This is a genomic window from Shewanella sp. GutCb (assembly GCF_002836135.1).
Taxonomy (GTDB): domain Bacteria; phylum Pseudomonadota; class Gammaproteobacteria; order Enterobacterales; family Shewanellaceae; genus Shewanella.
This window is the reverse complement of the sequence record NZ_PJBL01000018.1, coordinates 57,672-115,342: the sequence shown is the minus strand read 5'-3', so window position 1 is coordinate 115,342 and position 57,671 is coordinate 57,672. Positions and strand designations below refer to the sequence as shown.

Genomic DNA, 57,671 nt, shown 5'->3' with positions numbered 1-57,671 from the left:
GGGTAAAAGTGACTGGGTTAGCCAAGTCACAGGCATGACGGCCACAGCTGTGCAGGCGTTCAAAACCACGGGCGCAGAAATGTCGAGCGCCTTTACGGCCATTGGCGCGGAAGCGCAAAGTGCTGGCATTGGCATGCATGAGCAGATGGCGATTCTCGGCACCTTACAAGCCACTATGTCAGGCAGCGAAGCAGGCACAAAATACAAAGCGTTTTTAGCGGGAGTGGGTAAAGCGCAAGAAGGGTTAAACCTGCAGTTTACTGACGCCCAAGGCACCATGCTGCCCATGGTGGATATTCTTAACAAGATTAAAGGTAAGTACGGCGAAACACTAGACGTTGCCGAAGGTGATGCACTGGCTAAAGCCTTTGGCTCACAAGAGGCGGTTGCCACCGTTAAATTATTAATGGGGAACATTGATGGTTTAGCGGGTTCTATCAATAAACTCGGTGATGTAAAAGGCATGGGCCAAGCTGAAAAGATGGCCGCAGCTATGACCGACCAAAGCGAACGGCTAACCCAAAGCTGGTTCGTTATTCGCGCCGCGTTCGGCTCGGCGGTGTTGCCTGCCTTTAATCAGTTTGTTGGCTGGATTGCTGACATGGGCAAAGATGTACTGTGGTTTACCCAAACATTTCCTAACTTAACTCGCGTGCTCGGCTATGGCGCAATTGCCATTCTTGGTTTAGTCGCAGCAGGTGGTGCATTCACTGTGATGATGGGCGTGGGCAAAATGGCCATGACCACCTACGGCGTGGCAGCAATGGCATGGGCGGGCATTAATGCGGTACTTACTTCGGGTATGGCATCACTGCGAGGCATGATGTTAGCAGTGAATATTGCCATGTATGCCAACCCTGTAGGCTTAGTGGTCGCAGGTATTGCTGCACTGATTGGCGTGGTTGGCTTAGCCGTTTACTACTTTGATGATCTTCGCGCCATGATGGTAGGCACCGCATGGGGTGAGTCGATTTTGTTTGCGGTTGACGCCATTGCTGGGTTACTTAAAACCCTAGGCGGTATTGTAATGAGCGTGTTTGGTGGCTTTTTTAGTATCGTTGCCACCGTGTTTAGCGCGCTAAAACCCCTGGCGAACTTTTTACTCGATGTTGTGGTGTTTAACCTCAAAATCATGGGCGGAGTATGGGCGGCAGTCTTTGGTGTCATTGCTTATGGAATTGGCGGGTTAGTTAGCATCGTTAATTGGGCGGTGACAGGCATTGTTGATGGCTTTACTTGGGCATTTGAGGCTGTCAGTACTGCTTGGAATGGCTTAATCAGTTGGTTTACTAACGATGCTTGGGTGCAGCATTTGGTCGGTAAAGCTGTCGATATCGGTAGTTTCTTCTCATCGATGTGGGATGGCATTAAAGCGACATTTGCCGAGACTTGGGGCTGGATAGCCGACAAGTTAAATATGCTGCCAGGTATTGATATCGATGTCACACCGATTATGGCCGATGTTGACCAAGTAGCGTTGCAATCGACCATTCCCGATGTGCTTAAAAACCACAATCAACAAGCGGTGCCAACGTGGATGCAGCAAAGTGCTGCCAATGATGGAAGGATCGCGGCACCAATGAATGGCCCTTGGTTGAATGCGGGCGCTGTGCCACCTAGCTTGCAGTCAGTAACACCTCCAGCAATTACCGCGCAGCAACAATATTTACCCACGCCGTTAAAGCCTGACGCATTAACTCAGCAACTTGACGTTAAGCCGGTGATTAATGAGCCCATGGCAAACACCATTAAACCGCAATTTAACCAGCAAGCGGCAATGAGTGCTAAGGCCAACCGCGTAGCCACGCAATCAAACAGCAAAACGTTAACCTTTGGTGATGTGATTATTAAAAACCCACCGAAAAACTTTAGCCTTGCTGAAGTTGCAGAACAACGGGAGTTAATGACCGGATGAGTGAACTTGCCCAGTACAGCGACTTGCTGATTGTAGAGGGTGCGTTATCAATTGATGTTGGTGCGCAGCCGCAGTTAACCGATACCCGCTCGAGCATTGCGCAAGACATAAAGCACTTGCTGATGGAATCAGGTCTAGTGACTAAATTGCTGGCCCAGCGTAGCGCCACATTGCGCAGTGATGTGTACACCGAAATAGAGCTCTTAATTGAAACCGATACTCGTTTAGTGCCAGGGACTATCGAACTCGATACAACCGCCGCTGAACTTATTACGATCACCGCCACTACCTATGATTTTGGCGTAATAACCACAGAGGTTTAACATGTCACGCCCCCAAGTTGATTTTGAAAGCGTATTAGAAAGCGATGGCGTGCCATTAACGGCCACGGCCGTGACTGCGTTGTTAGAGGCCGATGTAACGGCTGCAAATTCTATTATCAGTAACAACAGTGCCATGTCACCCTTTTGGAACTTGTTTTCAGCGTGCGTGGTCACCCCTGTGCTATGGCTGATTAAAACCCTATTGGCTAACCATGTGTTGCCCGCCATGTTTGCTGCCACAGCCACTGAATTATATTTAGAACTTAAAGCGTGGGACGTGGGATTAGAGCGTAAATTAGCCGCCCAAACCCAAGGCTATATTACGTTTACCAAATCAGACATTAGCGCGGCAGTGTGGGTAAAAGCAGGCACTGTGGTGCAAAGTGACAGCGCATTAGGTGCTATTTATAACTTAATAGTGATTGCTGATGTGGTGATCCCCGCAGGTTCGTTGAGCGAGCCAATTTTATGTGAAGCCACCGCAACAGGTGCGGGTTATAACTTAGGCGAGGGATATTACTATGTGCTGCCCGAAGCTGTGGCAGGTGTTGAATCGGTAAGTAATGTCGGAGATTGGATCACCAAGGCAGGCGCAGACAAAGAAACCGACGACGAACTGGCGCTGCGTGTACGTGATCAGTTTGCCTCAGTAGGCAGTTATCATATTGATGCTGTTTACCGCGCAGCCATATCTACTTTTTCCGGCATTCGTAGCGACTTACTCTATTTTGAACATGACGCGCCGCGTGGAGCTGGCACCGCCAATTGCCATGTCATGATGGAAGTCGGCGAAACGCCGCAAGCCTTAATTAACGACATTAACCACTATATTAACGGCCAAGGTTACCACGGCCATGGCGATGATCTTCAAGCGATGGCCATTGCAGGCAGCAACACTGATTTAGTGATGACATTTTGGCATAGCACTGAACTTGACGCCGATGAAATAACCGCGCTGCAAGTTGAACTTGAATCGCGTATTCGTGCAGCATTTCGAGAGTCCGACCAACACCCCACACTCACAAGAACATTCCCCCAAAGCGTGTTTGTGTTCTCAACATTAAGTAACGAATTAAGTGCCATGTTGCCGCAGCTAAAAAGTCTGCGTTGGCAAAATGATGATCTAGCTAATGGCCTGACATTGCCACGCATTAATAGCCTAACGCTCAACAATGGCGGGGCAATTTAATGAGCGATAAAACCCCAGAGTTACCCAGCATAAAAGCGCCATGGTGGATGGATGGTGAAACCATTACCACCACAACTGAACCCCAAGAGCCCGCCATGTTAACCACTGGGCTGCAAGCTTTTTGGCAACGGGTACGCGGTTGGTTTTTACGGGTGCTAGTGCAAAAAGACCCGCTAACCTGCTCGGTTGAAGTGCTTAACCTGTTGGCATGGGAACGCTCAATTACCCGTTTTAATGACGAGCCATTGTGGTTGTATCGCAAGCGAGTGGCTTACGCATTTGTTAACGCAAAAGACGCAGGCAGCAAGCAAGGCTTTATCGCCATCATGCACCGCCTTGGGTTGGAAGTAACCAGCATTAGAGAGCGCCAAGCGGGGCTTGATTGGGACCGTATATCGATTGAAATTGACGATACCGAAATAGCACCTAACCAAGCGTTATTGTCTGAGTTAATTCGCAGCTATGGCCGAACCTGCCGCCGTTACGACCATTTATCAGTCAGGCTTGTGGTTAACAGTGTGGCGCTAACCGAAGCCAACCATGACTTTCAAACATTAACCATTTCAACGATAAGCGAAGGAGAAAGCAATGGCACGACTAACTAGCGACGGCGAGCAATACATTGCACAGGCCGTAGGCGATGCACAAAGCTTTATTGTTGATGAGTTTGTGTTTGCCTTTATTCCTGGGCTCGACTTTAAAACCGATGAACCCGTAAACGAGCCTATGCCATCAGCGGCCAATATTGTGCATCGTTCAGCCCCATTAAAGCACGGCATTATTGATGACAATAAGGTGACCTTTAGCCAAATGCTGTTGCCTGAAATCGGCAATTTTGAGTTTAACTGGATTGGTCTAGTGCATGACAACAGCTTGATTGCTTTTGCCTATGTGCCAGTGACGTTAAAAATTAAAACTGACGATACGCTTGAAGGTAACACCATTAGCCGCAACTTTGTGTTGGAGCATAAAGGCATAGCCGATGCCATGCCAACCCCTGTAACGGCAGAATCGTGGATGTATGACTATTCAAACGAAATTGACTACTTACAGAACCGTGTGCTGGTAAATGCCAGCGCCATTATTAACGCCAACACAGGCATTGTTAAAAATGCCCATTGGAACACAACATTGAGTGAGCGCGTGCGCTTGCTGGAGGAAGCTAAATGAGTGGACAACTTGACGAGCTATTAAATGAGGTCAGCAATGTTGTGCAGGCCTCGAATGCGCAAACGACCGCCAGCCAAGCGTTAGCGCTGGAAGTGGCGGGCAAGATGGGCGAGATTGACGCTAAAGCGGATGAAGTGGTGGATCGTTTGAATCTGGCAATGGTTGAGTCTATATCAACTAACTTGCGCAAAACATTATATTTAGATGTTGTGAGCGGTGATGATGGTAATGATGGTGAAACCAGCGTAAAGGCTGTTCAAACGCTGTCTCGTGCTATTCAGTTGTCACCAGAATTTGGTATGACGACAATTAATGTTGTGGCAGACCAAATCGTAATTGTGGACAGTGACATTGCAGTTTGGGATAAGAGCATCATTGTGCAACTAAATGGTGGTGTGCTGGAGCAAGTTATTAAAGATGGTAAAGCCGGACGGATTAGAGAATATGGAGAGAGCCGAATTAGGTTGAAGTTTGGAACTGTTAGAACTGCTTTATTAGAAGATGGTTTTAGTGATGTCACAGAAAATTCAGCTTTTTTCTCTAGAGTTGATAATTACGCAACACGTCTATTTGTATTCTCGATGGTTATTGATCTTGGTGATTTAATGTTGTTTTCGGGCGGTAATCATGCCTGCGATATTCATGTATTGGCAATATCATCTACGGACTTAATCTTTACGCCAACAGCTGTAAATCATAATCTTGCAAAGATAAATACTAACTTATTTGCATTGCAAATTGGGCTTAGTACGTTGCCTGAAACCCATACTTGGCCCGAGCTAATACAAGGTGTTGTTTTAGCCGCAGATGGTGAACCGACCAACTTATTGACCAATATTCTATTTGCTTAGCATAGGAACTGTTATGTCTATATCTTTAATATTCGATGGAAAAAGGTTTACTAACTTTAGTGGCAGTGAGTTGCTTGCTGCAGGCGTACCGCAAAGTGTCATTGATGATGCTGTATTAGAGCTGCAATGGTCAAACATTCGTAATGTGCGCAATAAATTGATTGCGGGCTCTGATTGGACTCAAACAAAAGATTGCCCGTTGAGCGAAGCCAAAGTTGCAGAATTTACCGTATATCGGCAAGCGCTGCGTGATCTGCCACAAAGCGTGACAGCTCCTGCAGACATCGAGTGGCCAGAAAAGCCAACCGCTAACTAATGTCAGTCATTTAAGGGGCTAGCCATGAGCCAAATTGCGTTAGACGGTGAACTGATTAATTTGAAAAGCTGTAAGGTGCAGCTTTCAATGCAATTGGTTGATCAAGATATGTCGGGGCAAAGCTCAAGCACGGCCAGCAGTGAACAGGGCGATAAAGCCAAAGAGCTTAAAATCACCGGCTTAATTCCGTTTACTGATAAGTCGCAGTTATCGCGCTTATTTGAGTTAGCGATAACCAAAGACTTAACAGGCAATCGTGCGGTTTGGCGCATTGGTTCTGATTTAGCCCGCTCAGTTAAAATTCGCCAGGTAAAGTTTTTTGGCCAAATTACCGCGCCAGAGCACCCAAGCTTGTTGGCGTGGAACGTCAGCTTTCAGCTGCGTGAATATTTAAGTATTCCCGAAGTGGCAGAGCAGCGCCAAACGCAAACCGAGGCCAGTACCGAGCAAGGCACTGAGCAAACCGCCAGCGTGATCCCCACCGCTGCTATTACTGAGGCCGCGCCCAAAGTGGAAGTGTCATCAATGGAAAAATTCTTGTCGGGCGTTGATAGCGTGATTGGGGATCCTACATGAAGTTAACCAACCGCCTAACCGTTGGCACTGAGGTGTTAGCCATTGCCGATTATCATGTCGTGCTTGAACTGTCATCAGCAGGTCGCGCCGTTTTTGAGGTGCAAGGCGAGGTGACACGTGGCAAAGTGGTGACCTTTGATATTGGCTACAACAACAAACTGCAGCGCTACTTTAGCGGTTATGTCACCAAAGCCACACCGAGCAGCATGGGCGCAACCCGTATTGTGGCGCGCGAACTATCAAGCCTATTAGCCGAGCATTGCCCGGTTAATATTCGTCATGCCACTTTTCGCCAGGTGATCACCCAATTGGCCACAGACACAGGCCTGAGTTTTGTGATCCCTGACAGCGCCGCATACCTCGACAGCAAAGTGCCCAACTTTACCAGTCAAGGCACGGGTTACCAGCTGTTGGCCAGTTTAAGCGGGGTGTTTGGTATTGATGATTGTATTTGGTATCAACAGCCCGACGGCCAAATATTTGTTGGCAGCTATCAAGATAGCCGCTGGCCATCCAAGCCACTGCCAATCAGCCAAGGATTCAGCAAAAAGCAGTTTAGTAACTGTTGGCAATTAATGGCCATGCCTGCAATGCGACCGGGTGCCATGGTGAATGGCCATCGCGTCAAGCAAGTCGAATTAGAAAGCGATAGCATGACCATTACATGGACCGCAACCAAAGCTGATGAGCGCAGCGAAAAGCGCCGCATCACCAATATATTCCCAGAACTCGCCGCCGATTATCATTTGCCCGTGTGGGGTAAAGTGGTAGCCATGCCAGAATTACCGACAGAAGAGGGCGAACGCGGCAGCGATGCATTTTACCCACGCTATGCCGTTAACGTGCAGCTGCTCGATGAGAACGGAAACGAAACCGAAGCGCCCGCACTTGAAGCAGTACCATTACCGCTTCCAGGTGCAGGTGATAAAGCAGGGCGATTAGAGCCGCCGGCTATTGGTGCCATAGTTGAAATAGGCTTTGCCTACGGCAGACCAGACAAACCATTCATTCGATGTGTATTGCCATTCGGTTGGGACTTACCAGCAATCAAAGAGGGCGAAAGCCGCAACCAAGTACGTGACGGGGTTTATCAGCACGTTGATGACAAAGGTAACTTTGAGAATAAAACCGATGAGTCGCTAACCGATATCATTGGCAAAGTAGCAGAGCTGCAATGTAAGACTCGCAAGGTAACCGCCAACATCGAGCAAGATCACCGTAGCCCAAAGACTTGGTTAGGCAGTGAAGGAGAGAATGTACTGAAACTATTGTCCGAACTCATGGCCACAGTCAGCGCTCTGGCTACAACCTGTGCCAGCCACAAACATGGCAGCAGCCCCACACCAAATCAAGCCGGTGACTTTAGCAGCCAAGCATCACAAGCCAGCAACCAAAAGGCCAGACTCGACACCATCACCAAATTCTAGCCATTGAATATATTTTTAGGGTGGAGCATAGTACAAACTCATAATTTTATAGGGATATAGCGATGTTAGAGATTAAAGCAATATTGAGGTTTACTGATACTGAAGAGGTTGTAACTTTAGCCAGAGAACCGAAAGTTGAAGATGTTATTGAAGTAAGAGGTGATGATTACGTGATTCAGCTGGTGAAGTTGGACATTCAGGGCCGATATATAGTTCTAATCAATAGTGAATTGAAAACCCCTAAGAAATCACGACGCCTCAATATCGGGTAACTATAAATTTAAAGAATAAGCCTTGTATTTTACAGGGCTTTTTTATGTCTGCTGTAAAGCCACAGAAAACTATGCTCGATGAAATCAAATCAACTTAAAAAACCTCGACTCGGGTTAGGTTCCTGCTTTGGGGCTCGAACCCGCGCCTCGATTTCGTCACTACAGCGTTCGCTCACGGAATCTAACCCACGCAGAAAGAAACACACGGAATCCGCACTCTTCCTCCCCTCCTGCGCGCTTTATATATATTTTTTATTTCAGTTTTAGATTATTGCAGTTCATAGGCACAGCTAGCGCCATTCCTAGGGCTTTAACATGATCGGAGATCTGAAATGATCGCGGTTTATTTCACTGTTTTACAGTTCCATACTGACGCGCAGAAAGGTTGAGAAATAGCGAAAGCCGCATTAACACTGAGGTTTCGCTGGTTTACGTGAGGTTTTTAAAGACATGTGGAATACCAAGTAAACCTAAAGTTCAATATAAACAATTTGTTATGTTGATATAAAACTGAAAATAAAAAGCTAACAAATTTGCCGTATTGCGTATTGGTTAGCTAACGCACGGACAGAAATGCGTTAGAGCTAAAGCTCTTCGAGTGATGAATTTCATTAGGGAAAATATGGCAATCAGATATACGGTAACGCCTCGTTAAGAGACTAAAACTGATGGCCTAAAATGGCGAGGCACGAGCAATGGCCAGCTGTTTTAGTCCTTTTAAACGACTCGTTATGTATTTTTATCTACTAATTTCCCGTGAGATAATATTTCTAGCTTGGGGTATGGTTCCAAACCAGATTCTTGTCGTAGTGAAGTAATATCTCCATAAGTAGAAATAATCATTTTTGAACTCAACTTTGGTATTTCAATAATTTTACGATTATATTTTGGACCTGTTTTTCTAGGTAAATATTCAAGATAAAAAGCATCACAAGACTTCATATACCTTGGGGTTGTGTATGCAATTATACATTTAGCGAAACTATCAATAGCTTGCTTATCTGCTATAGCTTCTATAGCCGCAGGCCCCATTTCAGTTAAATAAATCCGATAAACACCAGTTATTAATGCCGCAGAGCAAAATACTCTCCAAGTCCATTTGCTTGTAAAAAAATCCAATATCACTTACTTACATCCTTTTTGATTTAAACTTCAATATGACTATAAAGCTCTGAAATACATAACATTTGTATGCACGCCTTGCGCGTTTATAAGGTTAGACCAGTCAGCGCGTTTATCAATAATTAACTAATTTGGAATCGTTTTTAACGAAAACGCTCAAACAGATGCTGGCAAAATGAGAATGGCGAGCTAACTTGCCTCGTATCTCATACAAACCGAGCAAGCATACTATTTAGTCAATTGAATTTACTCTATTTTTTATTTTCACTCAATAGCAAACCGAGAACTGATTAGGGTTAATTTTAAGGGTATTCGTAGAAATCTAATAATACTGTATAAAAACACAAGTAATGGCTAACTTAAAAGTTATCGCTTAACAGAGTACTTTGTCTTTCGGTTAGAGAGAAAAAGTACTGCAAAGCGGTCAATAGTAAATTCGAGGAAAGGTTGCCGCTGACTTGCAATGGGCAATTTCGTGTTAGCTGATTTAGGCGGGTTTATGCGATAAATTATTCAATGGCAGAAAGTCTTTATATTTTCAGTGGGCATTTTGTGGACATTCAGATGTGACAAAGGGCTAGCCTTTCGGCTAACCCTTTGTTTTATTTGGTGGAGGCGGCGGGGCTCGAACCCGCGTCCAAAAAGCCTACGTCCAAGGCGCTACATGCTTAGTCTCTCTTTTGGTTAACCAAGTACACTCCGAAAGACAGGATTGTAATTGGCGAGTTCAGTACTATTTCGCGGTTCACCCCTGAACGTGGTTCCCTCGCTATCAAATGTAAGATGACCATCTAAGAACCAAACCCATTTGATAAGTTTCGGCAAGATGGCTAGCTAGCCTAAGCTGCTAGAGAGTAGTTAGAGTCGTTTGCAACTATAACGGTGCGGCTTTTTACGAGGCCAACCGCCCCTCGGCATGCTCCCAGGGTTTCGAGAATCTTGTCGAATCCAGAATCGCCCCCAAGTACAGATTGATTGTAACGCGACACATCTTGTTTTACCAAGCATAAAAATCGCATTTGCAATCGTTTGTTCGTTTTGCGTACGTTATAAAAAAGTCAATGGCGCTTAAGTTACTGCTGTACCGCTTTTTTAATGGTACGCGCTTTTTCTATCTGCCATTCGCGATCTTTAGTATCGTCACGCTTGTCGTGTTCTTTCTTACCTTTACCTAGACCTATTTCGATCTTTACCCATGCACCTTTCTGCCAGTACATAGAGATAGGTACGATTGAGTAACCTTTACGATCGACTAAGCCTTTTAATTTATCTAACTCTTTACGTTTGAGCAGTAATTTACGTGAGCGCAGTGGATCGCACACGACATGAGTCGAGGCGGTGTTGAGTGGCGCGATAGTACAACCAAAAAGAAAGGCTTCGCCTTCTCTTAGAAATACGTAGCTTTCAGACAAGTTAACCTTGCCCATACGAATAGACTTAACTTCCCATCCCATTAGAGATAGGCCTGCTTCCATCTTCTCTTCAAACTTATAGTCAAAAGTCGCGCGTTTATTACGGGCAATCGAAGCGGAAGTGTTCTTTGAGTTTTTTGCATTTTTCTTAGCCATAGGCTAGCTATTATACGCAGCCAAGCCCAATTTGGAATTGGCCAAGCCGAAATATTCGGTTATTTATGGATTAGCTGATGCGTTTGTCTGCTTTTTGAGCACTTAATGAAGGTTAAGCGTGTCAAAGATGCGTTTTTTTGTAGGCATGTTAAAATTCAGCAATCCTGTTTATATTTTGAGTATCAATCATTAATGCCGCAAATTTCCCGCAATGTATTAGTTCGTTTTAGTGCGATGCAGATGTATGACTTAGTCAATGATGTCGAATCTTATAAAGAGTTCTTGCCAGGCTGTGTGGGTGGCAAGGTGTTGGAGTTTGATGGCACAACGATGGTGGCCTCGGTTGATGTGGCTAAAGCGGGGATAAGTAAAACATTTACCACTCGCAATCAGGTTGTTGCGGGCAAGAGTATTAAGCTGCAGTTAGAAAACGGTCCCTTTAAAGAATTGATTGGTGAGTGGACGTTTACTGAGTTAGCGGAAGATGCCTGTAAAGTCGATTTTGAACTTAGCTTTGAGTTTTCTAGCCCGATAGCGGACTTGGCGTTTGGTAAGGTGTTTAAAGAGTTAATGTCTTCTATGGTGACGGCATTTACTCGTCGCGCTAAGGTGATTTACACATGAATACAGATCAAGCTCAGTTTACGGTTGAAATTATCTATGCTCTGCCGCAACAGCAAAAGCGGATTAAAGTGAACATTGAACCAGGAACCACGTGTATTGATGCGGTGAAGCAAAGTGATATGCAGCGCTATTTCCCTGAAATTGACTTAGAAACGGTTAAGTTAGGTATTTTTAGTCGTTCAGTTAAACACGCTGAAGTACTGCAACCTGGGCAGCGTGTTGAGATCTACCGAGCACTTATCGCTGATCCTAAGGATGTGCGTCGTAAACGTGCAGAAAAAGCGAAAGACGAAGGGCGGGTGAATAAGATCACCGGCGCTAAACTGTAAAGGGACTTTTGTTACTCTGCGCTATGTTGTTACGCGATTAATTGTGTCAGTTGATGCTTTAAAAGTTGATAGCCCTAAAACAAAAATGCGAGTCTCTTTAAAAGAGGCTCGCATTTTTAATATCTGTTGAAAGCTCAGCAGGGCTGAGCTAACACTCCAATTATTCGAAGTTTTTCTCTGATAGCGACTCTGGTTGAGTTTCTTGCTCTTCAACTAAAGGCTTTGCTTGAGGACGTTGCTCTGGGATCAGAGGCTCGCCTTCTGGCATATTAATTTCAGGTAGCTTGCTCTCTTCAAGTGGAGTATTAAACTCTTCACTCAAATCATAGTCACCTTTCACTTCAGACAGCATATCGCCGTTGAAGTTAATGATCAGCTCTTTATGGATGATGCTAGCATCGCGGCCACTTTTATAGTGGTAGACGTAATACCAAGTATCGTCTGAAAAACTATCACGTAAAACAGGGCGGCCTAATACGTACTCAACCTGCTCTTTAGTCATGTCAATACGCAGCTTTTCTACCTGCTGGTCTTCCATGTAGTTACCTTGTGGAATGTCAGGCTTATAGATCAAATAGTCGAATACACCACAGCCACTGAGCGATAGTGAGAGCGCAGCAGCGCCCAAAAGGGTAAGACTTCTTTTTTTAATTGTCATTGAATGCGCTACTTCATCAAAATCTGTCGGCCATAATACCCAAGCAATCCCCTATCTGACAAGGGCTATTGTCGCAGAGTTTGCTCAGGTTGCTAATCTATGTTGTTTCTCGGTTTTAACACTGAGGCTACATAAGCTGCTTATATTGAGTCGTGAGAAGGTAATTAGTTCATTCGTATTAGTATTTTTCTCGCGTTTAGCGTGTCGATACTGCATTTAAATGGGTCTGAAAAATATCTTCTGAAAAAGATAAATGATGATGTATTAATCCACTTGATTGAAATTAAAGGCTTTATTGTTTCATTGAAGCCATTGGGAGCTGCAGTGGTTTGGTGTTGTTAGCTTATTCCGTAGCTTTTGTATGAATAAGCCTCAACAGATGTCGTTTTGCTGCAGTTAAAGCAATGGCTATTGATTATTGGTGTAATGGAGTATTGATTTATTTCTGAGTCGTTGTAGCAATACTCAATAGCGTTATCGATGAATTGCTCGATATGTTGATATCCGCAATGGAGCAGCCCATACCCTTGGTTAAAATCTGCTGTTCTCAATAATGGCGGTCGCAAATTGACTAATTACATATTTTTGCATTGCAAAGTTTAGCGGCACAGCCGAGCAGGTAAGATGAGTTTTGCACTAATGTAGGCCTGTAAATGGGGGCTATTAGATTGGTTTAAGTCATTATTTTAAAAAAACATCACATAAAACCAATATTTTTTGTGATGTTAGTCACTATTCACCCTCGTCCTGAGTTGTTAACACTCAAACGCTTAACTTCTACTTAACGTAAACGTCAAATTTAAACGGTCGTTTACATTGATGATTGTTCATTATGCTTTTAACTCGCTGGTAATTAAGAATTTATTTGATTAACGCCAAAGAGAAGTGTAAACGCTTTCCGATATTCGCGATATTTTCATGCTCAATGTCAACCGTATTAAATTGTTTACATGACGTAATTAATTTACGGAATGTAATTCTAGCGAGCTTGCTTGGTCAACTGGTCTTACAGGTCTTTATTTTTTAAACTGACATAAACATCATGGCTGGGTAAGTGTTTGTTATTAAGGGTTATTACATGAGGCCTTAGCTATTAGCAACCATGTTGCACATGCGATTACAATCCTCTTTTGAGTGGGTGACTAACCAGGGGGTACTTGCATCAGTCGCGGTTTATCGTTAGCTTTTATTACAAATAACGACATAAACCAAAGTGACCTCGAAATGCAGGAGTCGGCATTTCGAGGTCATTTGGGTATATACCTCAGAGTATGTTTTTTGTTGGGCTGCGATTTTCTACTCAAGAGAAAATGAGTCCATTGCATTGTAGAAGCCGTATTTAGCCGCGCTAGATACACCACCGCAGGTCGGCGGTTTCATGAAGCATACATACAGGCGATACAGTTTGGAGATAAAGTTGATGGCAGAACAGATCACAATTGATAATAGCGTTGTTGAAGATGAACTTGTGATTACCGCTAGCACTGTCAGTGGACAAGAAACGGTATTAACAGCAGGTGCGGTAAGTTTACTTAAAACGCTCTGTAAGCACTTTGCTAACGATGTACCGACATTACTCGCCAACCGAAAGATAAAGCAAGGGCTTGTCGATAAAGGTCAGTTGCCTGATTTCATTGAACAGACTAAAGCCGTTCGTGAAAGTGACTGGAAGATCAGAGGGATCCCCCATGACTTGCAAGATAGGCGCGTTGAAATAACGGGGCCGGTTGATCGCAAAATGGTGATTAACGCGCTTAATGCCAATGCAAAAGTGTTTATGGCTGATTTTGAAGATTCACTTGCTCCAAGTTGGGATAAGGTGATTGAAGGGCAGATTAATTTACGTGATGCCATTAACGGTGACATCAGTTATACCTCTGCAGAAACGGGTAAATCATATACGTTAGCTGCTGATCCTGCGGTGTTGATTTGTCGTGTACGTGGGCTACACATGTTGGAGAAGCACGTAAGCTATGCAGAGCAAGCGATACCCGCGGCTTTATTCGACTTTTGTGTCTATTTTTATAATAACTATCGTCAGTTGTTAAGTAAGGGCAGTGGCCCGTACTTCTATATTCCTAAACTTGAAAGCCATATAGAAGCGCGTTGGTGGGCAAAGGTATTTGCGTTTGTAGAGGAGCGTTTTTGTCTACAACCTGGCACGATTAAATGTACCTGCTTAATAGAAACCCTACCTGCCGTGTTTGAGATGGATGAAATTTTATATGAATTACGCTCAAACATTGTGGCGCTTAACTGTGGGCGTTGGGACTATATATTCAGCTATATAAAAACACTGAATAACCATAGTGACCGTATATTACCTGACAGACAGTCAGTGACAATGGATACGCCCTTTCTAAGTGCATACTCGCGCTTGTTGGTTAAAACGTGTCATAAGCGTGGCGCGTTAGCGATGGGCGGTATGGCTGCATTTATTCCAGCAAAAGATCCCAAAGAGAATCAACAGATCCTAGATAAAGTACGTCAAGACAAGCAGCTTGAAGCGCGAAATGGTCATGATGGCACTTGGGTGGCCCATCCCGGTTTGGCTGATACTGCAATGGAAGTCTTCAATCAGTATATTGGAGATAATCATGTCAATCAGCTGCATATCACTCGCGATGTCGATGCACCAATACTTGCTCCGGAGCTATTGTCAGCCTGCAAAGGTGAGCGTACAGAAGATGGAATGCGTCGCAATATTCGTATTGCATTGCGCTATATAGAGGCATGGATCAACGGTAATGGCTGTGTCCCTATATATGGTTTAATGGAAGATGCTGCCACGGCCGAAATTTCTCGTACCTCGATTTGGCAGTGGATTAAGCATCAGCAGAAGCTATCGAATGGCACATTAGTCACAAAATCTTTGTTTAAAGACATGTTGCTTCAAGAGCTGGCTCACGTTAAAGAGGAGGTGGGGGCGGATAGATTCACCCATGGTCGCTTTACCGAAGCCGCGGTTATTCTTGAACAAACGACGACTGCAGATGAGCTGGTTGATTTTATCACTCAGCCCGTTTATGAGCTCCTTATTGCATAAGTTTTATTTTACAGAATAGGTTAACAGTGCATTTAAAGATTGAATGTAAAATAGGGTTTAAAATTTCAGTTTTACAAAGTGTTAGTTGCTGATTGGTTTTACAGTTTGGCTGCCTTTTGCGGCTTGTGTCCCCCGCGTAGTATTCCTACGTACTATGCGGGTTTTTAATAAAAAGAGTACTCTCCTGCTTCCCAGTATGGTGATGACTGTTTACGTTTGTGATTGGCGGCCCTCCGGGGTCGCATTTTTTTATTCTTCTTAAGCCTCCCATATTCACCATAAATGTCAGTTAAACGTCGCCGTAAGGCCAGTGAATCCTGCATTCTACGCCGATTTCGTATACAATTAATGCTATTAGACTGCTAAAGTCAGCGCTGAAAATAACCCGTAAAAAGCGCTATATCCTACATAGACGTTTGGCCGCTTAAGTTGCCATAAGTAGAGTCGCATTTGAAAGCTAACAGCATACAAGATACTAAGTTAAGAGGTGCGGACTATTGGACGCACAGGATCAGTGAGCAGGAGATGCCTGCACTATGCTCGACAGTTAAAACGTTAGAAAAACTGGCTAAAGATGATATTTCTTCGCTGGCGATATTAGGTCAAAGCGTGATGCATGATAACGCGCTTACATCGCGAATTTTACGGGTGGCCAATAGCGTCACCTACAGTAAAGGCATCACTCAGGTGACCACGGTCAGTAAGGCGGCGGTAGTACTGGGTTTTGATGCGATAAAGAATATCTGTATTACTGCAAAGTTACTGAGTAGCCTACTGGAAACTGAAGGTTTGTCTGAAGGGGTTTATAAACGTCTACTGGGTTTAATGGCGCAGGCTTTTCAGGCGGCGATGTTAACCAAAATGCTGATGCACGATCATGATGAGGAGTTGCAAGAGGAGGTCTTTATCGCTTCACTTCTTTATCATATCGGAGAGAGCGCTTTTTGGGGGACTGGTTGTGCAGAAACCTTAGTGTTAGACGCCAAGCTCAATAAATGCCAATCGACAGTGGAGCGTGACAAGGCTGTTAGGGAGGTTTTAGGCACTAGCTTTCAACAACTTTCAGCCGGTATCGCTCGTAGCTGGGGGTTAGGCAGTGTATTGATAAAATCGCTTAGTCAGCCTGATGAACGTACCCCTGAAATTCGCAGTATCTTTCTTGCCAACAAACTTAGTCAGCTTCTGTCGCAAACACCGCCATCGATACTGGAATTATCTAAACGCTTAAAACAAACCGCCAATATTTTAAATATTGAAATTGATGAATTAAAAGCGCGCATGATCCGCTGTCATAAAGCCACAGAAATCATGGCGGATGCTTACGGCGCCCATGTATTAATTGATTTTTTACCAGATGTAAACCAACTTATTCTTGAGCACAATGTCCCTGAGCCTCAGCCTGTAATAAGAGCTGCCGATGTGTTTGAACAGTTAAAGTGTCTACGGGCATTAACGCAATGTGCGTTGAACAAGGCTGATTTCAACCAGGTCTTGTCGATAACGCTTCAGGGAGTGTTAAAAGGTGTGGGGGTTGACCGATGTGCGGTGTTGTTGCTCACCCCAAACCGCAAGGCATTGCAGCCGCGTATCGTATTAGGCGACGGTGCAGCTGAGATGAAAAACAATTTTACTATCGATCTCAATGGAGATAAAAATCTGTTTCAAGAGTCTATTCAAATCAAGAGTGCGCTGTTTGTTGATAATCCACATTCAAGTAAATGGCGGCTTTATATGGATGATACATTAAGGGCATTGACGTCACCTTCAGGCTTTATGGTTGCGCCCTTGATTATGAACCATACGGTGATTGGCGTTTTATATGCCGACAAAGACACTTCAGGAAGGCGCTTGAGCAAAGAGGATTTTGTAGGTTTTAGCCATTTTGCTGAACTTTCCAATGTCTGTTTTTCTGCTGCAGTTAAGTAGCCTTTTTACTTTTTTAGTTGGCGCTCTCAATGTTAATTGGGACGTGTACCCCCATACTCTAAAGCGCTATCGTTATGCTAAGGGGCGTCAGCTGCAATTATTTGCGTTGTAATCGATTTTGCAATGTCATTTGGAATGGGAAAGCTCAAATGATATTGGGCAATTTTCCAACCCTGTTCAGTCTTTATCAAAGTGCCTGTGCCACGGCTCACTCCGTAAGATGCGCTATTAAGAATTTCATCAAACCAGATAACCTCCCCATGCTGAGTCATTACTCGGCTGGTTAAGTCATAACGCCAACCTTTTGTGGGTCGCGCATATTGCTCAAATGTCGCCTTATCCCAGTGTTCATTGACATCTGTACCGATAAATATGCCATTGTCAGCGTACAGGTCAAAATAGTTGTCCCAATCAGCATTAGCTGAATAGATATTAAGGTGGTCCAGAAGGGCTGCTGCTTGTTGCTTATCATCATTTTGGCTGCTTGTTTGCGCAGCGGCATTGAATCCAAATAATAGCAATGTTAATAGTGTTGCTCGCCATAATGTTGATGCTCTATGGTGTAGGTTAAACATAAATCCCTCATGATATTGGTTTTGTTTTAGTGCATCGCATCGATTGTATTTTCAATAATGTATTAGGGGCTGTTGATCTTTCACGGTTGTTTTTGCCGCCGTTTTAGCAAGCTGGGCGTTATGTCATTTAGCCCGTTAGGTGCCATCGCTTAAGTCTGATACGAATACATTATGCTACATCACAAAGGATCGCAAAAATTAGTGCGATAGGTCTACAGTCCTACTGCCAGTTTACAGGATCGAGCTTATAAAAAGTGCTCAACTCCTTATATAGCGCTGAATGTTGGGTTATAAACGCTTGAGGTTGTTCGAAGAATACTTCACTAATCACGGCAAAAAACTCAGCCGGATTGGTTGCACCGTAATAGCTAAATAATGAATATTGCTGCAGTTGGCTGGCTTCAACTAATTGTTGGTACTCCTGCATCATTACGGCTGACCAAGATGCATAGTCTTGTGTTCGGGTTAATATAGGCGCGCCGTTAGCATTACCGTCCTCTTGGTCAAGTTGGTGAGCAAACTCATGAATGACCACGTTACTGCCATCATCAGGCACTGCTGCGCCCTCTTTGGTGGTTTGCCACGATAGGATCACTTTGCCATGCTGCCATGACTCCCCCGAGAGAACTCGACTGCGCTCTGACACTAGGCCATTTGCATCGCGTTGTTCATTGTTAACGACAAACACGGATGGATAGATAAGGATCTCTTTTAAGTGTGGGTAGAAGTCAGTTTTGCGGTTGAGTAGCAGCAAGCATGCTTGGGCTGCCACCGTCACGCGAATATCATCATCAATTTCTAGACCGTCACAACCGACAAACTGTTTCTCTGCAATAAACACCTGGATATGTTTTTTCAGCTGCAGTTGCAGATCTGTAGGAAGTGAGCGGAAAAAGGGGATTCGCTTTTTTAGAATGACACGCCAAGCCTGGGGGAAGGGCGCTTGAGTCAGCATTTTTCTGCGCCGGTTGGCACGCCATGTTCGACTAACAATCCAAAAAATAGCGCTACCGCTAATGAGTAATATCAATAAAATCGCAAGCATCAGAATCCCTAATTAACATGTGAAGCCAAGATCCTCGTTACCGATAATGTGGCTGATGTTAATGATATGTGGACTAGGCAGTTGGAATTCAACGATAAAAGTGCAATATCGGGATTTTTTATGGGAAATAAGCAGCTGATGGAGTCTTGATGGGATAAAAAAAGGCTGACAGATCAATAATTAAAAACGTTTCCATTTCTGCCAGCTAAGTTGGGAGGGTGGTTACTCTACAATAATACTTTTCTCTATTTCTTTTCTCTCTTGTTGTGTCTTATTAAAATGATGTTCAATTAAAAAGCGCACTAGTTTTGACTTGGCAACATCACCGTCATCAGCCAAGGTTGCCAGATGGGCAATGGCAGATTCACTCAATGTGAATGTTGATTTTCTAAACGGAGCATTTCCTTTTGTTATCCTTTTAACCGTTGCCGATTTTGCTACAACGGACACATCGTCAGCGAGAACATTCAATGCAGACAAATTCAATGGGTGCTTGTTAAAGTTTAGCTCAATCACCTTATTTGTTGAGGGAGCAAGTTGCGCTTCTCCGACAGCATAGCGGTTAGCATCATTGATGAAATCATCAATTAAATCATCTAACGCTAACTGAGATGTCTGGATTTTATGATGAGTAGACTTAGACAGCGTAGAGTTTTTCTTGAGATCTGTCAGACCCATATTCACCTCTCATCTTTTTCATCTGTTTTTCGGCGATACGATTGCGTATCTCTGTTGCATTAGTCACTTGTAGCATTTCGGTGGCTATACCACGGATCTCGTTGGCAGCTTTACCCTGTGGTTCAATCTCCAACACAGATAAGCCTGACTCTTCACTGTCATCATAGATGTTTCGGCTATAAGTAATGGCATCAAGAACGTTGATGTCATAGGTTTTACACACTTCTTTAGCTTCTAAAATACGGTTAGCTTGGTTAGGTAAACTAGGGCATTGGGTTATGACAAATGTTGCGCGCATTTTTGGGTTAATCATCATACATGTTGCGACAATATCATCCATATGACTCACGGTTTTAAGGTCTCGGCGTTTAGGTCTGAGCGGCATGAGTACATGTGATGCTACTGACATTGTTGCGCGAAGGGCGAGGTTGTCCTGGCCACCACAATCAACAATGACATAGTCATAGTGTTGCTCAAGACTGAGTAAGTCATTACGTATTTTTCCGTATAACTGTACGCAGTTGATACTGGGTAATTCTGGGTTGTTATTTCTGGCATGGATCCAGTCTGAAGTGGTACGTTGAGGATCGCAATCAACCATAATCACTGAAGCTTGGCATTCTGCAGTTAAGAAAACGGCAATATTTTGCGCTAAACAGCTTTTACCACTACCGCCTTTTTCACCACCAACTAATATAATCATGCTTTTTCCTCAAGTACGCGTTTATTTATCTGACTGTTAAGAAGCTGCTGGATGCGCACTGGTTTTATTGGGATAGCTTTATTAACTTCTGTCACCCAATGCAACAGCTGTAACATTAATTTAGGCTGCGATAGGCTTAAGGTCAACGGTATGATTTTTGACACTTTTATTTCAATTGACTGTTGAAGTATTTTTGACAAAAAAAGCGCTTTCGTTGGTTTTTTGACACTACAGTCGGTGAAAAGGCTTACTAAGCTTGTTTGTTAATTTTATTAGTGGCTTAGGTGGTTTTTAGGGCGTAAATATGTAGTTTAAACGGGTGTGTTTACCCAGTAGTTAGGTAATATCGTTATCACTCTTAAGTTTAATATTTCAAAAGTGACCTTTATCTATTACTTATATACTAATTGATTATATGGGGTTCGTGGGTCATAACCACTTAGTACCCATTCAGTGCTCGAGAATGTAAAGCGATAAGCGCGTTATAAAAAATGACGCCTTTGAATCCTACTCCATGTTAGGCTTTGCCGATGAATCAGCAGCAGTCATAAACACGGATGCAGCACAGTGGATGAGACATTATTACAAGAAGCGATTAGCCAGAAAATGCCCTTTGGCAAATATGCTGGGCGCTATTTACTCGAATTACCAGAGCCATACTTGGTGTGGTTTCACTCAAAAGGTTTTCCTGAGGGCAAGCTGGGGCAGCAACTGGCGTTAATGTATGAAGTGAAGCTCAATGGGCTTGAAGGTATGTTGCAACCCCTGCTCGACAAGGTAAAACGGGCAAGGTGACCGATTTATTACTTAATGCAATGGGTATTAATTGCTTCTTAAAAAAGTTCCGTGATAGGGCTAAATTTCCTTTGGAATGAGAGTTGCGTCTAATAGTTGGAGATTAGGTTATGATTAGTGAAGAGTATTAGAGATTTATGCTTTATTGCATGCTTTAATATATTTGAATTGATAACTTTGAAAGGAAATTTCCGATGATAGCTAAAATAGTTAAATTGGCTGCAGCAGCAACACTGGCTCTTGGTATGTCTAGCGCTTGGGCTCAAGGTGTTATGCATGAAGGTACTGTCATGGATACTATGAATGGCGGCGGTTATACCTATGTACAGATTAAAGAAGCTGACCAAACATTTTGGGCAGCGGGTCCACAAATTGAAGTTAAGAAAGGCGATAACGTCGTTGTTCAAGAGCAGATGTGGATGAGCGACTTTGCCAGCAAAACGTTAAATCGTACTTTTGACAAGCTATTGTTTGTTGGCAGTATCGACAAGAAGTAATACGGATCTGGTTGTAGCTAAGAGCTCAACTTGTATCACAGTATAAGAAAACGGCGCAGACTTTGTCTGCGCCGTTTTCTTTTGTCATGAACTAGCGCAAAATAACGCTATTGTTTCGTTTGATTGATTGCCATGCTCAGAATTATTCCTTATAGCAAGTGTTATGCGGTCCAAGTTAGCCACTTATTTCATCTGGCCATTAATGTTATCGCCGATGATGTTTACTCTATAGCAGAGAAACAAGCTTGGTCATCTTCGCCTCGTTCCGGCTACCATTGGCACAAAAGGCTATCGCGATCAAAAGCTTGGCTAATGATCGATGATGAACGTGATGTACAAGGTGTGCCTTTTTGTTGCGGTTTGGTCAACCTTGAGACTCATTTTAATACTCGTGGCTATATTGACAGTCTCTATGTCCACCCTGATTTTCAACATCGGGGGATCGCCACTGCACTTTTTACGCAATTACAAACTTGGGCGACTTCCGCCAATATCAGTAACTTGTCAGTGGATGCTTCTAAGCTTTCAAAACCGCTGTTTCTCTCTCATGGCTTTAGACTCCACCATCGCAGTTATCAAGAAAAGCGCGGTCAAATTATAATGGGTTATTTAATGAGTAAAGTGCTGTCAGTACAGGAGCAAAGTTAAGCTGGATAAAATGATGAGTGTGAGATTGTTTACTGAACAGGATGTCGACCAACTCGCGACCTTGTTTCACCTGAGTATCACGCAGGGAGCCAGCAGCCACTATAGTGCTGATGAACGTGCAGTGTGGTCACAAGCGCCTCGAAGTCATCAAGATTGGCTTACAAGGTTACAGCCTACTACAACATGGGTGGCGGTTGAGAGAGGCGTTATTGCCGGCTTTATAAACCTTAAGCCGGCACAGCTTAAACCATCGGACAGCGCTGAAGAGGTGCTTACGGCTGACATCGATTGTCTGTTTAGTCACCCTGATTTTACGGGGAGAGGAGTGGCCACTGCACTTTACGGCTATTTAGAAGAGTATGCTGCGGCGCAACATATAAAAGAACTCACGGTTGAGGCATCTTATTTAGCCAAGCCCTTTTTCGAAAAACAGGGATATAAGGTGCTTTCAAAGAACCGACATCCACGCGCAGGGCAGGTATTAGTTAACTTTAGCATGAGTAAAGTGCTGATAAATAAGTGACGTTGGATTGAAAGAATACCCCATCAAATAACGAGGTACTCTGTTCTGTTCTGTTAGCTAACGCTAATGGGCAGCTATCAGGGTTAACGTCTATGGCTAGTGTAATGCACCTGTGGCTCTATTACGTCCACGAGTGTTTCCGGCCGTGCCATAAAACGAATAAAAGCTTCTGCTAAGGTGAGCGTCTCGACACTGCGCTGCCAGCTGGACTGTAAAATAGGTGAGTAACCCTCTTTACCTGATGCGGTATATGCTGATGACACGCCGATATACTGTTGTTCAGGGTCAATATCAAACCACTGCGGTATGCCTTCAACGTGGCGCATAATTTCAAGCTTAATGATCCGTCCACCTAAGGTTTGTCTGCCATCATAAAAATACTTAAGGCCATAGGTGTAAGGGAAACTGCCTGCTCCAGTGCCGATGACACTATTATTAGTGGCAGCATTAATGGCAGATTCTAACATCTCAAATAGACAGCGGCCTTGAATTTGGTAGGTCACTAAAGGCAGGTCAAACGGCAAAATACGGCCGATCACTTCGGCAAGGCTTAATTGCCCTTTGTTAAGTGACTGCCTAACACCACCGGCATTGTGCAGTGCAAAATCAACTTCAATGCCCATATCGACAGTTTCTTGGAACATACTCCGGCTGACCAAAGGCGCTATCTCACTGCCATGGGGCAGTGCTTTGCTCGGTAAGCGTGTATGAATGAGGTTTCTTGGCACAAAGCCGAGAATTTGATTGTCGAGGGCATCAAGCGTTGGCCGATATTTTTTAAGGATGGCTTGCTGAATGACACTGTCTTCGCCATCCCAAAAAATAGCCGGGTTAGCGTCAAGTTTTGCGCGGATCGCCAGATAATTATCAGCGCTGACTTCACCTTCACCCGCTTGCAATATAAATTGCTGGTCGAGCATAAAATGATTGCCGCCGTTAAGATCTGTCACTGTGCCTTTGTCATCAAACGTAATATCAGCGATGCCTATGTTTTCGGCGTATTTTCCAGCATGCACAATCGGCGTGTTGTTCACGCGCTCCGCATAAGGCATATTGCTTAATCCCAACTCGCGAAAATCACCTTGCAGCGTGTGAGAATGGCCGCCAACAATCAAACTGATCCCATCAACGTCTTGGGCGAGTATTTTGTCTTGGTCTAACCCAAGATGACTCAGCACGATGATGTGAACAATACCCTCAGCATGAAGCTTAGCGACGGTGCGCCTCGTCGTTTCAATGGCATTGATAAAATGCGTATCTTCGTCGGGACGGGCAATCTCTTTCATTTGATCAAGCGTGATCCCGACAATAGCGACTTGTTTATCCTGCAGTGGCTTTAAAATATACTTGGCTGTCTGCGTGTCGTTGTCATAATCATAAAGGTTAGGGTGCGAGGCCAATCGTGCTGTTTTGTGTTGGCTTTCTTGGCTTAGATCCATATTGCCCGCAAGTAAAGGGAACTGGATATCGTTAAGGAAATCTAAGACCGGGCCGTTACCCGCATCTATTTCATGATTACCGAGTACCATCGCATCGGGCTTTAACAGGTTCAGCAGATCCGAATTGGCTTTGCCTTTGAACTCTTTAAAGTAAAGTGTGCCTTGAAAGCTGTCGCCGCCATGTAAGAACAGAAACGATTGCTGATTGGCTTTGGCCGACAATTTGGCCTGAGATAGTTGGTAACCAATACGTGCGTATCCACCACTATGAGTGTATAGCGTTAATGCTTGTTGTTGCTCGAATATCGTAAACTGCAGTCGGTTTGCGTCGAAATGAGAATGTGTGTCGTTGATGTGGGCAAGTTTTAAAGTGTAATTAGACGTCATCTTAATCCTCAGAACCAAACAAGAATTATAGCACTAACCATTCTGATTGGTGAAATACTGATTTTGGCGGTTAAAAAAAGGAGCTAAGCTCCCTTTTTTTATTGATACCCAAGCGGCTTGGGTATGAAAGATAATTAGCCCTTATCTGGCTTGTCATCAAACTCGCCGTCGTCTGACAGCACAATGCCTTTATGCTTCATTCTACGACTCCACAATTTACGCGCTAATTGCTGCATATCTGTGACAGGGTCGTTGGAATCGACAATTTCGAGTCCTAGAAGTGATTCGACGATATCTTCCAGCGTCACAATGCCTTCACCAGAGCCGTATTCATCAACCACCATCGCAATCTTGGTATTACGCTTAATCATTAACTCAAACAGAGGGAGAATTTTTGCAGTCTCAGGAATGACCAGTAAGTTCTTCTTCAGCACTGCAATGGGCTCATTCGGCGTTTTACGCTCTGCCAGCAATACGTCGTTACGATTAATGTAGCCGATAATATTATCGGGTTCATCTTGGTAAACGGGGATACGGGTAAAGGGTTTTGTCATATATTTAGTGGCAAAATCACCTTGGGTTAATGTTATTGGTAGCTTAAACATCACCGTGCGAGGTGTCATGATGGTGGTGACTGGCATCTCTTTAACAGACAACATTTGAGTCAGAATTTTTGACTCCTGCTCGTCTAGTTCGCCAGAGACTCTACCAATTTCTGCCATTGCACTCATCTCTTGACGAATATACTGACCTTCATCGCCTTTACCCATTAGTTGGGTTACCTGCTTAGACATCCAGATAAGTGGCAAGGTGGCACGCTCCATCCACACTAAGGCGATTGAGACTGTTGGAGCAAGTGAGCGCCAGTAGTTCGCACCTAATGTTTTAGGAATGATTTCTGAGAAGAACAAAATAAGAAAGGTAAGCACACCTGAAAATACGCCTAACATCTCGTCACCAAACACTTTAGCGGCTTGCGCGCCGGCAACAGCGGCTCCAACAGTGTGAGCAATGGTATTTAAAGTAAGGATAGAAACGAGTGGAGATTCAACGTTTTCTTTTTGCTTATTCAACCTTGTTGCTGCAGCGGGGTTTGTTGCGGCAAGAGTGGCGATATAACTGGGTGTGACCGAGAGTAAAACTGCTTCAAACACACTACAAAGAAAAGAGATAGTAATGGCGACAAAAACGATAATGACAAGAGTTATCATACAGGTGAAATTACACTTCCAAATGGCGGACCAACATTGGTCTGAGCGGATTCTAGCACAGGTTTATATTATCCGTGATATGAGCAAATGAAGTTTAGACGCTATTTTTAGCGGTTTTTGACTCTATATGGAGTCCGTTATCCTTTGCTTAGCGGGTTTGTTTTGGTTTGGCGGATGAAACATTGAGTATAAGTGTATGAAATAGCAGCATGAGCATATTAGGGGTCCTAGGTTACTGGCCAAATTTTGTTAGGATCTGTATAATTCGCCGCCCGGATGCAGGTTTTAGGTTTTTGAGGTTACATACATGAGTGAAAAGAAGATCAATTTATTAGATCTTGATCGTAAATCGATGAGAGCGATATTTGCCGAAATGGGTGAAAAGCCGTTCCGTGCCGATCAATTGATGAAATGGCTTTATCACTTTGGTGTGAGTGACTTTGAAGAGATGACTAACATCAACAAAGCATTACGAGCAAAGTTAGCGCGTAAATTTGAAATTGTTGCGCCTGCCATTTCAAGTTATCAAAAATCAGCTGATGGCACTATCAAGTTTGCTATTGACGTAGGTAATGGCCAAGAAGTTGAAACGGTATACATACCGGAAGAAGATCGCGCCACTTTATGTGTCTCGTCTCAAGTAGGTTGTGCACTTGAATGTACCTTCTGCTCAACGGGGGCTCAAGGCTTTAACCGTAACCTGACCGTGTCTGAAATTATTGGCCAGGTTTGGCGTGTCGCTGACTTTATTGGCTTTGTGAAAGATACCGGCGATCGCCCTATCACTAACGTTGTTATGATGGGAATGGGTGAGCCACTACTTAACTTGAAGAACGTTATTCCGGCAATGGATATCATGTTAGATGATTTCGGTTTTAGCTTGTCTAAGCGTCGTGTTACCGTGTCGACGTCAGGTGTTGTGCCAGCGTTAGATATTCTTGGCGACGCATTGGATGTGGCGTTAGCCGTCAGCATTCACGCGCCAAACGATGAGCTACGAGATGTATTGGTACCTGTCAACAAGAAGTACCCATTAGAAGATTTTCTCGCGGGGATCCGTCGCTATATTGCCAAGTCTAATGCTAACCGTGGTCGTGTGACTGTTGAGTATGTAATGCTTGATCACATTAATGACAGTACTGACCAAGCGCATGAATTGGCCAAACTGATGAAAGATACGCCATGTAAAGTAAATTTAATTCCCTTTAACCCATATCCAGGTTCTCCTTACGGCCGTTCGTCTAATTCACGAATAGATCGTTTTTCTAAAGTACTGATGGAATATGGCTTAACGGTTATTGTGCGTAAAACTCGTGGTGACGATATCGATGCCGCTTGTGGTCAACTTGCAGGTGATATTAGAGACAGAACCAAGCGTTTAGCGAAAAAACGCATGCAAGAGAATCAAATTTCGGTCACAATGGATTAACTCTTTGTATCTATTGGTAGATAGGCTAAACGATGAATCATAGAAAGGTGAGCGTGCCGTTGGTTATTTTGTTGTCTGCAACAGTGCTTTCGGGCTGCGTGACACAAAATACCTATACTGGCACTGATACACCTGTCTCTGAACGAAAAGTCAATAAAGTGGCCGCGGCACGTCAACGGGTACAGTTAGGCTTAACCTATCTACAAAAAGGTAATAGCGAGCAAGCCAAAGCGAATTTAGACCGCGCTTTAGCTTTTGCTCCTGAGCTTGAAGATGTGCATATCGCATTTGCATATTATTACAGTTCAGTAGGTGAATTAGAAAAGACCGAACAGGCATACCGACAAGCAACAAACCTTCGGGATGCCAGCGGAGATTCATTTAATAATTTCGGTACATTCCTGTGTCAACAAGGTCAATATGCTGAGTCTGAAAAGATGTTCCTTAAAGCCGTTGAACGTCCTTTGTATACTCAGTCAGCATCGACTTATGAGAACTTGGGAATTTGTAGCCGAAAAGCAGGTCTAACAGAGAAAGCGCAACAGTATTTTGCTATGGCGCTTAAGTATGATCCTAGAAGACGCACCTCGCTTATCGAGTTAACTGAAATTGAACTTGAAGCAAAACGGTATACAGAGGCGAGAGTTCGGCTGTCACGCTACCATAAAGTAGCGGTCGAATCTCCAATCAGTTTAGCGCTGGGAATTGAAATTGAACAAGGTCTGAATGACGATGAAGCAGTTAGGAAATTTGGTATTTTACTCTTAGCAAAGTTTCCTTCTTCGCCTCAGGCCAAGCAATATCGGGCTAATACGCATTGATGAAAAATGAACAGAATGATCTGCCCAACATAGATAACAACGACACTGAAAGCCTAGTGGAAGAGTCAACACTCACACTGGGCGTTTTGCTAAAAAAAGCCCGCGAAAATAAAGGCGTTTCAGTAGAGGATATTGCGACGCAATTGCATTTGCGCCCGAGTATCATACTTGATATTGAAGCAGACAATTTATTAGCAGTCGGCGCGGCGACCTATGTACGCGGCTACGTAAAAAATTATGCTCGCGCGGTGCAAGCAGACCCTTTTGAAGTGCAAGTTTGCTTAGATAAACAGCTGTTAAATGATGCTGAACCGTCAATGCAAAGCTTTTCACGCAAGAGAACACACCAAGCTCGTGACGGTCGGTTGATGTTTGTCACCTACGTCATTGTGTTTGTATTGTTGGCCTTAATGGTGTTGTGGTGGTTTCAAAAATCATCCATAGAAACCAACGTCGATTACTCACAACCAACGGTTGAGGAAGTTGCCGCATCTGCGGAGGAGGCTTTCTTTAATGAAATATCTGGCAATGGACAAACAACAAACTCGCAAAGTATCGATAATGATGAGCCCGTTTATACGGCATCAAACCAAGAGGGTGCGACTGAAACTTTGAGCACTCAACCCCAGAATAGCCTCGCCAGTGCGCCGCAGTCAGCAGGACAGATGCTGGTTTCAATGGTTGAGAGCCGACTAGGCGATAATGCCTCGAATGACGCTAATAGCGCCGCTGGGCAAGTTAATCTCAATAGCGATGCTACGCTGTCAGATTTGGTCTTAAGCCTCACGGGCGATTGCTGGATAAAAGTGACAGATGCGAACGGTAAGACACTGATCAATGGTTTAAAAAAGCCAGGAAATAACATCAATGTTACAGGCGCAGAGCCTTTCGCAGTGATATTGGGCGCTCCACAAGTTGTGAGTATTGAGCTCAATGGAACTCAAGTTAGTTTGCAACAATATCCTAGCGGTGAAGTGGCGCACTTAAGCCTGCCTCTGGCTGGACAATAACAGATGACTGAGCACAAAGACGATGTATAACGAATCTCCAATTATCAGACGCAAATCTAGCCGCATTTATGTTGGCGATGTACCGATTGGTGACGGCGCACCTATTGCCGTGCAGTCGATGACAAATACTAACACCAACGATGTGGCTGCCACAGTGGCACAAATTAACGCATTAGAAAAAGTCGGCGCCGATATTGTTCGCGTATCCGTACCCACTATGGATGCTGCAGAAGCGTTTAAGCTTATCAAGCAACAAACCAACATACCGTTAATTGCTGATATTCATTTTGATTACCGTATTGCCCTTAAAGTGGCTGAATATGGTGTCGATTGTCTGCGTATCAATCCAGGTAATATTGGCAACGAAGAGCGTATTCGCAGTGTGGTTGAATGCGCGCGTGACAAAAACATCCCCATTAGAATAGGGGTGAACGGTGGTTCATTAGAGAAAGAACTAATGGACAAATACAAAGAGCCTACACCTCAAGCGCTATTTGAATCTGCGATGCGTCATGTTGATATTCTCGACCGTCTGAACTTCGATCAATTTAAAGTCAGCGTTAAAGCATCAGATGTATTCTTAGCGGTTGAGTCATATCGTTTGTTGGCTAAGCAAATAATACAACCACTTCATTTAGGCATCACTGAAGCGGGCGGTGCGCGTGCAGGATCGGTTAAATCGGCTGTTGGCTTAGGTATGTTACTGGCTGATGGTATTGGCGACACATTAAGAATATCGTTAGCGGCTGATCCTATTGAAGAGATTAAAGTGGGCTTTGATATTCTTAAGTCATTGCGCATACGTTCACGCGGAATTAACTTTATTGCTTGTCCGTCATGTTCTCGCCAAGAGTTCGATGTTATCTCTACGGTTAACGAGTTAGAGCAACGTCTTGAAGATATCGTTACCCCATTGGATGTTTCTATCATCGGTTGTGTGGTCAATGGTCCAGGTGAAGCGCTTATCTCCGATATTGGCCTGACTGGCGGTAACCGCATGAGCGGCTACTACAAAGACGGTGTGCGTCAAAAAGAGCGTTTTGACAATAACAATATTGTTGATTCGCTAGAAGCTAAAATTCGGGCAAGAGTCGCCATGAGTGAAGCAAGAATTCCAGCGCAAGATGTAACGAAGTAAACAGCTTGATAGTCACAAGTGAGCTTGGCTTGCTTGTGATTTTTTATGGGTAAAAACACCCATTTTACGTTTAGTATCGAAACGCCTATAATGCAGGGCGTTTTTTATTTTCAAACAGCAAATTTGGCGAATCGAACAGTGGCAAAACAGATCCAAGCGATCCGCGGAATGAACGACATTCTGCCGACCCAAAGTCCTATATGGCAAAAACTTGAAACCGTTCTTAGAGAGACTGTCAGTGCATACGGTTACAGCGAAATCCGTACACCTATCGTTGAAAGTACTGACCTTTTTAAACGTTCAATCGGTGAAGTTACTGATATTGTTGAAAAAGAAATGTATACCTTTGAAGACCGTAACGGCGACAGCTTATCGTTACGTCCAGAAGGTACCGCATCAACGGTACGCGCCGGTAATGAACACGGTTTACTGTATAACCAAGAGCAACGTCTTTGGTATATGGGTCCTATGTTCCGTCATGAGCGCCCACAAAAGGGACGTTACCGTCAATTCAATCAATTTGGTGTTGAAGTCTATGGCATCGCCAGTGCTGACATCGATGCTGAAGTATTAATGCTATCTGCCATGCTTTGGGAAAAGCTGGGGATTTCCGAGCATGTCACACTTGAGCTAAACACCTTAGGTGATAGCGAAGAGCGTGCAGCATATCGAGATGCTTTGATTGCCTTTTTAGAGCAACATAAAGATGTGCTAGATGAAGATAGCCAACGCCGTATGTACAGTAACCCGCTTAGAGTTTTAGACTCTAAAAATGCTGCTGTTCAAGCTTTGTTAGGCGATGCACCAGCGTTGATGGATTACTTAGGCGAAGAGACTCGTTCACATTTTTCACATTTATGTGAACTCTTAGAGGCTGTTGGCATCCAATACACAATCAATCCTCGTCTAGTGCGCGGCTTAGATTACTATAACCGCACCGTGTTTGAGTGGGTGACATCAAGTCTAGGCTCACAAGGCACAGTTTTAGCTGGCGGCCGTTACGATGGTTTAGTGGGTCAACTCGGTGGTAAGTCAACACCAGCAGTCGGCTTCGCTATGGGTCTAGAGCGTATTGTGTTATTGCTAGAAACTCTCGAGCTAGATAAAGATGTTAAACCAGCCGTTGATGTCTATGTCACCGCGATGGGTGATAACTGCCGAGTTGAAGCGATAAAGGTTGCGCAAGAGTTAAGAGCAAGTTTGCCGAGTTTGAAAGTGATGAGCCATTGTGGTGGTGGCAACTTTAAAAAACAGATGAAGCGAGCAGATAAAAGCGGTGCTGCTGTGGCACTTGTGATTGGCGAAGATGAACTTGCCAATAATCAAGTGGCAGTAAAGTACCTTCGTGAAGATAAAGCACAAGAATTAGTTGCCCGAGAAGCGTTGGCGACTTATATTGCAGAACTGATTTAAAAGGGGAAGTACACGTGGAAGTCTATAGCACAGAAGAACAACAAGTAGATGCTATCAAACAGTTTTGGAAAGATTACGGTAGTTCAATTGTCGTAGGTGCTGTTGTCGGTTTAGGTGGATTATTTGGTTGGAACTATTATTCCGACTATCAGTTAGCTCAAGCTGAAGCCGCTTCAGAGTCTTTTCAGGCACTAAGCAGTCAAAATACAGCTGATGCAGCAATGCTAAGCGCTGCAGATACGTTTGCTAAAGAACATGGTCAAAAAGGCTATCAGTCTTTATTAGAGCTTATGGTCGCTAAGTCAGCCGTTGAAACGGGTGATTTGGAAAAAGCCGAAGCCACACTTAAAAATGTGATTGCGGTTAATGCCGATAGTAGCATCGTGCTTGTAGCAACCATGCGTCTTGCACGCGTGCAAGCAGAGCAAGGTCAATATGCGACAGCGATTACTACGCTTGAGCAGATCAAAGATGTTGCTTCAGCAGCACAAAGAGATGAATTAAAAGGTGATTTCTTGGTTCGCCAAGGTGAAACCGACAAGGCTAAGCTTGCCTATCAAGCTGCAGTAGAAAATGGTGGCACTATGAGTAGTCCAACATTGCAAATGAAGCTTGATAATTTGAACAAGGCATAAGGAATCTGCCCATGAAGTCTTGGTGCAAAACACTATTCGCATGTGGATTGAGCATAGGAATGCTGTCTGCGTGTGCATCGAACGATGTTGAGGAAGAGCCCGTTTCTCCGCTTACAGAAATTGAAGCAAGCGTTTTTCCAGAAGTAACCTGGAGCGCTAATGTCGGTGCTGGTGTGGGTGATTATTATTCACGCCTACGTCCAGCGGCGCGTTATGATAAAATTTTTGTTGCTGACCGCTACGGTAAAGTCGTTGCTTTTGATGAAGCCACAGGCAAAAAAGTGTGGGATAACGATTTTAGCTCAATCTTTAGAGATAACATTCTCGCTAAAAACAAAGGCGCACGTTTAGCCGGTGGTGTTACCGCGGCACGAAACAAAGTCTTTGTCGGTGGCGAAAGTGGCCTTGTTGCAGCATTTGATGCTGAAACAGGTGAACCTGTATGGCACGTTATCGCAGGCGGTGAAGTGTTATCAGCCCCAACGGTTGGCGACGACTTAGTTGTGGTTAATACCGGTTCAGGTACGTTAGAAGCTTTCAATGTTGATGATGGCGAAAAACGTTGGGTTTATGAAAACCAACTGCCAACATTAACTTTACGCGGCACAGGCTCAGCAGCTTATGATGCGGGTGGTTTCTTTGTAGGTACTGCTGATGGTAAAATCGCAGTAGTGATTAAAACCAACGGTCAGGCTGCATGGGCACAAGCGATTTATACGCCAGCTGGCGGTAATGAGTTTTCTCGTATGGCTGACGTTGATATGAAACCCTTGCTAGTGGGTGAAAACCTCTACGCAGTGAGTTACAACGGTAACCTTGTCTCAATGGAGATGCGCACGGGTCGTGTTGTTTGGACGCGTAAGTATTCAAGCTTTCATGAGTTAGCTTATTCAGGTGCAAGCTTGTTTGTTGTTGATGACCATAGCCGTATTTACTCTGTTGATAGACGAAATGGTCTAGAGTTATGGAATAATGTTGAGCTAGCAAACCGTAATTTAACCGCGGCAGTGTCGTTTAAAGACTACGTCGTTGTGGGTGATTTTGAAGGTTACCTACATTTTTTAAACAAGTCTGATGGTAAAATAGTCGGGCGTGTTCAAGTAGATAGTTCCGGTTTATACAGTCAGCCACTTGTTGTTAAAGACAACTTGTATGTGCAGACTCGTGACGGACAAATAGTTCGAGTTACACTTCCGTAAGCCGAATTGTTAGACATGATAAGGCCCCTGGATGTGTATTCCGGGGGCTTTTTAGTTAATAGAAATGAGTAATAGAGGCAATTAAATGATTCCTGTTGTGGCCCTTGTTGGGCGACCGAATGTTGGTAAGTCGACCCTTTTTAACAGACTTACCCGTACCAGAGATGCCTTAGTGGCAGATTTTCCTGGGCTAACTCGGGATCGTAAGTACGGCCGAGCGCACTTGTCTGGCTATGAGTTCATTGTGGTTGATACTGGTGGTATCGATGGCACTGAAGAGGGGATTGAAACCCGTATGGCTGAACAGTCGTTAGCGGCTATTGAAGAAGCTGACGTAGTCCTGTTTATGACTGATGCTCGCGCAGGTTTAACCGCAGCCGATTTAGCGATCGCGCAGCACCTACGTAGCCGTGAAAAAACCACATTCGTAGTCGCCAACAAAGTTGACGGCGTCGATGCCGATTCAGCGTGTGCTGAATTTTGGTCGTTGGGTCTTGGTGAAGTTTACCAAATGGCCGCGGCGCAAGGTCGTGGTGTAACGAACATGATTGAGTACTCTTTAGCACCTTACGCGGAAGCGATGGGGATCACCAAGCAGGGTGAAGGCGAAGAGGACGAAGAAGAGCGTGAATACACGGAAGAAGAAGCCGAAGTTGAGCAGAAACGTCTACAAGACTTACCGATCAAACTTGCTATTATTGGTAAGCCTAACGTAGGTAAATCAACGCTAATCAACCGTATTTTAGGTGAAGAACGCGTTGTTGTGTATGACGAGCCAGGCACCACCCGCGACAGTATTTACATTCCAATGGAACGTGAAGGTCGTGAGTATGTGTTAATTGATACTGCAGGTGTTCGCCGCCGCAGTAAAGTACATGAAACGGTTGAGAAGTTCTCGGTTATTAAAACCTTGAAAGCCATTGAAGACTGTAACGTGGTACTGCTTATTATTGATGCCCGCGAAGGTATTGCTGAGCAAGACTTAGGTCTACTTGGTTTTACACTTAACGCTGGTCGAGCACTCGTTATTGCCGTCAACAAGTGGGACGGAGTCGATCAAGAGATAAAGGAACGTGTTAAGAGCGAACTCGACCGCCGTTTAGGCTTCATCGACTTTGCCCGTATTCACTTTATCTCTGCATTGCACGGTACAGGTGTTGGCCATTTATATGAGTCAGTTGAAGAAGCATACGACAGTGCAACTAACCGCGTAAGTACGGCAATGTTGACGCGTATTATGCAAATGGCACAAGACGATCACCAGCCTCCATTGGTTAGAGGTCGCCGTGTGAAGCTTAAATACGCTCACGCTGGTGGTTACAACCCTCCTATTGTAGTTGTTCACGGTAACCAGGTTAAGAAGCTACCTGATTCATACAAGCGCTATATGATGAACTACTACCGTCGTTCACTTAAAGTGATGGGTACACCGATCCAGATCCGTTTCCAAGATGGTGAAAACCCGTTTGAGGGCATGCACACTAAGAAGCTGACAGTAGGTCAAGAGCGTCGTCGTAAGCGTATGACGTCTCATATCCGTGACAAGAAGAAAGAAGATTAATTCTTTGCTCTTTGCTCTTTGCTTGATAGCAAGTTGATACTAAAAGGAACCCTAGGGTTCCTTTTTTGTTGCTTGGGGTTTAAAGGTTAGCTTCTGTTTTTACAAAAGAGTTTGATTGCTTATGGCTGTAAAACTCAGGAGTGGGCGAAGCACCACGACTTTGATTTTCAAACGAAGTTTGATTAGCTGTACGTTAATTTTCAAACGAATTTTGAACATGCCTTCTCAAGTGAAGATAGAATCTGCAACAGGTTACCCCACCTCAATAACCGTCGAGGTCACACTTCCATCTCGCAAACGTGTGGTCAGCGTATCACCTACAATAGTGTCGTCAGCCGCCTGTAGCACCTTACCTTCGCCATTTAGGGTAATACTATACCCTCGGCTTAATGTCGCCAGTGGACTCACTGTGTCTAACTGCTGAGCGCGATGGGCGATACGTTGCTCGCTCATGTTTAACTTATCTGTCATTAGCGCGGTGAGTTTGTCGCCCAAATAGCTTAAACGTTGGCTCTCTAAATCTAATCGATGTTGCGGCGATTGATTGTCGAGTCGGCTACTGAGTTGTTGCTGCTTTAACGTCAAACCATGCAGTTTTGATTGCATCGCTTTTTGCAGTCTTAATTGCATCTCATCAAAGGTTTGTTCATAGGTTTGCAAGCGGCGCTGCGGATCTTGCTTTTGCAGGCGGTGCTCTGCAGTTTGCAGTCGACTTTGCTGCTTTAACTGATAATGCTGCCAACTTTGCTTTAAGCGTGACAATACTGCAGTGAGCTTTTGGGCTTTGTTGTCGGCATCATTTGATAACAACTCGGCACCGGCGGATGGGGTAGGGGCGCGAAGGTCGGCGACATAATCACTGATGGTCGTATCAACTTCATGACCGACGGCGGACACTACTGGAATGCCACTGTTGTAGATAGTGTGTGCTAACCCTTCGTCGTTAAAGCACCACAAATCCTCTAATGAGCCGCCGCCACGGGTGACCAGCAGTACATCAACTTCAGCGCGGGTGTTGGCGAGGTTGATGGCGCTGCAGATACTTTTCGCGGCAGCAACGCCTTGCACTGGGGTTGGGTAGATGATGACTTCCACTGAGGAGTCACGCCTTGCTAATACATGCAAGATATCGCGAATAGCCGCGCCAGTGGGGGAGGTGACCACGCCTATTCGTTGAATGTTTTTGGGTAATGGACGTTTAGTGTCTGCAGCAAACATGCCTTCGGCCGCGAGCTTCATTTTTAACGCTTCATACTGCTGAGCTAATAAACCGTCACCTGCGGGGAGCATAGATTCTATGAGTAGCTGATAATCGCCTCTTGGCTCATAAACGCTAATATTGCCCTTAACTAATACTTGCTGACCATTGACCGGACGAAAAGTCACTGCTTGATTGCGGCCTTTAAACATGGCACAGCGTATCTGCGAAGCATTGTCTTTTAAGGTCAAATACCAGTGGCCAGAACCGGGGGCGGCAAAATTTGAAATCTCAGCATTTAGCCAAATTCGGCCCAACTGTCCCTCAAGGAGCTGTCTTACTTCACCATTGAGCCGAGAGACCGTGTAAACGTTGTTTTTTGCGGTTTTCATGATTATTTCACACTAAATGCTAATTATTGCCTATTTTCCATTTACCAACCCAGATATGCAAGGTATAATCTCGCCGCAATATTTCACCTCTAAATCCTACTCTCTTGGGGAGATGTTGCATGTTAAGATTGAAGAAAGAAGCGCTAACGTTTGATGATGTGTTGCTAGTTCCTGCGCACTCCACCGTCCTCCCAAATACTGCCGTTGTCAAAACACGTCTAACCAATACGATAGAACTAAACACGCCTATAGTGTCAGCTGCGATGGATACCGTCACAGAAGCACGCTTAGCAATTGCGATTGCTCAGGAAGGTGGTTTAGGATTTATTCATAAAAATATGACGATTGAGCAACAAGCTGAAGAAGTGCGCAAAGTAAAAATTTACGAAGCGGGCATTGTTCAACAGCCAGTCACTGTAACGCCAACCACCACCCTTGCCGATCTTAAAGTTCTCACGATTAAAAACGGTTTTGCGGGTTACCCAGTCGTTAATGACGCACACGAACTCGTCGGTATTATTACTGGCCGTGATGTTCGCTTTGTTACTGATTGGAGCCGTACTGTTGATCAGGTGATGACCCCTAAAGATCGCCTTGTGACCGTGCCTGAAGGCACCAAGCTTGATGAAGTTCAAACGCTGATGCATTCTCACCGTGTTGAGAAAGTACTTGTTGTTGACAGTAACTTTAAGCTTAAAGGTCTTATCACGGTTAAAGATTTCCAAAAAGCTGAGCGTAAGCCTAACGCCTGTAAAGACGAATTAGGTCGATTACGTGTTGGCGCTGCCGTTGGCGCTGGCCCGGGTAATGAAGAGCGTGTTGACGCACTTGTTATCGCCGGTGTTGATATACTGCTTATCGATTCATCTCATGGTCACTCTGAAGGCGTTCTGCAGCGTATTCGTGATACCCGTGCCAAATACCCTGACTTACAAATTGTTGGCGGTAACGTTGCTACAGCTGAAGGTGCATTAGCACTGGTTGAAGCGGGCGTTAACGCGGTTAAAGTCGGTATTGGCCCTGGTTCTATCTGTACGACTCGTATCGTCACCGGTGTTGGTGTGCCGCAGATTACTGCTGTTTCTGACGCTGCAGCCGCGGTTAAGCACCTTAATATCCCCGTTATTGCCGATGGCGGTATTCGTTTCTCTGGTGATTTGGCTAAAGCACTCGCTGCCGGTGCATCATGCATCATGGCGGGTTCTATGTTTGCAGGTACTGATGAAGCACCAGGCGAGACTGAGCTATATAACGGCCGCGCTTATAAGTCATACCGCGGCATGGGCTCTCTTGGCGCAATGACGCAAACACAAGGTTCGTCTGACCGTTATTTCCAAAGCGATAACGCTGCAGACAAATTGGTGCCAGAAGGTATTGAAGGTCGCGTTGCTTACAAAGGTAAGCTTAAAGAGATCATTCACCAGCACATGGGCGGTTTGCGTTCATGCATGGGCCTAACGGGCTGTGCGACCATTAAAGATCTTAATGAAAAAGCAGAATTTGTGAAAATTACCTCAGCAGGTATGGGCGAGTCTCATGTGCATGATGTGACTATCAGCAAAGAAGCGCCGAACTACAGTTTCGGCTCGTAAAGTTTGAAAAGGCGACAGTGACTGTCGCCTTTTATTTATGTGGACATTGGCTAGCCTCATCGCGACGCAAGACCTCTACGTAAGATTAAGAATTTAGTTAAATAAAAATATAAAGATAAGGTACCCCATGAACAATATTCATGAGCATAAGATCCTCATCCTCGATTTTGGATCTCAATACACCCAATTGATTGCCCGCCGTATTCGTGAAATCGGTGTTTATTGTGAACTTTGGGCTTGGGATGTTTCCGAAGAACAAATTCGTGAATATGCACCCAACGGCATTATCTTAGCCGGTGGTCCAGAAAGTGTGACTGCAGACAGCTCTCCTCGTGCACCAGAATATGTATTTAACGCAGGCGTTCCAGTACTGGGGATTTGTTACGGCATGCAAACCATGTCTGAGCAGCTTGGCGGTAAAGTGATTCAAGGTGTGGGTGAAGGTGAGTTTGGTTATGCGCAAATAGAAATTCAAACCGAATCAGCATTGTTCAAAAGCATCGAAGATGCGGTCAGTGATATTGGTAAGCCTCTGCTTGACGTATGGATGAGTCACGGCGACAAGGTATCTGAAATTCCTGAAGGTTTTGTTACTGTAGCAAAAACCGAGACATGTCCGTTTGCCGCGATGGCGAATGAAGACAAAAAGTTCTACGGCGTGCAGTTCCACCCAGAAGTGACTCATACTCGTCAAGGTAAGCGCATGCTTGAGCATTTCGCCCTTGAGATCTGTGGCTGTGATGCTAACTGGAAACCGTCTTCAATTATTGAAGACGCCATTGAGAAACTTAAAAAACAGATCGGTAACGATGAAGTTATCTTAGGTTTATCGGGTGGTGTTGATTCATCGGTTGTGGCTATGCTACTTCATCGTGCTATTGGCGATAAGTTGACTTGTGTGTTCGTTGATAACGGTCTTTTACGTTTAAACGAGGCTGAGCAAGTGATGGATATGTTTGGCGATCACTTTGGACTTAACATTGTTCATGTGAATGCTGAACACCGTTTCTTAGAACAAATGGCTGGCGAAGCGGATCCTGAAGCAAAACGTAAAATCATTGGTCGTGTTTTCGTTGAGATCTTCGATGAAGAATCAAAGAAATGCGCTAATGCAAAATGGCTTGCTCAAGGCACTATTTACCCTGATGTCATTGAATCTGCTGGTAGTGCCACAGGTAAAGCGCACGTGATTAAATCACACCATAACGTTGGCGGTTTGCCAGACGATATGGAGATGGGCCTTGTTGAGCCACTGCGTGAGTTATTTAAAGATGAAGTGCGCAAGATTGGTTTAGAACTCGGTCTGCCGTATGACATGCTTTATCGTCACCCATTCCCAGGACCGGGTCTTGGTGTGCGCGTGTTGGGTGAAGTAAAGAAAGAGTACTGTGATTTATTGCGTCTAGCGGATGCTATTTTCATTGAAGAACTGCACAGTGCTGATCTTTATAACAAAGTGAGCCAAGCGTTCACTGTGTTCCTGCCGGTACGTTCTGTTGGCGTAATGGGCGATGGTCGTAAGTACGATTGGGTTGTGTCTTTACGTGCGGTAGAAACTATCGACTTTATGACAGCTCATTGGGCGCATTTACCGTATGATTTCTTAGGTCGCGTATCTAATCGAATCATCAACGAAGTTGACGGCATTTCGCGTGTTGTCTACGACATTTCAGGTAAGCCACCCGCAACGATTGAGTGGGAATAATCCGTAACGGATAACGCCTAACTGTTAGTCAAAATAAAAACGCGCACATAGTAATATGTGCGCGTTTTTTTATTAGCGCGATTTGTAAGCGAAACAAACCGATGTTTCTTATACTAATTTAACGGATTGGGATTGATTAGCAGGAGCTAGCCTATGCGTTATAGAGCTGAAATCGATGGTTTAAGGGCGGTTGCCGTTATTCCCGTTATCTTATTTCATGCTGGCTTTACTCAGTTTAGCGGTGGTTTTGTGGGGGTCGATGTCTTTTTTGTCATTAGCGGCTACCTGATCACCAGTATTATTTTGGCTGAACTCGAGCAGGACAAATTTAGCATTATTAACTTCTATGAGCGCAGGGCCAGAAGGATTTTACCGGTACTCTTTTTTGTCATGTTTTGCTGTATTCCTTTCGCCTGGCTATGGTTAATGCCGCTGGACCTTAAAGACTTCTTTCAAAGCATTGTCGCAGTATCCACTTTTTCGTCTAATATCCTCTTTTGGCTAGAGAGTGATTATTTTGATACCGCCGCCGAGCTAAAACCCTTGTTGCATACTTGGAGTTTAGCGGTTGAAGAGCAATATTATATTTTCTTTCCTTTGTTCTTAATGATGTTATGGGGTAAAGGCAAACGTGTCATTCTTGGCGCATTGGTGCTGATTTTCTTGGCTAGTTTATCTTTAGCACAATGGGCGGCATATCATGCGCCGTCAGCAAACTTTTACTTGTTGCCTACGCGAGGTTGGGAACTACTCATCGGTGTTTTTGCGGCGTTTAGCCTCCAGCAAGATAAATATAAGTTATTGCCAGAAAAGCTGAATAACCTGCTAAGCATATTGGGTTTGCTGTTAGTGCTATTTTCAATTTTCATTTTCGATTCCACTACTCCCTTTCCAAGTTTGTACGCGTTAATTCCCACTCTTGGAACGGTGTTGATTATTCTGTTTGCCAAAAATGGCACCTTGGTGCAGCAGCTTTTAAGTCGGCAGTTTTTTGTCGGTATTGGGCTGATAAGTTATAGTGCTTATCTATGGCATCAGCCTATATTTGCATTGGTTAAGTATCGCAGCTTTACAGAACCCTCACATTGGCTGATGCTGTCTCTGTGTATTGCTATTGTTGCTCTGTCATACCTGAGTTGGCGCTTTGTTGAGGTCCCTTTGAGGAATAAGCAGACCTATAGTCGGCGATTTATTTTCACCAGTGGTGGTGTTTTGACGGCGGCATTTGCAATGACAGGCCTATTGGTCGATGCAAATCAACTCTATAAATCCAATGATGCTGACTCGAACTTAATGGTGAAATCTTATCAGCCGGATAATCGACAGCTTGGCGCCAATAGCTGGCTTCATCTGCGTACTCTCAGTGGTAATAAGGATTATGGTGTTGATAAGAACCGCTATGACAGGACTCAGTGGTTTGACACTAAAGATGACCGAAAGCGTTTATTGATAGTGGGGAACTCGCACTCTAAAGACATTTTTAATGTGCTTACGAGTAGCGTCATCACCCAGCGCCAATTTCAAATAGCACGTTTCGGCACTCAGATAGGTAACATCGATGAGACTTTTTATCGTTCACCCAATTACCTCTTGGCCGATGTTGTGATGTTCGCATCTCAGTATAAACCTGCCGATCTTATTGAGCTCGAAACCATCGTTACCCGTTCGATTGCGGATAATAAAAAACTAATTTTAGTCAAAAATATTTATGAATTTGAGGAGTTTGGTCAGCGTACCTATGCAGACTTTCTATTTCACTTATTGCTAAAGGAGCGAGGTGGTAACAATGTTTCTAGCCTCGATATTACTAAAATCAATCAGAAACATTTTGAGCAGTTTTCTGACCGAGAATTTAAGCAGTTTACCCTGCAGGCAAATATGACCTTAATCAGGCTTGGGGATAAATACCCCACTGTTAGGGTGCTCGATAGAATGGATTATGTTTGCAATAAGCGTAAACAGCTCTGTTACGCCATTAATGATGATTATCAGAAATACTTTTATGACTATGGTCACCATACTGTGGCTGGGGCGACATTCTTTGGTGAACGGGTTGATGAGGTGAAGTGGCTAGAGAGCATTTAGTGGAGGGCTGAGGGGGTAAATTGTTACTTGTAACGAATTAAAGCTTGGTATAATGACGATGAAAGTAACCAATCTAAGTGTTTTAGTCGCATTGGAATGATGTCACATAGCATTGAGCGGTTTTATAACGTAATAGGGGCACCGATTGTCACAGCAGGAACAAGATAGCCGTTTTATGAAGATGGCGATGGAGATGGCCACTAAGGCTGAAGAAAAAGGTGAGGTGCCCGTTGGTGCGGTATTAGTCAAAGAGGGTGAAGTGATAAGTGCCGGTTTTAACTTTAGTATTGGCTTGCATGATCCCAGCGCCCATGCAGAAATGCAGTGTATTCGCCAAGCGGGTAAAGTATTAGAAAATTATCGCCTAATAGATAGCACCTTGTATGTAACATTAGAACCTTGCGCTATGTGCGCTGGCGCCATTGTGCATTCAAGGATTAGTCGGTTGGTGTTTGGTGCCAATGATGAAAAAACCGGTGCTGCGGGGACGGTCATTGATATCGTACGTCACAGTGCGTTTAATCATCAGGTGGAGGTGACATCTGGTGTGCTCGAAACCGAATGTGCTGAGCAGTTAAGTGCCTTTTTTAGGCGACGTAGAAAAGAGAAAAAAACCGCTAAAGCCCTAGCTAAACTAGATGCTCTGCAAGCGATACCGGCCAAATTAAATAAATGATCTATTTATTCATGTGGCAAAATGGGTTTATACAAGGCGTGAATTGCAGCATCTCGTTATTCTCATCCACAACACCATAGAAGTACATCTTCCCCATCAACAATGGCCGGATACCTAATGCGATGGGTATCACTCAGAAGGGCGAATAAAAACGAAGAACTGTTTTTGTCTATTTAAGGTTTTTAAATGGCGCGTTTTCAGCTGTGTACGGCGACGTGCTGCAATATTATTAATCGCTTTCTTTCTCATGTGATCTCCTGAACTTGTGGTGAGTAACTAAGGGCCGTTGGTCTTTCACTACTAGAGTGCGTTACGATCTTTCACTTAATTATTGTACTAAAATCATTCATCTTTACGGTAAAGAGTCGAACAAAAACTAAGCTCGAAAGATCTACAGCCACGATTCTAACGTTATCAGATGAAGCTTTAATGAATTTGTCTTGGGTTATGGGGCTCTATTACTGCGGTTGAGCATTTTCGATAACCACCTGGCCGCTGTTATCTGCAGTTTGAGTAACATCTTCCTTTAATTCAAGTAAAATATTCTGGTTATCAATCCACACTAAAGTGTCGTAATAACGACGGATACTATCGACATAGTGAACCGCTTCATTACCGCGAGCATAACCATAACGGGTTTTTTTGTAATGCTTACGTTTTTGTAGCAGCGGTAAAACCTCTTTAATATCTCGCCAAGCACTAGGATTGAGCCCCATTGATTGGGCTAATTTTCGTGCATCTTCAACATGTCCGAAACCAATATTATAAGAGGCGAGTGCAAACCACATACGCTGACTCTCGGGCACTGAATCGGGTAAGCGCTCTAGCATACTGTTGAGATACTTAGCGCCACCTTGAATACTTTGAAAAGGGTCAAGGCGATTTTTAATGCCCACTTGCTTTGCCGTTGGTAGGGTTAACATCATTAATCCGCGTACACCAGTCGGTGAGCGTGCATTGGGATTCCAATGTGACTCTTGATAAGCGGTAGCTGCAAGTTTGCGCCAATCAATATCTCCAGCGTATTTTTCAAACGTTGCTTGGTATTTAGGCAGTTTATTATCGATGGCACGAATAAAGGCGCGGGTATCGACATAGTCAAAACGTTTTACGTGAGCAAAATACTTTTCGTTTAGCTGGGCGAGGGTGCCACGGCGTTTTTCTATATGCCAAAAGGCTAATAGTTTGCTCATTAGGCGATCACTATTATTGGGCGGCAACAACCAAACAACCGGTTGTTTTTCTTTTAATATAGGCCCTTGGCGTAGCTCAGGCATAAAGCGTCTATTGATGTCTAAGCTGGTAGAGTCGGCAATGGTATAGAGCAGCTCGCCAGCGGCAATCATGGTGAGTAACTCTTCTGCGTCTTTATCTTTTTCCTGATCCCAAACCAGGTTGGGATTAGATTTTTGCAGTTCGATTAAGGTGTCAACAAATGAGGAGTCGCTGATCACCGTGATATCACCTTGCAGCTTATTGATATCTTTCGGTAGTGGAGTGCCTTGTCGATAGACTAAAACTTGGTTAACTCGGTATAAAGGTGGACCGACTCGAAACTGCTCTCGCCTTGACGGTGTGTCAGCCAGTCCTGCCGCAATTAAGTCAACTTCGCCACGCCTTAGTGCACTATAAAGCTCACTGATATTGCCATAAGGTTGCATCTTAAGTTCGAGTTCTAAGTATTTAGCAAAACGCTCCGCCATCTCGTAATCGTAACCGGAGTCACCTTGGCCGGTACTAAAGTAGATCTGAGGGCCAAATATGGTGCCAACCACTAATTCCGTTTTAGGCACAATGACGCTAGGTTTTTCTTGTTCCACAGCGACCTTCTGGCAGGCAGCCAGTAAGATAACGCAGCAGTAAACAAGTAAAAATCTTTTCATCATTATTATGGGTTAGCGCTTAAAATATAAAGAAATAGTCGTCGATTATACCACATTCTTAAGTGTTGCAAAAAAAGTGCAGTTTTTCATCAAGGGTTCAATTTCAGTATGACGCTAAATTAACATTTTGCTCAGCAAATCGACAAAAAATAGCGAGCACTTTCCCCTACACAGGAAACACTGTTTTCTATAACGACTGCTAATGATTTGTGGCAAACATTTCCCTATAATGGCGCCAGATCTGACCCTGCAATTATAATTTATAAGGTAGAAAGACGTGATGGAGATCATCCGCGGAGCCCCTGCACTTTCGGCGTTTAGAGTACAGAAGCTGATGGAAGCTTGTGAATCGGCAGCACTACCCGTGCGCCAAATCTATGCCGAGTTTACCCACTTAGCTGATTTGAAAGAATCACTAGATGAAAATGAAACTCAACAGCTTGAAAAAATCTTAACCTATGGCCCTGCTATTGAAGCACACCAGCCAGAAGGTCGTCTCCATTTTGTTACCCCCCGTCCCGGTACCATTTCTCCTTGGTCTTCTAAAGCAACGGATATTGCCCACAACTGTGGACTCGATAAAGTATTGCGTTTAGAGCGTGGTATTGCTTACTACGTTGTTGCTGACGACATGACTGCTGAACAAGCAAAGTCGTTATCTGCGCTATTACATGACCGCATGGTCGAAGTGATTTTAACGGACTTTAATGCCGCCGATATGTTGTTTGTTCGCACTGAACCTACAAAATTCAAAAGCGTTGATATTCTTGGTGAAGGACGCAGTGCACTTGTATCGGCAAACACCACGTTAGGGCTGGCATTAGCTGAAGACGAAATCGACTACTTAGTTGAAAACTTCAAACTGTTAGCGCGTAATCCGCACGATGTTGAATTGATGATGTTTGCACAGGCAAACTCTGAACACTGTCGTCATAAAATTTTCAATGCTGATTGGAAAATTGATGGCGAGGTTCAGCCTAAATCGTTGTTCAAAATGATTAAGAACACCATGGCTGTCACACCCGATAATGTCCTCTCAGCTTATAAAGATAATGCCGCGGTGATGACGGGTGCTACCGCGGGTCGATTTTTCCCTAAGCAAGATGGTGTTTACGGTTATCACACCGAGCCTATGCATATCTTGATGAAGGTCGAAACCCACAACCATCCAACAGCAATAAGCCCCTATGCGGGCGCTGCGACAGGTTCTGGTGGTGAAATCCGTGATGAAGGCGCTACAGGTCGTGGATCTAAGCCAAAAGCGGGTCTGACTGGCTTTAGTGTTTCAAACCTTAAAATTCCTGGTTTTGTTCAACCCTGGGAAGCCGATTACGGTAAACCCGATCGTATTGTTACCGCGTTAGATATTATGACCGAAGGCCCATTGGGCGGCGCTGCATTTAACAACGAATTTGGTCGTCCTGCGCTGGTCGGTTACTTCCGTACCTACGAGCAGGAAGTTAATAGTCACAACGGCGTAGAAGTCCGCGGCTATCACAAGCCAATTATGCTTGCGGGTGGTTTAGGTAACATTTGCGAAGATCATGTGCAAAAAGGCGAGATCACCGTTGGCGCTAAGCTTGTTGTGCTAGGTGGCCCTGCCATGAACATCGGTCTTGGTGGTGGTGCAGCCTCGTCAATGACATCGGGTCAATCGAGTGAAGACTTAGATTTTGCTTCTGTTCAGCGTGAAAACCCAGAGATGGAACGTCGCTGCCAAGAAGTCATCGATCGCTGTTGGCAGATGGGTGATGAGAACCCAATCCAGTTTATCCATGATGTGGGGGCTGGCGGTTTATCGAATGCCTTTCCTGAACTTGTTAACGATGGCGGACGTGGCGGTAAGTTTGAGCTGCGTAACGTACCCTCAGACGAGCCAGGGATGAGCCCGCTTGAGATCTGGTGTAACGAGTCGCAAGAGCGCTACGTTATGTCAATCGCACCTGAGAATCTGCATATATTTGTCGCCATTTGTGAACGTGAACGTGCACCGTTTGCCGTTGTTGGCGTCGCAACAGCAGAGAAAGAGCTGATCTTAAGTGACGAACATTTCGAAGACTATCCAATTGACCTGCCATTAGAAGTCTTGTTAGGTAAAGCCCCTAAGATGAGCCGCGACGTTGTTAGCGCTAAAGCCATCTCACCTGCGCTTGATCAAAGTAATATTACCGTTAAAGAAGCGGCGCACCGTTTGCTACGTTTACCGACTATTGCTGAAAAAACCTTCCTGATCACCATTGGTGATAGAACGGTAACCGGTCTAGTTAATCGCGATCAAATGGTGGGTCCATGGCAGGTTCCTGTTGCCGATTGCGCAGTGACAGCGTCAAGCTATGATGCCTATGTCGGTGAAGCTATGTCGATAGGTGAGCGTACGCCGCTGGCACTGCTCGACTTTGGCGCATCTGCGCGTATGGCCGTAGCGGAATCCATTTTAAATATCGCCGGTACTGATATTGGCTCGTTCAAGCGGATTAAGTTGTCTGCTAACTGGATGTCACCTGCGGGTCACCCTGGTGAAGATGCAGGCCTTTATGAAGCGGTTAAAGCGATTGGTGAAGAGCTATGTCCTGACTTGTCACTGACCATTCCAGTAGGCAAAGACTCAATGTCGATGAAGACTGCATGGGAAGATAACGGCGTTCAAAAAGCCGTGACCTCGCCAATGTCATTAGTTATTACGGCATTTGGTGTCGTTCAGGATATTCGCAACACCGTCACGCCAGAGCTACGCACAGATAAAGGCGACAGCGAACTGTTATTGCTCGATTTAGGCTTAGGTCAGAATCGTCTTGGCGGCTCTTGTTTAGCGCAAGTTTACAGTGAACTTGGCGATATCGCGCCAGATCTTGATAACTCAGCGACGCTAAAAGGCTTCTTTGAAGTCATTCAGCCGTTAGTTGCCAATAAATCAATTATTGCTTATCACGATAGAAGTGATGGTGGCTTATACACCACACTCGTTGAGATGGCATTTGCCGGTCACACTGGCTTAAATATTGATTTAAGTGCATTAACAGGGACAGACGTTGAGCGTCTATTTAACGAAGAGTTGGGTGCTGTAATCCAAGTTCGTCGTGAACAGTCTGCTGCGATTAGGGCCCAGTTTGTTGCTGCGGGTGTTCCTTGCCATAAAGTTGCCGAGCTAACAGATAGCGACCAAATCGCCATCTTTGATGCTGAACGTGAAATCTTAACTGAGTCACGTACCTCCTTGCGTACCATTTGGGCTGAGACCACTTACCGCATGCAAGCGTTACGTGATAACCCTGAGTGTGCCAAAGAGGAGCATGAGCTTAAACAAGACAATAACGATCTTGGTCTGACGGTTGATTTAAGCTTTGACCCAAGTAAAGACGTTGCTGCGCCGTTTATCTTAAAAGGTGCAGCACCTAAGATGGCTATCTTACGTGAGCAAGGTGTTAACTCGCATATCGAAATGGCGGCTGCATTTGATCGTGCTGGATTCGAATCGACAGATGTTCACATGAGTGACATTCTCAGCGGGCGGATCAGCTTAGAGGAATTCCAAGGCCTAGTGGCTTGTGGTGGTTTCTCTTACGGTGACGTTCTGGGTGCGGGTGAAGGTTGGGCTAAGTCAATCTTGTTTAACGAGCGCGCTCGTGAGCAGTTTAGTCAATTCTTTGAACGCGATGATAGCTTCTCGCTGGGGGTGTGTAATGGTTGTCAGATGTTGTCGAATCTAAAAGACATCATTCCTGGTACTGAATTATGGCCACACTTTGTGCGTAACCGATCAGAGCGCTTTGAAGCCCGTTTCAGTTTGGTTGAAGTACAGAAGAGTCCATCTTTGTTCTTTGAAGGGATGGTAGGTTCTCGTATGCCGATTGCAGTCTCTCACGGTGAAGGTCGGGCAGAGTTTGCCTCACCTGAGGCATTAGCCGCTGCTGAAGCATCAGGTACCATTGCACTGCGTTATGTTGACGGTAATGGTCAAATAGCGACTCAGTATCCACAAAATCCTAACGGTTCACCTAATGCGATTACGGCATTGAGTTCAACTGATGGCCGTGTAACGATTATGATGCCGCATCCCGAGCGTGTCTTTAGAACGGTTGCCAACTCATGGCACCCAGATTCATGGGGTGAAGATAGTCCCTGGATGAGAATGTTCCGTAACGTTAGAAAATCAATTGGTTAATTAGCATTAGCGTATAAATACGCTAACGTTAACCGCCTCAAAGGCCCCTAAATATTAGGGGCTTTTTTTATGCCTAAATCTAAAATGAAAAAAAGATTAATTAAACAGGCGATTAGGTCAAATTTAGCGATGCATGTAATGCTAATTTAAGATGTTTTACCCTTATTGGGCGATGTCGAATGACTAAGTACAGTTATAGCAGGTTAGCGAGAAAAGCTAATGGAAAGGAGAACTTATAGAAAACGTGAATTTTGAATATTAAAAAGCCACTCTTATTGCTAAGAGTGGCCGCTTTGCGCTAACAAAACTTCAAGATTAATCTTGCAAAGAAAACTTAAATTAACGCTCTCTTGATGTATAAAGCTCAACGAAAACACGCTGATAACGGCTAACTAGACGCTCAAAAAATGTATTCATAATGGTATCTCCACGCTTGATTGATGATATAAGCGGAGAAAAGTCTTTCCGGGCAACTTCACCGGGTTAACTAGACCGTCTCCTTAACTTGGTGCTCATTCTATGCGAAATTATTTTTTTCATCAAACGAGAAAAATTATAGGTTGAGATTAGTAAAACTAATCATCTTTATGTTGTGCTTTGTAATCACCGATCGCATCATTATTTGTAAGCCGTTGTTTTTATGGTGTTTGTATCTATTTTCGTATTTAGAGTCATTATTTTAGCGATAGTAATATTGTTGCTATAATTGATGTTATTTATGTTTTATCTATTTATGTGGATAAATGTATTGCTAGCGGAATAAATTACTTGTTTACACCTGCTTATCGCGAGCCCTATCACGGGTTAAATCTTCTGTCAATGATGGGTTGGGTGGAACTGTGTGCTCTAGCCCAAAACCCATTGAAAGCGAATGCATTGATTGATTTGAATCAATTCTGAATGGTATAAATCTCCTGCAGATAAACTTATTTTGTATTGCAAGTGACTGATATTAACTAATTTGTTGGTTTTATGCTCACAGGTTTGAGATGTCGGTCACATTAGCTGTTGATACTGTGATGGTAAGCTATCGCTTGATAGTGTTTTGCGCTTTAAATTACAACATTTATGAATTAAACAAACAGACGCAGTCAAGTGGGCTTTTTATAACGATAGCCTAGTTTACTGCATTAATATTCCTGTATAGGCAGTTACTGTTGTTGATGGGGATTTAACAATAGTAATTGGACGTACTACCTAAGGAGTCACAAATGATTTTAGAAGAGGTTGTTGAGCTGTCGCGCTTTCAGTTTGCGATGACGGTCATGTATCACTTCCTATTTGTTCCCTTGACCTTGGGGTTAGCATTTCTGCTAGCCATTATGGAATCACTTTATGTGATGACCAGTAAGCAAATCTATAAAGATATGACCAAGTTCTGGGGTAAGTTATTCGGTATTAACTTCGCGCTCGGTGTAGCAACCGGTTTAGCAATGGAGTTCCAGTTCGGTACGAACTGGTCATACTACTCACATTATGTAGGCGACATTTTTGGCGCGCCACTCGCGATTGAAGGCTTAATGGCCTTTTTCCTCGAGTCGACCTTGGTCGGCATGTTCTTCTTCGGTTGGGACCGATTTAGCAAACGTCAACATCTTGCCATTACCTGGTTAGTCGCTCTAGGCTCTAACATGTCGGCGCTTTGGATCTTGGTGGCTAACGGTTGGATGCAAAACCCTGTGGGTAGCGAGTTCAACTACGAAACCATGCGTATGGAGATGACTAGCTGGGGAGAAGTGTTATTTAACCCCGTTGCACAGGTGAAGTTTGTTCACACTGTAGCATCAGGCTATGTTGCCGGTGCAATGTTCGTTTTGGCAATTAGTGCCTTTTATATCCTAAAGAAACGTGACCTGCCATTTGCTCGTCGCTCTTTTGCTATCGCAGCAAGCTTTGGTATGGCGTCTATTTTGTCAGTGATCGTACTGGGTGATGAGTCTGGCTATAAAGTCGGTGAAGCACAGCGCGTTAAACTCGCCGCTATTGAAGCTGAATGGCACACAGAGCCTGCTCCAGCAGCATTTACAGTGGTAGGTTTCCCTAATCAGGAAACACAGCATACTGATTATGCGATTAAAATTCCGTACGCAATGGGGATTATTGCCACTCGTTCACTAGACGAGCAAGTGACTGGTATTAAAGATTTAATTGCTGATCACGAAGTGCGTATTCGCAACGGTATGGTGGCATATGGCCTACTTGAGCAACTTCGAACAGGCAATGAAACCGCTGAAATTAGAGATGCATTTGAAGCGTCGAAAGGCGATTTAGGCTATGGCTTCCTGCTGAAACGTTATACCGACAAGGTTATTGACGCGACTGATGAGCAAATTAAAGCGGCTGCCAATGACTCTATTCCAAATGTAGCCCCTATATTCTGGTCTTTCCGTGTCATGGTGGGTGCTGGTGTTCTGATGTTGTTCGTATTTGCTGCAGCATTTTGGCAGAGTACGCGTCATCAGATTGAAGAGAAAAAGTGGGTACTTAGAGCGGCGCTTTATAGCCTACCGCTACCTTGGATCGCCATTGAATGTGGTTGGTTTGTGGCTGAATATGGTCGTCAACCTTGGACAATATCCGAAGTGTTACCGACCTTTATGTCAGCTTCAAACTTGTCGGTCAACGATCTGTTGTTCAGTATCATCTCAATAACCATCTTCTATTCAATCTTGTTAGTGATTGAGCTTTTTCTAATGATTAAGTTTATCCGTCAAGGTCCAAGTTGTTTGAAGACGGGTCGTTATCACTTTGAAAAGCTAGATGCTTAAACTGGAGATCTGATTATGTTTGACTATGAAATGTTAAGATTTATCTGGTGGGCACTTGTCGGCGTGCTGCTCATCGGTTTTGCTGTCACTGATGGCTTTGATATGGGCGTGGGTGCATTACTACCGATTATCGGTAAGGATGACACTGAACGTCGTATCATGATTAACTCTATCGCCCCGCATTGGGACGGTAACCAAGTTTGGTTAATCACTGGTGCAGGCGCATTGTTTGCGGCATGGCCTACTGTCTATGCGGTTTCTTTCTCAGGTTTTTATATTGCAATGATGCTGGTTCTATTTGCATTGTTCCTAAGACCTGTCGGTTTTGATTACCGTTCGAAGATTGAAGATCCAAGATGGCGTAAGTCATGGGATTGGGCATTGTTCGTTGGTGGCTTTGTACCGCCACTGATCATCGGTGTTGCGTTTGGTAACTTGCTTCAAGGTGTTCCGTTTAGTTTTGACGAATACCTACGTGCAACTTATCACGGTGGCTTTTTCGGTCTATTGAATCCGTTCGGCATCCTTGCTGGCTTAGTGTGTGTGAGCATGTTTATGCTACAAGGCTCTACTTGGCTACAGATGAAGACTGAAGGCGAGCTACGTGTACGTGCGACCAAAACATCGCAGGTGTTATCCGTACTGTTATTCGTGTTTTTCGGCGCAGCAGGCGTATGGTTGGTAAACGGTATTGACGGTTACGTTATTACTTCTGTTATCGACACTTACGGTGTATCTGATCCAACGCTTAAGACCGTAGCAGTTGAAGCGGGCGCTTGGATGGTTAACTACGATAAGTACCCTGTCACTATGCTATTCCCTGTATTGGGTCTACTAATGCCAATCTTAGTGTTGCTATCAAGCCGCATGAACCGCTCAGGTTTTGCGTTCTTCTTCAGTTCACTTGGTATCGCAGCGGTTATTTTAACCTGTGGCGCAGCAATGTTCCCATTCGTGATGCCATCATCACTAGAGCCGAATGTGAGCTTGACCATGTGGGATGCAACGGCGAGTGAAGTGTCACTAACAGTAATGACATGGGCTGCAATCATCTTTGTACCGATTGTATTAAGCTACACCACTTGGACTTATTTGAAGATGTTTGGTCGTTTATCACGCGACTTCATCGAAAAAAATAAGACCTCACTCTACTAAATAAGGAGCTTAGACTATGTGGTATTTTGCTTGGATTTTAGGTGTGTTGCTAGCCTGCTCCTTCGGTATTATCAACGCTCTTTGGCTTGAAAATACTGAAAATATGGATCGAGATATTGAGACTGAAGATTAATTTCTGATAAGTTGAATGGTCCTGAAAAGTCTCGTATTAGCGTGGAACTGACCCGTTAAAAATAGGTCAGTTGACAGTTAAAACGATACAATGAAAATGGCCTCATCTTTCGATGAGGCCATTTTTTTATGCTTTCATTTTGATTACTGATTACTGATTACTGATTACTGATTACTGATTACTGCATTATTCACTATGTTTAACGCTTTATCTTAATTTCAAAAACAGCCTTTGGATAGATTGAAAAAGCGCGATTTGATACCAATAAGACGAGTAACTGGAGGTGTAAACCTCCCACTGAGTGGAGTCGCATCGTTAATTTAGCCACCGAGTTAGAGGTTGATATTATGGCCTGATTACGATGTAGGTGTTGTCGGCTTGGATGTTATAAGTCTGGGGATTATTGCTATGGCAGTAATAGGGGATGGTTTAAGCATAATGATAATGGCTGATATGGTGGTGAGGATTATGTAAGTGCACTTCTACAGCTGCACAGTAGGGGGCCTAAAAGGTATTATCTAGGGACTGTAGCCTAACTAGATAGCGATTACAGTTCGGCACGATAGATAAATAATGCAGTGTCAGTGACCATTTCAGCTACCGGTGTTTTATTAAATTTTTCAGTCTGCTGATCGACGATCAAATACTTTTGATTGCCGATTTTGTCTAATAATGTAACGCTATGACAGTTTTTAGACGTCCGTAAGTCGCAATTTTTAATCCAAGGTTCAGTGGTGAAGTAACTTACAGAGAGTGATATCTCGTTAGTCATTTCATCTTTTACATGGAGTACTTTTATTTCTGCTATTCCGTCAATGGTTCCATCTGTCATTAGATGGTTAACCGCTCGTTGATACTCTTGTTTATAGGTCTTACTATTGATGCTTAAAAATAAGTAAGACTCAAAACCAAATGCTTCAAGTTGGGTACCCAGACTGGTGGCAAATGTTTTGCTTACATCAAACATAAAATCATTAGCGGCGGGGCTTCCAATATAAGTGGTATTGAGCCCTTCACCGGCAATAATCAATAATTTTTTACCTTCAACTGGGTTGGTCTGTGGACTCGCACAACCTGCCATAATCACGATAAAAGATACTATCAATAAGTGACGAAACATACTTTTCTCTTGATGAACTGCGCGCAAATAGTGTTGAACAATATGGCGTAATAATAGATGGGCGTTTGCAGCTCATTATACCTGCTTAAAGTCTTATCAACCTTTAAACAAATAAATGAAGCAACAGTTGTCTGTTGCTTCATTTACCCTACCAATTTTTACATTAGCGCTTTTAGTTATAAATATTAAGCCTTAAAAATACTGATTTTCTGCTTAATATCATTGGCGATAAGAGTGAGGTTTTCTGCGGAATCTACGGTATCACCCGAACGTTGTTCTCCATCTCTAGCGAGTTCGGTTATTTGGTGGAGGTTACGGGTTATCTCCTCCGCGACAGCGCTTTGTTGCTCAGTGGCGCTGGCGATACTGCTCGACGCAACCGCTAGCTCACCAATACTTTCAGTAATTTTAATGAGTAGGTCAGTTGCTTCTTTGCCTTGAATAGCAGAGCGATCGCCCAGTTCATTACTCTGAGTCATTTGAGTCGCAGTCGCTTTGACTTGAGTTTGAAGTTGGGTAATTGTATGCGAGATCTCTGATGTCGACGTTTGCGTGCGCTGTGCTAAGGTACGCACCTCATCTGCAACAACTGCAAACCCGCGGCCTTGATCACCCGCTCTAGCGGCTTCAATGGCGGCATTAAGCGCGAGTAGATTAGTTTGCTCTGCAATACTATTAATTACTTCAGTGACTTGGCTAATCGCGAGGCTTTCTTTACTGACAAGTTCAACACTTTCATGACTGGTCGCCAGTTGTTCGCTGAGGTTTTGTAAACCGATGAGCAGCTGATTTAGGTGCGCGGTACCATCTTGCGCTGCACAATCAACTTGCTGGCTCATGAGCGCGCCTTCGCTAGCATGGTTGGCCACGTCACGCACCGAGGCTGACATCTCTTCAATTGCGGTGGCAATTTGGTCTGTTTGCGCCATTAAGCCTTGAGACTCTTCACCATTAAGCCTTGCCGTTTCTTGAGTTTGCATTGCATGTTCTTGCAGAGAGGTCACTGATTGCTGTAGCGAAATGATCAGTTCTCTAAGGTTGGTTGCCATCCTTGAGGCGCTTTGAGTGATTTTGTCGACTTCATTGTTTGAATTACTGTCGGTGATTGCAAAGCTTTGTGACAGGTCGCCTTTACCTAAATTGTCGAGTTGTACTTCAAGTTGTTGCAGTGGTTTAAGTGCTCTAAGCAAAATCAACGACAGTAGTAAGGTGATGATAATTAGCCCAGCAGTGGAAACAATCAAATTGACGGTGAGCAACTTACCACTCTCTTCATTGAGCTCTTTCATCGGCACTTGGCCGACAAGAGCCCAGTTCCAACCCGGTATGTTGAGTGTATATGCATAGGATTTTGCCCCATCATTGTTGATGAACTCCCATGAACCTTGATCCGTCAAGGCTTGCTCTACAGTGATACCATTAAGCACACTCTTGTTTGCTTCTGCACCAATTTCATGGCCTGGTTGGGCTACAATCGTTTGATCTGATTTACGAATAATGAGAAAGCTGCCGGTTTCTTCAAGGCGAAGATTGTTGGTTGCGCTACGCAGCTGTGCTAACGAGTCGCTGATATTAAAACCGATATAGAGAATACCAATGACAGCCCCGGCTTTATTTTTAATCGGACGGTAAACCGTCATATAGTCTTTACCGAATAGGCGTGCATAGCCCTCATAGGTTTGGCCTTGCAGTAAGATACTGTAACCGGGATGATTTTTTCCAAGATAAGTCCCTAAAGCACGTTTTCCATTGGCTTTTTTTAGCGATGTTGCTATGCGCATAAAATCATCACCGTCTCTCACAAATACGGTTGCGTTGCCGCCCGTTAGCTTGGAGTAGCGATCGACTTTACTTTTAGAGGAGTTGATTTGCTCGCGTTCATGTACCAGCGCAGGTGTGTCTATGCTTAATACTCGCACAGTTCTATCAGGCTTATGGAAGTTGCCAGGGTACATGGCTCTAAAGACATCTGCATTACGTTGGGCGAGTGATAACAAACTGTCGTATTGAAGCTCAATAAGATCGGCGGTGCCGTTCATTTGAGCCTGCATTGCAGTTTCTGCTTTTTCGGTTAATACATTAGAGGCGGAAATATAGGAGGTACTGCCTAACGCACCGAAAATAATAAGCGTAAGAATAAAAGTGACCAATCCAATTTGTTTGGCCACTGGCCATTTTTTATAATTCATGACGGTTTTAGTTATCTGTAGGATGTTGCGGTTAATCTAATAGAAATTAAGGATAAGTTATTTGATGTAGGTCTATAACTTAAGCCGTTTTAACTAAAATGCTAAAAAAATGAGACCTTAATGTGGTTAATCTGTTGGCCGACAATAGGATAAGTGTTTGCTAAAGTTTAAAATTAGGTGAAAGGCGTATCATTTGCCCCGACGAACAGGACAAATGATAGCGTTTTTAACTCTATGATTACACGTTAAGGACCGCTGTTTAGCACCATAGCGACAAAAGCCTTAACTCTTTGCATTGGCCATTAGCGGCAGCGGCGAGTCGGTTTGAGTTGACTTTTTAGGCCGCATAATTAAGTGATACATGGTAGGGACCCACACTAAAGAGAGCAGGGTCGTTAGCAGTGTGCCTCCTGCAATAGCAATGGCAAAGGGGGGCCAGAACCCGCCGCCAGCAATAATCAAAGGTAAGAATCCACCGATAGTGGTAATAGTGGTTGAACCTATGTGGCGTCCGCAGCTGCTGACAAGGTCAACGATGACTTGAATGTTGCCATCGCGGGTCGCAGGCACCTCTTCTAGCTCTGCTAAAATGACGATAGCAGCGTTAATCGCCAGTCCCATTAAGCCGAGTAATCCAATAATAACGGTAAATCCAAACGGATAACCGAAGGTATAAACCGCGAGTAATCCAAGTCCTGCTGATTGCATTGCACTGAATAATATAATGCCGGTTAACCTAAATGAGTTAAATGACAGGACCACTGTGGCAAATAGCAAGGTTACCACTAACACCAAGTTGGACATTAGATTGCCGACAGCTTCATTGCGCTTTGCGCTTTCACCACCAACCTCAATTTTGTAACCGCTGGGGAGAGGAATCGCATCGAGCTTTGCTTTGACGCGGTTGAGCACCTCTTGCGGTAATACTCCACTGGTGATGTAAGCTTCAATGGTATTGACGCGCTGACCATCGCGACGTGGGATAGCCCCGCGGCTCACCTCTATTTTACTGGTCGATATTGCCGATAACGGAATACCATTAGCATTACTTGATACCAGCATTAATCCCGACAGTTTTGTTTGCTCTTCACGAGTGCTGTCGTACAAGCGCACTCTAATAGGCAGTGACTCTGTTTGTTCTAAGATACTGCCGCCGTTAATGCCAGTGGTTGCCATTTCAACCTGTTTGGCTATATCTGTTAACGACAAGCCACTCATTAAGCTGGCATCTTCATTGACCTGCAGCCATATCTTGGGTGCACCAGCACTTAAGGTGGCACGAGTATGGATAACGTCAGGGGTATCACTGAGTACCTTTCTTACCTGTTCGCCCAGCAGTTTGAGCTGATCTAAGTTAGGGCCAAATATTCTTAGCTCGACGGGCGCATTAAAAGGCGGGCCTTGTTCTAACTTTCTGACAATCACTTGAGCTTGTGGAAAGGCTAAGTCGAGTGATTTTTGTAACTCAGGAATAAGTCGGTTAGCGGTATCAAAGTCACTGACCTTAACCATCGCCTGTGCATAGTTATTCGCGCCTTGCTGCCTTTGTAATAGGTTGTAGTAAAAAGAGGGAGCATTACCACCGACAACCCAA

The 57,671-nt window shown here is 44.2% G+C and carries 48 protein-coding genes and 1 other RNA gene (2 of these 49 cut by a window edge); 34 read left to right on the top strand and 15 right to left on the bottom strand.

All coding sequences use genetic code 11. The features are described from left to right. The 10 genes from CXF86_RS10985 to CXF86_RS10940 form a co-directional block, all read left to right on the top strand. Positions 1–1,915, top strand: partial view of a phage tail tape measure protein gene (locus CXF86_RS10985; RefSeq protein WP_102038973.1) — the 3' portion only. It extends 485 nt beyond the left edge of the window; 1,915 of the gene's 2,400 nt are visible here — the last part of the coding sequence; the start codon falls outside the window, past its left edge; it ends in the stop codon at positions 1,913–1,915. Further along, positions 1,912–2,238: a DUF2590 family protein gene (locus CXF86_RS10980; RefSeq protein ID WP_102038972.1), complete on the top strand. Its 327-nt coding sequence runs from the start codon at positions 1,912–1,914 to the stop codon at positions 2,236–2,238. Before CXF86_RS10985 ends, CXF86_RS10980 begins: the two co-directional genes overlap by 4 nt. Before the next feature lies 1 nt (position 2,239). Continuing rightward, positions 2,240–3,427, top strand: a complete 1,188-nt coding sequence (locus tag CXF86_RS10975) for a baseplate J/gp47 family protein (RefSeq protein ID WP_102038971.1) — start codon at positions 2,240–2,242, stop codon at positions 3,425–3,427. Further along, positions 3,427–4,032 carry a phage tail protein gene (locus tag CXF86_RS10970; protein ID WP_219622729.1) on the top strand — a complete coding sequence of 202 codons (606 nt, stop codon included), beginning with the start codon at positions 3,427–3,429 and terminating at the stop codon, positions 4,030–4,032. Before CXF86_RS10975 ends, CXF86_RS10970 begins: the two co-directional genes overlap by 1 nt. Next, on the top strand, positions 4,016–4,597 hold the full coding sequence (locus CXF86_RS10965) for a phage tail-collar fiber domain-containing protein (protein WP_102038970.1): 582 nt from the start codon (positions 4,016–4,018) through the stop codon (positions 4,595–4,597). The genes CXF86_RS10970 and CXF86_RS10965 overlap by 17 nt, the downstream gene beginning before the upstream one ends. After that, positions 4,594–5,448: a hypothetical protein gene (locus CXF86_RS10960; protein ID WP_102038969.1), complete on the top strand. Its 855-nt coding sequence runs from the start codon at positions 4,594–4,596 to the stop codon at positions 5,446–5,448. Before CXF86_RS10965 ends, CXF86_RS10960 begins: the two co-directional genes overlap by 4 nt. A 13-nt stretch (positions 5,449–5,461) precedes the next feature. Beyond that, positions 5,462–5,764: a tail fiber assembly protein gene (locus CXF86_RS10955; protein WP_102038968.1), complete on the top strand. Its 303-nt coding sequence runs from the start codon at positions 5,462–5,464 to the stop codon at positions 5,762–5,764. A 24-nt stretch (positions 5,765–5,788) separates the two neighbouring features. After that, a complete protein-coding gene (locus CXF86_RS10950; RefSeq protein ID WP_102038967.1) occupies positions 5,789–6,340 on the top strand; it encodes a baseplate complex protein in 552 nt (183 codons plus the stop codon). Continuing rightward, entirely contained in the window at positions 6,337–7,767 is a 1,431-nt protein-coding gene (locus CXF86_RS23060; protein ID WP_257985326.1) for a hypothetical protein, read from the top strand. Before CXF86_RS10950 ends, CXF86_RS23060 begins: the two co-directional genes overlap by 4 nt. A 62-nt stretch (positions 7,768–7,829) precedes the next feature. Further along, positions 7,830–8,039, top strand: a complete 210-nt coding sequence (locus tag CXF86_RS10940) for a hypothetical protein (RefSeq protein WP_102038966.1) — start codon at positions 7,830–7,832, stop codon at positions 8,037–8,039. A 729-nt stretch (positions 8,040–8,768) separates the two neighbouring features. Here CXF86_RS10940 and CXF86_RS10935 read toward each other — a convergent pair. The 3 genes from CXF86_RS10935 to smpB form a co-directional block, all read right to left on the bottom strand. Next, the gene (locus CXF86_RS10935; RefSeq protein WP_102038965.1) at positions 8,769–9,164 is read right to left on the bottom strand and encodes a hypothetical protein; all 396 of its coding nucleotides are present in this window, start codon (positions 9,162–9,164) and stop codon (positions 8,769–8,771) included. A gap of 604 nt (positions 9,165–9,768) precedes the next feature. After that, positions 9,769–10,123: a transfer-messenger RNA gene (gene ssrA / locus CXF86_RS10930) on the bottom strand. Between the two features lie 111 nt (positions 10,124–10,234). Then, the gene (smpB, locus tag CXF86_RS10925) at positions 10,235–10,729 is read right to left on the bottom strand and encodes an SsrA-binding protein SmpB (RefSeq protein WP_101093378.1); all 495 of its coding nucleotides are present in this window, start codon (positions 10,727–10,729) and stop codon (positions 10,235–10,237) included. A gap of 192 nt (positions 10,730–10,921) precedes the next feature. Here smpB and CXF86_RS10920 point away from each other — a divergent pair, with 192 nt between their 5' ends. Beyond that, positions 10,922–11,353, top strand: coding sequence for an SRPBCC family protein (locus tag CXF86_RS10920; protein ID WP_101093385.1), 432 nt, complete (start codon positions 10,922–10,924; stop codon positions 11,351–11,353). Continuing rightward, positions 11,350–11,682 carry an RnfH family protein gene (locus CXF86_RS10915; RefSeq protein WP_101093377.1) on the top strand — a complete coding sequence of 111 codons (333 nt, stop codon included), beginning with the start codon at positions 11,350–11,352 and terminating at the stop codon, positions 11,680–11,682. The genes CXF86_RS10920 and CXF86_RS10915 overlap by 4 nt, the downstream gene beginning before the upstream one ends. A 160-nt stretch (positions 11,683–11,842) precedes the next feature. Here the strand turns inward: CXF86_RS10915 and CXF86_RS10910 are convergent, their stop codons facing one another. Next, entirely contained in the window at positions 11,843–12,340 is a 498-nt protein-coding gene (locus CXF86_RS10910) for an outer membrane protein assembly factor BamE (RefSeq protein ID WP_101093376.1), read from the bottom strand. Positions 12,341–13,760: 1,420 nt separating this feature from the next. Between CXF86_RS10910 and aceB the strand changes: the two genes are divergently transcribed. Beyond that, a complete protein-coding gene (gene aceB, locus CXF86_RS10905) occupies positions 13,761–15,386 on the top strand; it encodes a malate synthase A (RefSeq protein ID WP_101093375.1) in 1,626 nt (541 codons plus the stop codon). A 450-nt stretch (positions 15,387–15,836) separates the two neighbouring features. Continuing rightward, entirely contained in the window at positions 15,837–17,312 is a 1,476-nt protein-coding gene (locus CXF86_RS10900) for an HDOD domain-containing protein (protein WP_257985325.1), read from the top strand. Positions 17,313–17,389: 77 nt separating this feature from the next. On the opposite strand, the gene CXF86_RS10895 is transcribed toward CXF86_RS10900, so the two are convergent. From CXF86_RS10895 to CXF86_RS10880, 4 genes are all read right to left on the bottom strand, one after another. Then, a complete protein-coding gene (locus CXF86_RS10895) occupies positions 17,390–17,887 on the bottom strand; it encodes a nuclear transport factor 2 family protein (RefSeq protein ID WP_102038964.1) in 498 nt (165 codons plus the stop codon). Positions 17,888–18,107: 220 nt separating this feature from the next. Then, positions 18,108–18,932, bottom strand: a complete 825-nt coding sequence (locus CXF86_RS10890; RefSeq protein WP_101093373.1) for a M90 family metallopeptidase — start codon at positions 18,930–18,932, stop codon at positions 18,108–18,110. 222 nt (positions 18,933–19,154) lie between these two features. Next, a complete protein-coding gene (locus CXF86_RS10885) occupies positions 19,155–19,610 on the bottom strand; it encodes a CopG family transcriptional regulator (RefSeq protein ID WP_101093372.1) in 456 nt (151 codons plus the stop codon). Then, a complete protein-coding gene (locus tag CXF86_RS10880; protein WP_101093371.1) occupies positions 19,570–20,313 on the bottom strand; it encodes a division plane positioning ATPase MipZ in 744 nt (247 codons plus the stop codon). Before CXF86_RS10880 ends, CXF86_RS10885 begins: the two co-directional genes overlap by 41 nt. Positions 20,314–20,880: 567 nt before the next feature. Here CXF86_RS10880 and CXF86_RS10870 point away from each other — a divergent pair. From CXF86_RS10870 to CXF86_RS10855, 4 genes are all read left to right on the top strand, one after another. Next, positions 20,881–21,108 carry a DUF3820 family protein gene (locus tag CXF86_RS10870; RefSeq protein ID WP_101093369.1) on the top strand — a complete coding sequence of 76 codons (228 nt, stop codon included), beginning with the start codon at positions 20,881–20,883 and terminating at the stop codon, positions 21,106–21,108. A 194-nt stretch (positions 21,109–21,302) separates the two neighbouring features. Next, entirely contained in the window at positions 21,303–21,605 is a 303-nt protein-coding gene (locus tag CXF86_RS10865; protein WP_101093368.1) for an NrfJ, read from the top strand. A 132-nt stretch (positions 21,606–21,737) separates the two neighbouring features. Next, entirely contained in the window at positions 21,738–22,253 is a 516-nt protein-coding gene (locus tag CXF86_RS10860; RefSeq protein WP_102038962.1) for a GNAT family N-acetyltransferase, read from the top strand. A 13-nt stretch (positions 22,254–22,266) separates the two neighbouring features. Then, positions 22,267–22,776 carry a GNAT family N-acetyltransferase gene (locus tag CXF86_RS10855; protein WP_257982758.1) on the top strand — a complete coding sequence of 170 codons (510 nt, stop codon included), beginning with the start codon at positions 22,267–22,269 and terminating at the stop codon, positions 22,774–22,776. Between the two features lie 83 nt (positions 22,777–22,859). Here the strand turns inward: CXF86_RS10855 and CXF86_RS10850 are convergent, their stop codons facing one another. Continuing rightward, on the bottom strand, positions 22,860–24,602 hold the full coding sequence (locus CXF86_RS10850; protein WP_101093365.1) for a bifunctional metallophosphatase/5'-nucleotidase: 1,743 nt from the start codon (positions 24,600–24,602) through the stop codon (positions 22,860–22,862). A gap of 134 nt (positions 24,603–24,736) precedes the next feature. Further along, the gene (locus CXF86_RS10845) at positions 24,737–25,813 is read right to left on the bottom strand and encodes a CNNM domain-containing protein (protein ID WP_102038960.1); all 1,077 of its coding nucleotides are present in this window, start codon (positions 25,811–25,813) and stop codon (positions 24,737–24,739) included. Between the two features lie 307 nt (positions 25,814–26,120). On the opposite strand from CXF86_RS10845, the gene CXF86_RS10840 reads away from it, so the two are divergent. From CXF86_RS10840 to der, 8 genes are all read left to right on the top strand, one after another. Next, entirely contained in the window at positions 26,121–27,242 is a 1,122-nt protein-coding gene (locus CXF86_RS10840) for a dual-specificity RNA methyltransferase RlmN (protein ID WP_102038959.1), read from the top strand. Between the two features lie 32 nt (positions 27,243–27,274). Beyond that, positions 27,275–28,063, top strand: coding sequence for a type IV pilus biogenesis/stability protein PilW (pilW, locus tag CXF86_RS10835; protein WP_101093361.1), 789 nt, complete (start codon positions 27,275–27,277; stop codon positions 28,061–28,063). Further along, positions 28,063–29,073: a RodZ domain-containing protein gene (locus tag CXF86_RS10830; protein ID WP_102038958.1), complete on the top strand. Its 1,011-nt coding sequence runs from the start codon at positions 28,063–28,065 to the stop codon at positions 29,071–29,073. Before pilW ends, CXF86_RS10830 begins: the two co-directional genes overlap by 1 nt. A gap of 22 nt (positions 29,074–29,095) precedes the next feature. Beyond that, entirely contained in the window at positions 29,096–30,211 is a 1,116-nt protein-coding gene (ispG, locus tag CXF86_RS10825; protein WP_102038957.1) for a flavodoxin-dependent (E)-4-hydroxy-3-methylbut-2-enyl-diphosphate synthase, read from the top strand. A 138-nt stretch (positions 30,212–30,349) separates the two neighbouring features. Continuing rightward, positions 30,350–31,624, top strand: a complete 1,275-nt coding sequence (hisS, locus tag CXF86_RS10820; protein WP_101093383.1) for a histidine--tRNA ligase — start codon at positions 30,350–30,352, stop codon at positions 31,622–31,624. Positions 31,625–31,638: 14 nt separating this feature from the next. Then, the gene (locus tag CXF86_RS10815; RefSeq protein ID WP_101093355.1) at positions 31,639–32,259 is read left to right on the top strand and encodes a YfgM family protein; all 621 of its coding nucleotides are present in this window, start codon (positions 31,639–31,641) and stop codon (positions 32,257–32,259) included. A gap of 11 nt (positions 32,260–32,270) precedes the next feature. Further along, complete coding sequence (gene bamB, locus CXF86_RS10810) at positions 32,271–33,458, top strand: outer membrane protein assembly factor BamB (RefSeq protein WP_101093353.1); 1,188 nt, start codon at positions 32,271–32,273, stop codon at positions 33,456–33,458. Between the two features lie 85 nt (positions 33,459–33,543). Then, positions 33,544–35,019, top strand: a complete 1,476-nt coding sequence (gene der, locus CXF86_RS10805) for a ribosome biogenesis GTPase Der (protein WP_101093351.1) — start codon at positions 33,544–33,546, stop codon at positions 35,017–35,019. A 252-nt stretch (positions 35,020–35,271) separates the two neighbouring features. Here the strand turns inward: der and xseA are convergent, their stop codons facing one another. Then, a complete protein-coding gene (gene xseA, locus CXF86_RS10800; RefSeq protein ID WP_102038956.1) occupies positions 35,272–36,609 on the bottom strand; it encodes an exodeoxyribonuclease VII large subunit in 1,338 nt (445 codons plus the stop codon). 119 nt (positions 36,610–36,728) lie between these two features. Here xseA and guaB point away from each other — a divergent pair, with 119 nt between their 5' ends. The 4 genes from guaB (at position 36,729) to tadA (ending at position 42,667) form a co-directional block, all read left to right on the top strand. Beyond that, positions 36,729–38,201, top strand: a complete 1,473-nt coding sequence (gene guaB / locus CXF86_RS10795) for an IMP dehydrogenase (RefSeq protein ID WP_101093347.1) — start codon at positions 36,729–36,731, stop codon at positions 38,199–38,201. Between the two features lie 127 nt (positions 38,202–38,328). After that, a complete protein-coding gene (guaA, locus tag CXF86_RS10790) occupies positions 38,329–39,906 on the top strand; it encodes a glutamine-hydrolyzing GMP synthase (protein WP_101093344.1) in 1,578 nt (525 codons plus the stop codon). A 153-nt stretch (positions 39,907–40,059) separates the two neighbouring features. Continuing rightward, on the top strand, positions 40,060–41,991 hold the full coding sequence (locus CXF86_RS10785) for an acyltransferase family protein (RefSeq protein ID WP_102038955.1): 1,932 nt from the start codon (positions 40,060–40,062) through the stop codon (positions 41,989–41,991). Between the two features lie 145 nt (positions 41,992–42,136). Beyond that, entirely contained in the window at positions 42,137–42,667 is a 531-nt protein-coding gene (gene tadA, locus CXF86_RS10780) for a tRNA adenosine(34) deaminase TadA (RefSeq protein WP_101093340.1), read from the top strand. 458 nt (positions 42,668–43,125) lie between these two features. On the opposite strand, the gene mltF is transcribed toward tadA, so the two are convergent. Next, positions 43,126–44,550, bottom strand: a complete 1,425-nt coding sequence (gene mltF, locus CXF86_RS10775; RefSeq protein WP_102039010.1) for a membrane-bound lytic murein transglycosylase MltF — start codon at positions 44,548–44,550, stop codon at positions 43,126–43,128. A 280-nt stretch (positions 44,551–44,830) separates the two neighbouring features. Between mltF and purL the strand changes: the two genes are divergently transcribed. The 4 genes from purL to cydX all read left to right on the top strand — a co-directional run bounded on the left by purL (position 44,831) and on the right by cydX (position 52,768). After that, complete coding sequence (purL, locus tag CXF86_RS10770; RefSeq protein ID WP_102038954.1) at positions 44,831–48,712, top strand: phosphoribosylformylglycinamidine synthase; 3,882 nt, start codon at positions 44,831–44,833, stop codon at positions 48,710–48,712. Positions 48,713–49,923: 1,211 nt separating this feature from the next. After that, on the top strand, positions 49,924–51,480 hold the full coding sequence (locus CXF86_RS10765; protein WP_101093336.1) for a cytochrome ubiquinol oxidase subunit I: 1,557 nt from the start codon (positions 49,924–49,926) through the stop codon (positions 51,478–51,480). 15 nt (positions 51,481–51,495) lie between these two features. Then, positions 51,496–52,635 (top strand): cytochrome d ubiquinol oxidase subunit II, encoded by a 1,140-nt coding sequence (gene cydB / locus CXF86_RS10760; protein ID WP_101093334.1) that lies wholly within the window; start codon positions 51,496–51,498, stop codon positions 52,633–52,635. 16 nt (positions 52,636–52,651) lie between these two features. Then, a complete protein-coding gene (cydX, locus tag CXF86_RS10755) occupies positions 52,652–52,768 on the top strand; it encodes a cytochrome bd-I oxidase subunit CydX (protein WP_101093332.1) in 117 nt (38 codons plus the stop codon). Positions 52,769–53,315: 547 nt separating this feature from the next. On the opposite strand, the gene CXF86_RS10750 is transcribed toward cydX, so the two are convergent. The 3 genes from CXF86_RS10750 to CXF86_RS10740 all read right to left on the bottom strand — a co-directional run. After that, positions 53,316–53,888 (bottom strand): hypothetical protein, encoded by a 573-nt coding sequence (locus tag CXF86_RS10750; RefSeq protein WP_101093330.1) that lies wholly within the window; start codon positions 53,886–53,888, stop codon positions 53,316–53,318. A gap of 185 nt (positions 53,889–54,073) precedes the next feature. Then, positions 54,074–56,077 (bottom strand): methyl-accepting chemotaxis protein, encoded by a 2,004-nt coding sequence (locus CXF86_RS10745; RefSeq protein WP_101093328.1) that lies wholly within the window; start codon positions 56,075–56,077, stop codon positions 54,074–54,076. A 282-nt stretch (positions 56,078–56,359) separates the two neighbouring features. Then, on the bottom strand, positions 56,360–57,671 hold the final stretch of the coding sequence (locus tag CXF86_RS10740; RefSeq protein WP_102038953.1) for an efflux RND transporter permease subunit. 1,778 nt of this gene lie beyond the right edge of the window; 1,312 of the gene's 3,090 nt are visible here — the last part of the coding sequence; its start codon lies off the right edge, out of view — the gene reads right to left on this strand; the stop codon is at positions 56,360–56,362.

Excerpts from the sequence above, each read along its gene's own strand:
- CXF86_RS10980 (WP_102038972.1), top strand. The coding sequence starts at position 1,912 with ATGAGTGAACTTGCCCAGTACAGCGACTTGCTGATTGTAGAGGGTGCG.
- CXF86_RS10975 (WP_102038971.1), top strand. The coding sequence starts at position 2,240 with ATGTCACGCCCCCAAGTTGATTTTGAAAGCGTATTAGAAAGCGATGGC.
- CXF86_RS10970 (WP_219622729.1), top strand. The coding sequence starts at position 3,427 with ATGAGCGATAAAACCCCAGAGTTACCCAGCATAAAAGCGCCATGGTGG.
- CXF86_RS10965 (WP_102038970.1), top strand. The coding sequence starts at position 4,016 with ATGGCACGACTAACTAGCGACGGCGAGCAATACATTGCACAGGCCGTA.
- CXF86_RS10960 (WP_102038969.1), top strand. The coding sequence starts at position 4,594 with ATGAGTGGACAACTTGACGAGCTATTAAATGAGGTCAGCAATGTTGTG.
- CXF86_RS10955 (WP_102038968.1), top strand. The coding sequence starts at position 5,462 with ATGTCTATATCTTTAATATTCGATGGAAAAAGGTTTACTAACTTTAGT.
- CXF86_RS10950 (WP_102038967.1), top strand. The coding sequence starts at position 5,789 with ATGAGCCAAATTGCGTTAGACGGTGAACTGATTAATTTGAAAAGCTGT.
- CXF86_RS23060 (WP_257985326.1), top strand. The coding sequence starts at position 6,337 with ATGAAGTTAACCAACCGCCTAACCGTTGGCACTGAGGTGTTAGCCATT.
- CXF86_RS10940 (WP_102038966.1), top strand. The coding sequence starts at position 7,830 with ATGTTAGAGATTAAAGCAATATTGAGGTTTACTGATACTGAAGAGGTT.
- smpB (WP_101093378.1), bottom strand. The coding sequence starts at position 10,729 with ATGGCTAAGAAAAATGCAAAAAACTCAAAGAACACTTCCGCTTCGATT.
- CXF86_RS10920 (WP_101093385.1), top strand. The coding sequence starts at position 10,922 with ATGCCGCAAATTTCCCGCAATGTATTAGTTCGTTTTAGTGCGATGCAG.
- CXF86_RS10915 (WP_101093377.1), top strand. The coding sequence starts at position 11,350 with ATGAATACAGATCAAGCTCAGTTTACGGTTGAAATTATCTATGCTCTG.
- CXF86_RS10910 (WP_101093376.1), bottom strand. The coding sequence starts at position 12,340 with ATGACAATTAAAAAAAGAAGTCTTACCCTTTTGGGCGCTGCTGCGCTC.
- aceB (WP_101093375.1), top strand. The coding sequence starts at position 13,761 with ATGGCAGAACAGATCACAATTGATAATAGCGTTGTTGAAGATGAACTT.
- CXF86_RS10895 (WP_102038964.1), bottom strand. The coding sequence starts at position 17,887 with ATGTTTAACCTACACCATAGAGCATCAACATTATGGCGAGCAACACTA.
- CXF86_RS10890 (WP_101093373.1), bottom strand. The coding sequence starts at position 18,932 with ATGCTTGCGATTTTATTGATATTACTCATTAGCGGTAGCGCTATTTTT.
- CXF86_RS10885 (WP_101093372.1), bottom strand. The coding sequence starts at position 19,610 with ATGGGTCTGACAGATCTCAAGAAAAACTCTACGCTGTCTAAGTCTACT.
- CXF86_RS10880 (WP_101093371.1), bottom strand. The coding sequence starts at position 20,313 with ATGATTATATTAGTTGGTGGTGAAAAAGGCGGTAGTGGTAAAAGCTGT.
- CXF86_RS10865 (WP_101093368.1), top strand. The coding sequence starts at position 21,303 with ATGATAGCTAAAATAGTTAAATTGGCTGCAGCAGCAACACTGGCTCTT.
- CXF86_RS10860 (WP_102038962.1), top strand. The coding sequence starts at position 21,738 with ATGCTCAGAATTATTCCTTATAGCAAGTGTTATGCGGTCCAAGTTAGC.
- CXF86_RS10855 (WP_257982758.1), top strand. The coding sequence starts at position 22,267 with ATGAGTGTGAGATTGTTTACTGAACAGGATGTCGACCAACTCGCGACC.
- CXF86_RS10850 (WP_101093365.1), bottom strand. The coding sequence starts at position 24,602 with ATGACGTCTAATTACACTTTAAAACTTGCCCACATCAACGACACACAT.
- CXF86_RS10845 (WP_102038960.1), bottom strand. The coding sequence starts at position 25,813 with ATGATAACTCTTGTCATTATCGTTTTTGTCGCCATTACTATCTCTTTT.
- CXF86_RS10840 (WP_102038959.1), top strand. The coding sequence starts at position 26,121 with ATGAGTGAAAAGAAGATCAATTTATTAGATCTTGATCGTAAATCGATG.
- pilW (WP_101093361.1), top strand. The coding sequence starts at position 27,275 with ATGAATCATAGAAAGGTGAGCGTGCCGTTGGTTATTTTGTTGTCTGCA.
- CXF86_RS10830 (WP_102038958.1), top strand. The coding sequence starts at position 28,063 with ATGAAAAATGAACAGAATGATCTGCCCAACATAGATAACAACGACACT.
- ispG (WP_102038957.1), top strand. The coding sequence starts at position 29,096 with ATGTATAACGAATCTCCAATTATCAGACGCAAATCTAGCCGCATTTAT.
- bamB (WP_101093353.1), top strand. The coding sequence starts at position 32,271 with ATGAAGTCTTGGTGCAAAACACTATTCGCATGTGGATTGAGCATAGGA.
- der (WP_101093351.1), top strand. The coding sequence starts at position 33,544 with ATGATTCCTGTTGTGGCCCTTGTTGGGCGACCGAATGTTGGTAAGTCG.
- xseA (WP_102038956.1), bottom strand. The coding sequence starts at position 36,609 with ATGAAAACCGCAAAAAACAACGTTTACACGGTCTCTCGGCTCAATGGT.
- guaB (WP_101093347.1), top strand. The coding sequence starts at position 36,729 with ATGTTAAGATTGAAGAAAGAAGCGCTAACGTTTGATGATGTGTTGCTA.
- guaA (WP_101093344.1), top strand. The coding sequence starts at position 38,329 with ATGAACAATATTCATGAGCATAAGATCCTCATCCTCGATTTTGGATCT.
- CXF86_RS10785 (WP_102038955.1), top strand. The coding sequence starts at position 40,060 with ATGCGTTATAGAGCTGAAATCGATGGTTTAAGGGCGGTTGCCGTTATT.
- mltF (WP_102039010.1), bottom strand. The coding sequence starts at position 44,550 with ATGAAAAGATTTTTACTTGTTTACTGCTGCGTTATCTTACTGGCTGCC.
- purL (WP_102038954.1), top strand. The coding sequence starts at position 44,831 with ATGGAGATCATCCGCGGAGCCCCTGCACTTTCGGCGTTTAGAGTACAG.
- CXF86_RS10765 (WP_101093336.1), top strand. The coding sequence starts at position 49,924 with ATGATTTTAGAAGAGGTTGTTGAGCTGTCGCGCTTTCAGTTTGCGATG.
- cydB (WP_101093334.1), top strand. The coding sequence starts at position 51,496 with ATGTTTGACTATGAAATGTTAAGATTTATCTGGTGGGCACTTGTCGGC.
- cydX (WP_101093332.1), top strand. The coding sequence starts at position 52,652 with ATGTGGTATTTTGCTTGGATTTTAGGTGTGTTGCTAGCCTGCTCCTTC.
- CXF86_RS10750 (WP_101093330.1), bottom strand. The coding sequence starts at position 53,888 with ATGTTTCGTCACTTATTGATAGTATCTTTTATCGTGATTATGGCAGGT.
- CXF86_RS10745 (WP_101093328.1), bottom strand. The coding sequence starts at position 56,077 with ATGAATTATAAAAAATGGCCAGTGGCCAAACAAATTGGATTGGTCACT.